Annotated in this window: 41 protein-coding genes and 2 tRNA genes; 25 read left to right on the forward strand and 18 right to left on the reverse strand. The window is 67.7% G+C overall.

The genetic code is table 11. From position 1 onward, the window contains the following. On the reverse strand, positions 1-300 hold a 300-nt coding region (locus EJK91_RS14365), incomplete at its 3' end, for a methylphosphotriester-DNA--protein-cysteine methyltransferase family protein (RefSeq protein ID WP_164517972.1). Positions 301-395: 95 nt separating this feature from the next. Here EJK91_RS14365 and glsA point away from each other — a divergent pair. After that, entirely contained in the window at positions 396-1,670 is a 1,275-nt protein-coding gene (gene glsA / locus EJK91_RS14370; RefSeq protein ID WP_046300339.1) for a glutaminase A, read from the forward strand. 6 nt (positions 1,671-1,676) lie between these two features. Here glsA and EJK91_RS14375 read toward each other — a convergent pair whose 3' ends face one another. After that, positions 1,677-3,281, reverse strand: a complete 1,605-nt coding sequence (locus EJK91_RS14375) for an adenylate/guanylate cyclase domain-containing protein (protein ID WP_046300338.1) — start codon at positions 3,279-3,281, stop codon at positions 1,677-1,679. Positions 3,282-3,327: 46 nt separating this feature from the next. Here EJK91_RS14375 and nucS point away from each other — a divergent pair, with 46 nt between their 5' ends. From nucS to EJK91_RS14390, 3 genes are read left to right on the forward strand one after another with little or no spacing between them, the layout of a single operon-like run. Then, positions 3,328-3,999, forward strand: a complete 672-nt coding sequence (nucS, locus tag EJK91_RS14380) for an endonuclease NucS (protein WP_024443459.1) — start codon at positions 3,328-3,330, stop codon at positions 3,997-3,999. 46 nt (positions 4,000-4,045) lie between these two features. Next, positions 4,046-5,152 (forward strand): NADH:flavin oxidoreductase, encoded by a 1,107-nt coding sequence (locus EJK91_RS14385; protein WP_125079264.1) that lies wholly within the window; start codon positions 4,046-4,048, stop codon positions 5,150-5,152. A 24-nt stretch (positions 5,153-5,176) separates the two neighbouring features. Next, the gene (locus tag EJK91_RS14390; protein WP_046300337.1) at positions 5,177-5,473 is read left to right on the forward strand and encodes a hypothetical protein; all 297 of its coding nucleotides are present in this window, start codon (positions 5,177-5,179) and stop codon (positions 5,471-5,473) included. 4 nt (positions 5,474-5,477) lie between these two features. Here EJK91_RS14390 and mce read toward each other — a convergent pair whose 3' ends face one another. Next, complete coding sequence (gene mce / locus EJK91_RS14395; protein WP_024443462.1) at positions 5,478-5,969, reverse strand: methylmalonyl-CoA epimerase; 492 nt, start codon at positions 5,967-5,969, stop codon at positions 5,478-5,480. An 81-nt stretch (positions 5,970-6,050) separates the two neighbouring features. Between mce and EJK91_RS14400 the strand changes: the two genes are divergently transcribed. Together EJK91_RS14400 and EJK91_RS14405 are read left to right on the forward strand one after the other, a co-directional pair. Next, positions 6,051-7,232: an acetyl-CoA C-acetyltransferase gene (locus EJK91_RS14400; RefSeq protein WP_024443463.1), complete on the forward strand. Its 1,182-nt coding sequence runs from the start codon at positions 6,051-6,053 to the stop codon at positions 7,230-7,232. Between the two features lie 144 nt (positions 7,233-7,376). Beyond that, positions 7,377-8,288: a tetratricopeptide repeat protein gene (locus EJK91_RS14405; protein ID WP_125079265.1), complete on the forward strand. Its 912-nt coding sequence runs from the start codon at positions 7,377-7,379 to the stop codon at positions 8,286-8,288. A 24-nt stretch (positions 8,289-8,312) separates the two neighbouring features. On the opposite strand, the gene glgB is transcribed toward EJK91_RS14405, so the two are convergent. Together glgB and EJK91_RS14415 are read right to left on the reverse strand one after the other, a co-directional pair. Next, positions 8,313-10,529 (reverse strand): 1,4-alpha-glucan branching protein GlgB, encoded by a 2,217-nt coding sequence (gene glgB, locus EJK91_RS14410; RefSeq protein WP_024443465.1) that lies wholly within the window; start codon positions 10,527-10,529, stop codon positions 8,313-8,315. Beyond that, positions 10,529-12,562 carry a maltotransferase domain-containing protein gene (locus tag EJK91_RS14415; protein WP_125079266.1) on the reverse strand — a complete coding sequence of 678 codons (2,034 nt, stop codon included), beginning with the start codon at positions 12,560-12,562 and terminating at the stop codon, positions 10,529-10,531. The genes glgB and EJK91_RS14415 overlap by 1 nt, the downstream gene beginning before the upstream one ends. A 131-nt stretch (positions 12,563-12,693) precedes the next feature. On the opposite strand from EJK91_RS14415, the gene glgP reads away from it, so the two are divergent. Then, positions 12,694-15,276 (forward strand): alpha-glucan family phosphorylase, encoded by a 2,583-nt coding sequence (gene glgP / locus EJK91_RS14420; RefSeq protein WP_024443467.1) that lies wholly within the window; start codon positions 12,694-12,696, stop codon positions 15,274-15,276. 124 nt (positions 15,277-15,400) lie between these two features. Here the strand turns inward: glgP and EJK91_RS14425 are convergent, their stop codons facing one another. Together EJK91_RS14425 and EJK91_RS14430 are read right to left on the reverse strand one after the other, a co-directional pair. After that, on the reverse strand, positions 15,401-16,771 hold the full coding sequence (locus tag EJK91_RS14425) for a neutral zinc metallopeptidase (protein ID WP_346773468.1): 1,371 nt from the start codon (positions 16,769-16,771) through the stop codon (positions 15,401-15,403). A gap of 212 nt (positions 16,772-16,983) precedes the next feature. Continuing rightward, positions 16,984-18,963, reverse strand: a complete 1,980-nt coding sequence (locus EJK91_RS14430; RefSeq protein ID WP_125079268.1) for an ATP-dependent DNA helicase — start codon at positions 18,961-18,963, stop codon at positions 16,984-16,986. A gap of 50 nt (positions 18,964-19,013) precedes the next feature. Between EJK91_RS14430 and EJK91_RS14435 the strand changes: the two genes are divergently transcribed. Next, positions 19,014-19,280 carry a YdeI/OmpD-associated family protein gene (locus EJK91_RS14435; protein ID WP_024443470.1) on the forward strand — a complete coding sequence of 89 codons (267 nt, stop codon included), beginning with the start codon at positions 19,014-19,016 and terminating at the stop codon, positions 19,278-19,280. 8 nt (positions 19,281-19,288) lie between these two features. Here the strand turns inward: EJK91_RS14435 and EJK91_RS14440 are convergent, their stop codons facing one another. Beyond that, the gene (locus EJK91_RS14440) at positions 19,289-20,599 is read right to left on the reverse strand and encodes a nicotinate phosphoribosyltransferase (RefSeq protein WP_277424729.1); all 1,311 of its coding nucleotides are present in this window, start codon (positions 20,597-20,599) and stop codon (positions 19,289-19,291) included. Positions 20,600-20,654: 55 nt separating this feature from the next. Here EJK91_RS14440 and clpS point away from each other — a divergent pair, with 55 nt between their 5' ends. The 8 genes from clpS to EJK91_RS14480 all read left to right on the forward strand — a co-directional run bounded on the left by clpS (position 20,655) and on the right by EJK91_RS14480 (position 26,415). Continuing rightward, positions 20,655-20,969: an ATP-dependent Clp protease adapter ClpS gene (clpS, locus tag EJK91_RS14445; protein ID WP_024443472.1), complete on the forward strand. Its 315-nt coding sequence runs from the start codon at positions 20,655-20,657 to the stop codon at positions 20,967-20,969. A 29-nt stretch (positions 20,970-20,998) separates the two neighbouring features. After that, positions 20,999-21,586, forward strand: coding sequence for an oxidative stress transcriptional regulator AosR (aosR, locus tag EJK91_RS14450; RefSeq protein ID WP_024443473.1), 588 nt, complete (start codon positions 20,999-21,001; stop codon positions 21,584-21,586). Between the two features lie 5 nt (positions 21,587-21,591). Further along, the gene (locus tag EJK91_RS14455; protein ID WP_046300335.1) at positions 21,592-22,662 is read left to right on the forward strand and encodes a P1 family peptidase; all 1,071 of its coding nucleotides are present in this window, start codon (positions 21,592-21,594) and stop codon (positions 22,660-22,662) included. Position 22,663: 1 nt separating this feature from the next. After that, positions 22,664-23,323, forward strand: coding sequence for a rhomboid family intramembrane serine protease (locus EJK91_RS14460; protein WP_036458466.1), 660 nt, complete (start codon positions 22,664-22,666; stop codon positions 23,321-23,323). Then, entirely contained in the window at positions 23,320-24,126 is an 807-nt protein-coding gene (gene murI / locus EJK91_RS14465; RefSeq protein ID WP_046300334.1) for a glutamate racemase, read from the forward strand. Before EJK91_RS14460 ends, murI begins: the two co-directional genes overlap by 4 nt. Before the next feature lie 80 nt (positions 24,127-24,206). Then, the gene (locus EJK91_RS14470; RefSeq protein ID WP_024443477.1) at positions 24,207-24,983 is read left to right on the forward strand and encodes a cyclic nucleotide-degrading phosphodiesterase; all 777 of its coding nucleotides are present in this window, start codon (positions 24,207-24,209) and stop codon (positions 24,981-24,983) included. Between the two features lie 35 nt (positions 24,984-25,018). After that, positions 25,019-25,798 (forward strand): ribonuclease PH, encoded by a 780-nt coding sequence (gene rph, locus EJK91_RS14475; protein ID WP_024443478.1) that lies wholly within the window; start codon positions 25,019-25,021, stop codon positions 25,796-25,798. Continuing rightward, positions 25,795-26,415, forward strand: a complete 621-nt coding sequence (locus EJK91_RS14480) for a non-canonical purine NTP pyrophosphatase (RefSeq protein ID WP_206430425.1) — start codon at positions 25,795-25,797, stop codon at positions 26,413-26,415. Before rph ends, EJK91_RS14480 begins: the two co-directional genes overlap by 4 nt. 14 nt (positions 26,416-26,429) lie before the next feature. Here the strand turns inward: EJK91_RS14480 and EJK91_RS14485 are convergent, their stop codons facing one another. Genes EJK91_RS14485 through EJK91_RS22455 form a run of 3 tightly spaced genes read right to left on the reverse strand, consistent with a single transcriptional unit; the run spans position 26,430 to position 27,578 of the window. After that, positions 26,430-26,771 (reverse strand): DUF3817 domain-containing protein, encoded by a 342-nt coding sequence (locus tag EJK91_RS14485; RefSeq protein WP_046300333.1) that lies wholly within the window; start codon positions 26,769-26,771, stop codon positions 26,430-26,432. Then, the gene (locus tag EJK91_RS14490; RefSeq protein WP_206430422.1) at positions 26,768-27,139 is read right to left on the reverse strand and encodes a hypothetical protein; all 372 of its coding nucleotides are present in this window, start codon (positions 27,137-27,139) and stop codon (positions 26,768-26,770) included. The genes EJK91_RS14485 and EJK91_RS14490 overlap by 4 nt, the downstream gene beginning before the upstream one ends. 34 nt (positions 27,140-27,173) lie before the next feature. After that, positions 27,174-27,578 (reverse strand): LAGLIDADG family homing endonuclease, encoded by a 405-nt coding sequence (locus EJK91_RS22455; RefSeq protein ID WP_241178705.1) that lies wholly within the window; start codon positions 27,576-27,578, stop codon positions 27,174-27,176. A 408-nt stretch (positions 27,579-27,986) separates the two neighbouring features. Between EJK91_RS22455 and EJK91_RS14500 the strand changes: the two genes are divergently transcribed. Next, positions 27,987-28,073, forward strand: a tRNA-Leu gene (locus tag EJK91_RS14500). Between the two features lie 36 nt (positions 28,074-28,109). Here the strand turns inward: EJK91_RS14500 and EJK91_RS14505 are convergent. Then, on the reverse strand, positions 28,110-29,642 hold the full coding sequence (locus tag EJK91_RS14505) for a hypothetical protein (RefSeq protein WP_125079271.1): 1,533 nt from the start codon (positions 29,640-29,642) through the stop codon (positions 28,110-28,112). A 403-nt stretch (positions 29,643-30,045) separates the two neighbouring features. Between EJK91_RS14505 and EJK91_RS14510 the strand changes: the two genes are divergently transcribed. Then, on the forward strand, positions 30,046-30,417 hold the full coding sequence (locus EJK91_RS14510) for a DUF732 domain-containing protein (protein WP_125079272.1): 372 nt from the start codon (positions 30,046-30,048) through the stop codon (positions 30,415-30,417). A gap of 5 nt (positions 30,418-30,422) precedes the next feature. Here the strand turns inward: EJK91_RS14510 and EJK91_RS14515 are convergent, their stop codons facing one another. Further along, positions 30,423-31,679, reverse strand: coding sequence for an MFS transporter (locus EJK91_RS14515; protein WP_164517973.1), 1,257 nt, complete (start codon positions 31,677-31,679; stop codon positions 30,423-30,425). A gap of 121 nt (positions 31,680-31,800) precedes the next feature. Between EJK91_RS14515 and EJK91_RS14520 the strand changes: the two genes are divergently transcribed. From EJK91_RS14520 to EJK91_RS14540, 5 genes are all read left to right on the forward strand, one after another. Next, positions 31,801-32,508 (forward strand): DUF1906 domain-containing protein, encoded by a 708-nt coding sequence (locus tag EJK91_RS14520; protein WP_444850822.1) that lies wholly within the window; start codon positions 31,801-31,803, stop codon positions 32,506-32,508. Between the two features lie 435 nt (positions 32,509-32,943). Beyond that, complete coding sequence (locus tag EJK91_RS14525) at positions 32,944-42,189, forward strand: type I polyketide synthase (RefSeq protein WP_125079274.1); 9,246 nt, start codon at positions 32,944-32,946, stop codon at positions 42,187-42,189. A 27-nt stretch (positions 42,190-42,216) separates the two neighbouring features. After that, a complete protein-coding gene (gene acpS / locus EJK91_RS14530) occupies positions 42,217-42,606 on the forward strand; it encodes a holo-ACP synthase AcpS (RefSeq protein WP_024443488.1) in 390 nt (129 codons plus the stop codon). Positions 42,607-42,657: 51 nt separating this feature from the next. After that, positions 42,658-44,007, forward strand: a complete 1,350-nt coding sequence (locus EJK91_RS14535; protein ID WP_125079275.1) for a dipeptidase — start codon at positions 42,658-42,660, stop codon at positions 44,005-44,007. Between the two features lie 54 nt (positions 44,008-44,061). After that, positions 44,062-45,006, forward strand: coding sequence for a LysR family transcriptional regulator (locus tag EJK91_RS14540; protein WP_024443490.1), 945 nt, complete (start codon positions 44,062-44,064; stop codon positions 45,004-45,006). 12 nt (positions 45,007-45,018) lie between these two features. Here the strand turns inward: EJK91_RS14540 and EJK91_RS14545 are convergent, their stop codons facing one another. Both EJK91_RS14545 and bcp read right to left on the reverse strand, forming a co-directional pair. Further along, positions 45,019-46,056, reverse strand: a complete 1,038-nt coding sequence (locus EJK91_RS14545; protein ID WP_125079276.1) for an FAD/NAD(P)-binding protein — start codon at positions 46,054-46,056, stop codon at positions 45,019-45,021. Between the two features lie 209 nt (positions 46,057-46,265). Then, on the reverse strand, positions 46,266-46,739 hold the full coding sequence (gene bcp, locus EJK91_RS14550; RefSeq protein WP_046300342.1) for a thioredoxin-dependent thiol peroxidase: 474 nt from the start codon (positions 46,737-46,739) through the stop codon (positions 46,266-46,268). Between the two features lie 92 nt (positions 46,740-46,831). Here bcp and EJK91_RS14555 point away from each other — a divergent pair, with 92 nt between their 5' ends. Further along, positions 46,832-47,059: a DUF3618 domain-containing protein gene (locus tag EJK91_RS14555; protein ID WP_024443493.1), complete on the forward strand. Its 228-nt coding sequence runs from the start codon at positions 46,832-46,834 to the stop codon at positions 47,057-47,059. Positions 47,060-47,176: 117 nt separating this feature from the next. Here the strand turns inward: EJK91_RS14555 and EJK91_RS14560 are convergent, their stop codons facing one another. Together EJK91_RS14560 and EJK91_RS14565 are read right to left on the reverse strand one after the other, a co-directional pair. Next, entirely contained in the window at positions 47,177-48,148 is a 972-nt protein-coding gene (locus EJK91_RS14560; RefSeq protein ID WP_024443494.1) for a hypothetical protein, read from the reverse strand. Between the two features lie 249 nt (positions 48,149-48,397). Further along, a tRNA-Lys gene (locus tag EJK91_RS14565) sits at positions 48,398-48,470 on the reverse strand. A 235-nt stretch (positions 48,471-48,705) separates the two neighbouring features. Here EJK91_RS14565 and EJK91_RS14570 point away from each other — a divergent pair. Continuing rightward, positions 48,706-49,854, forward strand: coding sequence for a L,D-transpeptidase (locus tag EJK91_RS14570; RefSeq protein ID WP_369797615.1), 1,149 nt, complete (start codon positions 48,706-48,708; stop codon positions 49,852-49,854). 15 nt (positions 49,855-49,869) lie between these two features. On the opposite strand, the gene EJK91_RS14575 is transcribed toward EJK91_RS14570, so the two are convergent. Further along, the coding region (locus EJK91_RS14575) for a hypothetical protein (RefSeq protein ID WP_206430423.1) at positions 49,870-50,382 on the reverse strand (513 nt) is incomplete at its 5' end.

The following is a 50,382-nucleotide window of genomic DNA, read 5'->3' on the forward strand; positions in this document are numbered from 1 at the left end:
CCTATCGACCGTGCCGTCGGCGATCATGCGCATAGCCCGGCCCACGATGTCGCCCCGGATGTTCCATTCCGGAGAACCCGGCGCGGCGTCTGGGCGGCAACGCTTGCAGGCGCGGAAGCCGGCTCGCTGCGCTGCGGCGGCGGTGGGGTAGAACTCCACGTTCGGTGGCAGCGGCGTACGCGCCGGGCAACTGGGCCGGCAATAGATGCCTGTCGTGCGCACCGCGGTGATGAACCAGCCGTCGAAGCGGGCGTCCTTGGACTGCACGGCGCGATAGCAGCGGTCGAAGTCGTCGTGCACGCCTTCAACGATGGCACGATGCGGCCGGCGACACTAGCGGAAAAACGACAGCGCAGTGCCGGGCCGTGCGCCGTGGCGGGGGCTAGCATCGGTTCGTGGCGGCGCTGGTGCAGCAGTACTTGGACGGGATCCTCGCCGAGCATGCCGGCGCCAACCATGGTGCCCTGGCCAGCTATATCCCCGAGCTCGCCCAGGTCGACCCGACGAAGTACGGCCTGGCGCTGTCGTCGTCGGACGGCTACGTCTATGAATGCGGCGATGCCGAGGTGCCGTTCACGATGCAGTCGATATCCAAGCCGTTCACCTACGCGCTTGCACTCGATCAGCTGGGGCAGACGGAGGTCGACGCGCGGATCGGCGTGGAGCCCTCCGGTGAGGGCTTCAACAAGATCAGCGTGGACCAGGTCACCAATGTGCCGAAGAACCCGATGATCAATGCTGGGGCGATCGTGGCCTGCTCCCTGATACCCGGGAAGACCATTGAAGACCGGTTCGATCTCGTCCGGGATTTCTTCAGCGCCTGCGCCGGACGCAGCCTGGAGTTTGACGACGGCGTGTACCAGTCCGAACGAGCCAGCGGCAGTCGTAATCGTGGGATCGCGTATCTGCTGGAGAGTTTCGGCGCCCTGGGCGCCGACCCCGACGATGCCCTGGATCTCTATATCCGCCAGTGTTCGCTGAAGGTCACCAGCACCGACCTGGCTCGGATGGCCGCGACGCTGGCCCGCGGCGGCCTCAACCCCCTGACCGGGCGGCAGGTGACCGATGCCGCGGTGGTACGGCGAACCCTGTCGGTGATGGTGACCTGCGGCATGTACGACGCCGCCGGTGCGTGGGTCAGTGCGGTCGGGATGCCGGCCAAGAGCGGTGTGGCCGGCGGCATCGTGGCGGTGCTGCCCGGACAGCTCGGTATCGGCGTCTATTCCCCGCGGATCGACGTCAGGGGCAACAGCGTGCGCGGGATGCTGGTGTGCCGCAGCCTGTCCCAACAGCTCGGCCTGCACTTCCTGACGGTGAGCAGTGAAGCGCATTCGGCGATCCGTGGGGTGTACACCCCACGTCCGGGCATTCGGGTCTACGAGGTGCACGGTGATCTTCTGTTCGCCGGAGCCGAACAGGTGGCTCGCACCGCGACCCGCGAATGTGGGGAGTTCGACACCGCCATCCTCGACGTCTCGCGGCTGCACACGATCAGCGAGCCGGCGCGAGGCCTGCTTGCGGGGCTCTCCGAGGAGTTGCGGGCACTGGACAAGCAGGGTCTGCTCGTCGATCCCAACGGATCGGTGACGCCCGATCCGGCGGGCCATGCCGGGCTGGTGTTCGCCACGGTCGAGGATGCGCTGGCGGCAACCGAGACGTGGGCGGAGTAGCCGGAGCTATAGCGGGCTGGCGAGCACGGTGGGCTGCTCGTAGCCGCGCAACACGATCGACTCACCCACGACCCAGTGGGCCTGCTCGCTGACGCTGGCCGCGTACATGGTTCTCGCGGTGGTCAATAGCTGCACGCGTTGGGTTTTGGCCAATTCACACAACCGGGCGGCCTCGTTGACCGGCTCGCCGATCACGGTGTACTCGAACCGCTCCTTGGCGCCGACGTTTCCAGCAACCACCTGTCCCGCGGCCACGCCGATACCGGCGCGGATCTCGGGCACTTCCTCGGCCAGGCGGTACAGGATGCCCCGGGCCGCGGCCAGGGCCTCATCCTCGGGCTGGTCGAGGTGGTTGGGGGCGCCGAAGATCGCCAGCGTGGCGTCGCCCTCGAACTTGTTGATCAGGCCCTGGTGGCGGTCGACCTCATCGACGACAACGGCAAAGAATCGGTTCAACAGACTGACGACTTCGGTCGCGGGCTTGGCTGTCACGATCTGTGTCGAGCCGACGATGTCGACGAAAATCACTGCGACGTGGCGCTCTTCGCCGCCAAGCTGGATTTGATCGCGTTCCGCGGCGGCCGCCACCTCGCGCCCGACGTGGCGGCCGAACAGATCGCGCACCCGCTCGCGCTCGCGCAGGCCGTGCACCATCGCGTTGAAACCGCTCTGGAGCTCGCCGAGTTCGGTTCCGTCGAACACCACGAGGTCACCTTGCAGATTGCCCTGCTCGACGCGCTTCAGAGCGGCGCGCACCACCCGGACCGGGGTCGCGGTGAGCCAGGACAGAATCAACATCAGCAGGAAGCCGAAGATCAGCGTCGTCACCGAGGCGGTCAGAACGGCGACCCCGAACTGGGTCAACGTCAGATTCTTGAGCACCACAGCGAAAAAGGCCGCTAGCGCGATACCCATGATCGGCACACCTGAGGTGAGAAACCAGACCAGCATCGTCCGGCCCATGATCCCGGACAGGATCCGCCGCGGAGGTGGGCCGGCGGCGAGCGCCTGGGCGGCCACCGGCCGCAAGGCGAACTCGGTGAACAGGTAGCAGGCGGTGGCCACCAGGATGCCGCAGACGCTCATGGTGAACCCGATGATCGGGATGAAGATCCTGTCGGCCAATCCGTAGAGCACGGTGAACATCACCGTCGCGACGCCCCATAGCGCCAGCACGACCTGCGCCACCCGCCAAGGGGTCAGGAAGGCGTTGCGTTCGTCCTCGGGCGTCGGCCGCTGTTCCTTGATGGCCCAACGCAATTTCTTGATGGTGTGCCGGGTGATCACGTAGGTCCCGCCGATCAGCGCGGCCACCACGTAGGCCGGCACCAGCCCGAATGTGAGCCACGCCGGGGCGTCGTGGAACACGCTGGGAACCGGGAACGCCACCGTCACCAGCAGCACGTCCACGGCGACGCCCAGCAGATTCGTGCCCACCATGACGACGGTCAGGATGAACTGGATGCGAATCCGCCTTAGGTACTGGCTTTCGGACACCTGGCCCAGCAGCCAGGAGCCGTATTCCGGTGTCTCGGGCAGGCGACCGCTCTGACGGGTGAGCATCTCCAGCGCTCGGCCCAGGCGTTGTGCGGTTGTCTTCGGCGGCTTCATCGTGGCGTAAGAATAATTGCTCAGCGCTGCCCTTAAGGTGGATCGGATGCGACTAGTGATCGCCCAGTGCACCGTCGACTACGTCGGCAGGCTCACCGCGCACCTGCCCTCTGCCCGGCGACTGCTGCTGTTGAAGGCCGACGGCTCGGTCAGCGTGCATGCCGACGACCGTGCCTACAAACCACTGAACTGGATGAGTCCACCGTGTCGGCTCACTGAGGAGGTCGGTGGTGAGCTGCCGGTGTGGGTGGTGGCGAACAAGAGCGGCGATCAGCTCCGTATCACCATCGAGGACATCGAGCACGACTCCAGCCACGAGCTCGGTGTTGACCCCGGTCTGGTGAAAGACGGCGTCGAGGCGCAACTGCAGGCGCTGCTCGCCGAGCACGTCGAGCTGCTCGGCGAGGGCTACTCACTGGTGCGGCGGGAGTACATGACCGCCATCGGCCCGGTGGACCTCTTGTGCCGCGACGAACACGGCCGAGCGGTCGCCGTGGAGATCAAACGGCGCGGGGAGATCGACGGTGTGGAACAGCTCACGCGTTATCTGGAACTGCTCAACCGCGACAGCCTGCTGGCGCCGGTCAGCGGAGTATTCGCCGCCCAGCAGATCAAGCCCCAGGCCCGCACCCTGGCCACCGACCGCGGCATTCGTTGCCTGACACTGGATTATGACGCGATGCGCGGTATGACCAGCGACGAATACCGGCTGTTCTGATCTGCCCGCCGGAATACAAGCAGACGGCGTGGCGTTGCAGCCCGTCATGGCAGTCACCCCCCGATTCCAGGGCCTTTTCCAGCCCCTGACACTGCGCTCGCTGACCGTGCCCAATCGGTTCGCCATGGCGCCGATGACTCGTCAGGCCTCGCCGAACGGTATTCCTGGCGAAGACGTGGCGCAGTATTACCGGCGTCGGGCGGCGGGCGGCGTCGGACTGATCATCACCGAGGGCATCCGGCTGCCCGACCCGGCCGCGGGATTCCCGGCCAGCGTGCCGACGATCGCCGGCGATGAGGTGCTCGCCGGGTGGACTCGCGTGGTCGACAGCGTCCATGCCGAGGGGTCCACGATCGCCGCCCAGCTATGGCATCAGGGGGTTGAGCGCCGCGACGACGACGGGGTCCAGCCCGTCGGCCCGTCGGGCGTCGACGGCCACGGTGAGCCGCGTGGCCGCGCGTTGCACTCCGACGAGCTCGCAGAGATCGCCCAGCAGTACGCCGACAGTGCCGCCACCGCCCGCGACATCGGCTTCGATGCGGTCGAGATCCACGGCGCCCACGGCTACCTGTTGGACGAATTCTTCTGGGAGCGCACCAACTTGCGCACCGACGGCTACGGCGGATCACTGGCAGCGCGCACCCGGTTCCCAGCTGAAGTGGTCGCGGCCGTCCGTGCGGCGGTCGGCCCGGACTATCCGATCCTCTTCCGTTTCTCGCAATGGAAGGGCGTGGACTACGCGGCGACCATCGCCGATGATCCGTCGCAGCTTCAGGAACTGCTGGCGCCGCTGGTCGAGGCGGGCGTGGACGCACTGCATCCGTCGACGCGCAGGTACTACGGGCCCGGATTCCCGGAACATGACAGTGATTTGAGCCTAGCCGGGTGGACCAAAAAGGTCACCGGAATGCCGGTCATCGCGGTGGGATCGGTCGGATTGGAAACGCAGTTCCGCAGCGAGAAGCGGGGGCAGGTGATTGCGCCGGCTCCCATCGACCGGGTGGTGGAGCAGTTCGAGGCCGGCGAATTCGACATTGTCGCGATCGGGCGCGCGCTGCTGGCCGACCCGAACTGGGTGAATCGCCTCCGCGACGGCGAGCTGGACGGCTTCACCGGCTACGACGCGGCGGCCGCACTGTCCAAACTGGCCTGATGCTGGGTCATTAGGCTGGTCGGTATGGCTCGTCGTCGCAGTTCCTCGCGTCGGCAAGGGCCGTTAGGGCCGTTGCCGCTGCACCAACGCGTGGAGACCGGCCCCGACGGCTACGACTACATCGTCGTGCCGATTGCGGGCTCGCGCGCCCTCAAGGTCTACCGTTGCCCGGGTTGCGACCACGAAATCCGTTGCGGAATCGCCCATGTGGTGGTGTGGCCGGCCGGGCACGGCGGTTCGGCGGACGAGGATCGGCGGCACTGGCACACGCCGTGTTGGGCGAACCGCAGCAACCGGAGTCCGACCCGGAAGTGGTCCTAGTCGCTCAGTGCGCTTCGGCGTTCGCGGCCGGCTCGACCAGCTCGACCAGCACGCCGCCGGCGTCCTTGGGGTGGATGAAATTGATCCGCGAGTTCGACGTGCCACGCCGCGGTGCCTCATAGAGAAGCCGGACACCCTGCTCACGCAGCCGCTCGGAGAGCGCGTCGATATCACTGGTCCGGTAGGCCAGCTGCTGCAGACCGGGGCCGCGCTTGTCCAGGAACTTCGCGATCGTCGAGGACTCGTCGATCGGGGCCATCAGCTGAATCTGTGCGCTGCCGACGGGGGCGCCGCGCACCGCAAGCATCGCCTCGACGATGCCCTGCTCCTCGTTGGTCTCCTCGTGCAGCACGATCATCCCGAGCTTGTCGTGGTACCACTTCTTGGCCACTTCCAGGTCCGGGACCGCGATACCGACGTGGTCGACCGCCGTCACCAAGGCCGAGGCCAGGGCGGGGCGTACCTCACAAGGTTCAGCGACGGATTCGGTGGTCATAACGTAACGGTAACCTGGGCGGAAACATCGTGCTGCGCCGACCGGAAAGATCGGCCTTTCAGACCCGCCCGGGAGGTAGTCATGACGACATCGGTGATCGTTGCTGGGGCTCGGACCCCGATCGGCCGGTTGATGGGTTCGCTGAAGGATTTCTCCGGCAGCGACCTGGGTGCTGTGGCCATTGCGGGGGCGCTGGAGAAGGCGCAGGTACCGGCATCGCTGGTGCAGTACGTGATCATGGGCCAGGTGCTGACCGCGGGGGCCGGCCAGATGCCGGCTCGGCAGGCGGCGGTGGGCGCGGGCATCGGCTGGGATGTGCCGACACTGACCATCAACAAGATGTGTCTGTCGGGAATCAACGCCATCGCCATGGCTGACCAGCTCATTCGCGCCGGCGAGTTCGATGTGGTGGTGGCCGGCGGCCAGGAGTCCATGAGCAAGGCACCGCACCTGCTGCTGGACAGCCGGTCGGGCTACAAGTACGGCGATGTGACGGTGCGCGACCACCTCGCCTACGACGGCCTGCACGACGTTTTCACCGACCAGCCGATGGGTGCGCTCACCGAGCAGCGCAACGACGAGGACAAGTTCACGCGCGCTGAGCAGGACGAGTTTGCGGCCGAGTCGCACCGCAGGGCCGCGGCTGCCTGGAAGGACGGCGTTTTCGCCGACGAGGTGGTGCCGGTGAAGATCCCGCAGCGTAAAGGGGATCCGCTGGAGTTCACCGAGGACGAGGGCATCCGGGCCAACACCACCGCCGAGTCGCTGTCCGGGCTCAAGCCGGCGTTCCGCAAGGACGGCACCATCACCGCGGGCTCGTCGTCGCAGATCTCCGACGGCGCCGCCGCGGTGGTCGTGATGAGCAAGGCGAAGGCGCAAGAGTTGGGTCTGGACTGGCTGTGTGAGATCGGCGCCCACGGCGTGGTGGCCGGGCCGGATTCGACCCTGCAGTCCCAGCCGGCCAACGCCATCAAGAAGGCGGTCGAGCGCGAGGGGATCTCGGTCGACCAACTCGACGTGGTGGAGATCAACGAGGCCTTTGCCGCGGTGTCGCTGGCTTCGACCCGGGAGCTGGGGCTGAACGGCGACGTCGTCAATGTGCACGGCGGCGCGATCGCGGTGGGGCACCCGATCGGGATGTCCGGGGCGCGGATCACCTTGCACGCCGCCCTGGAGCTCAAGCGGCGCGGTTCGGGCTATGCGGTGGCCGCGCTGTGCGGTGCCGGCGGCCAGGGCGACGCGCTGATCCTGCGCGCGGGGTAACGGCTTCCCTACGGTTGCGTAGGTTGCTGGCGCGGGCTGTTTCGGCGCCGCGACACCCGGGTGTGATCTTGGTCATAGCGCGGTGGTTGTGGGCGAAAGCGGCCGTCGGCGGCGCAGCGGGGACGACGTGACAGACTTGACGGCGTGACTCGTCCTCGACCCCCGATCGGCCCGGCGTTGGCCGGAGCAGTGGATTTGTCCGGCCTGAAGAAGCCGGCTCAATCCGGCGCCACCGCCGCGAAGGCCCCGGCTCCCCCTGGTGCCACCGAGATCACCGAGGCCAACTTCGAAGACGAGGTGCTGGTCCGGTCCAATCAAGTGCCGGTGGTGGTGCTGCTGTGGTCACCGCGCAGCGAAGCCTGCATTCAGCTGGCCGACACCCTGGCGGCGCTGGCCCAAGATGACAACGCCGACGGCGCACCCAAGTGGGCGCTGGCAACCGTCAATGTCGACGTGGCCCCGCGGGTGGCGCAGGTGTTCGGGGTGGACGCGGTGCCGACCGTGGTGGCGCTGGCCGCCGGACAACCGATCACCAGTTTTCAGGGGTCCCAGCCGCCGGACCAGTTGCGCCGCTGGGTGGACTCGCTGGTGTCGGCCACCGCGGGCAAGCTCGCCGGCGGCGGCGACGCTGAGCAGCCCGAGCAGGTGGACCCGGTGCTGGCGCAGGCCCGCGACCACCTCGATGCCGGTGACTTCCAAGCGGCGCGAGCCTCTTACCAGGCGTTGCTGGACACCGACCCCAACCACGTCGAGGCCAAGGGGGCGCTGCGCCAGCTCACCTTCCTGGAGCGCGCGACCGGGCGGCAACCCGATGCGCCGGCGCAGGCCGACGCCGACCCGGGCAACATCGAGGCCGCCTTCGCAGCCGCGGACGTGCAGATCCTCAACCAGGACGTCACCGCGGCGTTCGACCGGCTGATCGCGCTGGTGCGACGGACCGCCGGTGACGAGCGGGCCGCGGTGCGGACCCGGCTGGTGGAACTGTTCGAGCTGTTCGACCCCGCCGATCGGGAGGTCGTCGCCGGACGGCGCAATCTGGCCAACGCGCTCTACTGAGCCCGCGTTATGGCCCGCTCGGCGCTACTCGGGTGCCAGCCACACCGCCGACAAGGCGGGTAACACCAGCACCGCCGAGGCCGGCCGGCCGTGCCACGGTTCATCGGTGGCCTCGACGCCGCCTAAGTTGCCCTCGCCCCAGCCGCGGTAGCCGACCGCATCGGTGTTGAGCACCTCACGCCAGCGGCCCGCCCGGGGCAACCCCAGGTGGTAATCGGCGTGGGTGACCCCGGCGAAGTTGAATACGCAGGCCAGCACCGAACCGTCGGTGCCGTAGCGCAGGAAGCTCAGCACGTTGTTGGCCGAGTCGTTGGCGTCGATCCAGGAGTAGCCCCGCGGGTCGGCATCCTGGGTCCACAGGGCGGGCAGGGCGCGGTAATGGGCGTTGAGGTCACTGACCAGCCGCAGAATGCCGGGGGAGTAGCCGTCGGGCTCGATCCGGGGGTCGAGCTGAAACCAGTCGACGCCGCGCTCGTTGCACCACTCGGCGCGCTGGCCGAACTCCTGGCCCATGAACAGCAATTGCTTGCCGGGATGCGCCCACTGGTAGGCCAGCAGGGCGCGCAGACCGGCGGCCCTGTGGTGGTCGTCGCCGGGCATCCTGGACCACAGCGTGCCCTTGCCGTGCACCACCTCGTCATGGCTGACCGGCAGCACGTAGTTCTCGCTGAATGCGTAGAGCATCGAGAACGTCATGTTGTGGTGGTGGTAGCTGCGGTGCACCGGATCGTGGCCGAGGTAGGCCAGGGTGTCGTGCATCCAGCCCATGTTCCACTTCATTGAAAAACCCAGTCCGCCAAGGCTGGTGTCGCGGGTGACTCCCGGCCAGGAGGTGGACTCCTCGGCGATGGTCACGATGCCCGGCGCGACCCGGTGGGTGGTCGCGTTCAGCTCCTGCAGGAACTGCACCGCCTCCAGGTTCTCTCGGCCGCCGTGGATGTTGGGGGTCCATCCGCCGTGCGGACGCGAATAGTCCAGGTAGAGCATCGATGCGACGGCATCCACCCGCAGCCCGTCCACGTGGAACTCGGTCAGCCAGTACAGCGCGTTGGCGACCAGGAAGTTGCGTACCTCCGGGCGGCCGAAGTCGAACACGTAGGTGCCCCAGTCGAGTTGCTCCCCGCGATGCGGATCGGAGTGCTCGTAGAGCGGGGTCCCATCGAATCGGCCCAGCGCCCAGTCGTCCTTGGGGAAATGCGCCGGCACCCAGTCCACGATGACGCCGATGCCGGCCCCGTGCAGCGCGTCGACCAGTGCCCGAAAGTCGTCGGGGGTGCCGAAGCGCGCGGTCGGGGCGTAATACGACGTCACCTGGTATCCCCAAGACCCACCGAACGGGTGCTCTGCCACCGGCAGCAGTTCGACGTGGGTGAAGCCCTGCTGGACAACGTATTCGGTCAGTTCGACGGCCAACTGGCGGTAGCTGAGCCCGGGTCGCCAAGAGCCCAGATGGACCTCGTAGGTGCTCATCGGCTCGCTCACCGGGTCGCGCTTGCAGCGCTGGGCCATCCAGTCCGCGTCGTTCCAGGTGTAGTCGCTGAACGTCACCATCGATGCGGTGCGCGGTGGCACCTCGGTGGCGTAGGCGAACGGATCGGCGCGCTCGGTGACGGCGCCGTCGGCCCCGTGGATACGGAATTTGTAGAGGCCGGCGGTGGGGAAGTCCGGCCAGAACAGTTCCCAGATCCCCGAAGAGCCCAGTGACCGCAGCGGGGCGTCGTCGCCGGTCCAGCCGTTGAAGTCGCCGATCAGGCTCACCCCGGTGGCGTTGGGTGCCCACACCGCGAAGGACACGCCGGACACCTCGCCGTCGGGAGTGGTGAAGCTGCGGTGCTGAGCCCCCATCACTTGCCAGAGACGTTCGTGGCGTCCTTCGGCGAACAGGTACAGGTCGAAATCGCCCAGGGTCGGGGCGAATCGATACCCGTCGGCGACCGTGTGCACCCCGGTGGGTTCGGCGAACTCGGCCGTCTCCGGATAGTGCACCTCCAGGCGGTAGTCGATGAGGTCGGTGAACGGCAGGGCAGCGGCGAACAACCCGGAGCCCAGGTCGCGCATGGTGAAGCGCTCGGTACCGACGAGCACCACCACGCGCCGAGCGCGTGGGCGCAACGCCCGGATGACGGTGGTTTTGCCGTACTCGTGAGCGCCCAGGACGGAGTGCGGATCGTGGTGTTCACCGGCACGTAGCCGAGCCAGGTCGGCAGGGTGGGGTGCCAGGTGTGGGGTCACGGTGCTCATCAGCGGCGCAGCATCTCGGTTCGGGCACCGGCGTTGATCGGCGGCATGGTGACGATGTGGGCGACCGCGTGTGCCGGGTCCAAGCGCACATAGTTGTCCTGGCCCCAGTTGTAGTCCTCGCCGCTGATCTGATCACGTACCCAGAAGCGTTGGTAGTCAGGCATTCCCAGCGCCCACATGTCCAGGTGTATTGTCGCCTGCTCGGCGCCGAACGGGTTCAGCGTGACCACCACCAGCACGGTGTCGCCGGTGGCCGGGTCGAACTTGCTGTAGGCCAGCAGCGCGTCGTTGTCGACATGGTGGAAGTGCACGGTGCGCAGCTGGTTGAACGCCGGGTGCAGCCGGCGAATCTCGTTGAGCCGCGCGATGAACGGTTCTAGGGAGCGGCCTTCGGCGATGGCGCCGGCGAAGTCGCGGGGCCGAAGTTCGTATTTCTCCGAATCGAGGTACTCCTCGCTGCCTTCATGGACCGCACGGTCCTCGAACAACTCGAATCCGGAGTAGACGCCCCACGCCGGACCCAGTGTCGCCGCCAGAACTGCGCGGATGGCGAACATCCCGGGGCCGCCGTGTTGCAGGCTGGCGTGCAGGATGTCGGGGGTGTTGACGAACAGGTTCGGCCGGCGGAAGTCGGCGAGTTCGGCGATCTGCCGTCCGAACTCGGTGAGCTCGGATTTCGTTGTCCGCCAGGTGAAGTAGGAGTAGGACTGGGTGAATCCCAGCTTGGCCAGGCCGTACTGGCGCGCCGGCGGGGTGAACGCCTCGGACAGGAACAGCACATCCGGGTCGATATTCTTGACGGCGGCGATCAACCACAGCCAGAAGTCCGGGGGCTTGGTGTGCGGGTTGTCCACCCGAAAGATCTTCACCCCGTGGTCCATCCAGAATCGGACCACCCGCAGCACCTCCGCGTACAGGCCGGCCGGATCGTTGTCGAAATTCAGCGGGTAGATGTCCTGGTACTTCTTCGGCGGGTTCTCCGCGTAGGCGATGGTGCCATCGGGCAGTTCGGTGAACCATTCCCGGTGCTGGGTGGCCCACGGATGATCGGGTGCGCACTGCAGCGCCAGGTCCAGGGCAACCTCCAGGTCGAGCCGGTGGGCCGCGGCGACGAAGTCGTCGAAGTCACCGATGTCGCCCAGTGCCGGATGTACCGCGTCGTGGCCGCCCTCGGCGCTGCCGATGGCCCACGGCGAACCCACGTCGCCGGGTTGGGCGGTCGCGGAGTTGTTGCGGCCCTTGCGGTGTACTCGCCCGATGGGGTGAACTGGCGGCAGGTACACCACATCGAAGCCCATCGCCGCGATCCGGGGCAGTGCCGCGGCTGCCGTGGCGAACGTACCGTGCACGGGACGTCCCTCGGCGTCCCAGCCGCCGGTCGAGCGGGGGAACATCTCGTACCACGCGCCGCCTCGTGCCAGCGGCCGATCCACCCACACCTGGTGCTCGACGCCGGCGGTGACCAGCTCACGCAGCGGGTAGCGGGTCAGCAGCTCGTCGAGCTCGGAGGACAGTGCCGGCGCCGCTCGCGACACCGGATCGCCTGAAGCGCGCAACGCCGCGGCCGCCGCCAGCACCGGTTTACGTAGTGCGGTCGGTACCCCGGCCGCGGCGCGGTCGAACAACTCGGCGCCGATCACCAGGTCGTTGGACAGTTCGGCCGCGGCTTGGCCGGCGTCCAATTTGGCGGTCACCGCGTGCCGCCAGCTCTGCAACGGATCCCCCCAGCCCTCGACGCGGAACGTCCACAGGCCGACGGCGTCGGGGGTGAAGGCACCGTGGAAGACGTAGGCGTCGAACCCGGTGTGCATGGGCAGCTGCAGTGCTGAGCCCGCGGCGGCCGGTGGGGAATCACCGGGCAGCGGATAGCGGCGCCCCACGTAGCGCACCACCAACGTCGCCGCGACGGCTTCGTGGCCTTCACGCCAGACGGTGGCCTTGACCGGTACGGTCTCACCGACCACCGCCTTGGCCGGGTAACGGCCGCACGAGACGACCGGCTCGACATCGTCGACCTCGACTCGGCCAGCCACCACACTCCTTCGTCGTTGGGCTGTATGCGCCCACGGTAGCTGTCCAGTGACGTCTACCGGAATCAAGCGAGGTGTTCGCAACCGAATCGTCAGGTCTGTTCGTCAGGCCCGCTTCGGTAAGGTGGTGAGGCGTGAAGGCCCTCCGCCGGTTCACCGTTCGCGCCCACCTTCCCGAGAGGCTGCTAGCACTCGAGCAGCTGTCGATGAACCTCCGCTGGTCATGGGAGCAGCCGACTCAGGAACTCTTCGCCGCCATCGACCCCGAATTGTGGGACGGGTGCGCGCGCGACCCGGTTGCGCTGCTGGGAGCGGTCAGTCCCGCGCGGCTCGAAGAGCTGGCCGCCGACCCGGAGTTCACCGCCCGGCTCGATGCGCTGTCTGCCGATCTCACGGCATACCTGACGCTGCCGAGGTGGTACCAGCGCCAGCAGGAGGACGGGGCGGCGCTGCCGACGGCGGTCGCGTACTTCTCGATGGAATTCGGTGTCGCCGAAGCTCTGCCCAACTACTCGGGCGGTCTGGGGATCCTGGCCGGGGATCACCTCAAGTCGGCGTCGGACCTCGGCGTGCCGCTGATCGCAGTGGGCCTGTACTACCGGTCCGGATATTTCCGTCAAGCGCTGACCGCCGACGGCTGGCAGCGCGAAACCTATCCGGCACTGGACCCGCAGGGGCTGCCGCTGCGACTGCTCGTCGATACCGACAGCCGACCGGTGCTGATCGACGTGGCGCTGCCCGGCGCCGGCCGGTTGCGGGCCCGGATCTGGGTCGCGCAGGTGGGCCGTGTGCCGTTGCTGCTGCTGGATTCCGATATCGGTGAGAACCCACACCAGCTGCGCGGGATCACCGACCGGCTGTACGGCGGGGACCAGGAGCACCGGATCCGTCAGGAGATTCTGGCTGGAATCGGCGGTGTGCGGGCGATCCGCGAATTCACCCGTCTGCAGAACATGCCCGCGCCCGAGGTCTTTCACATGAACGAGGGGCACGCGGGCTTCCTCGGCATCGAACGCATCCGCGAGCTGATGGCCGAGCAGGGTCTGGATTTCGACACCGCGCTGGCGGTGGTCCGTTCGGCGACGGTGTTCACCACCCACACCCCGGTGCCGGCCGGAATCGATCGGTTTCCCGCCGACATGGTCTGCCGCTATTTCGATGACAGCGGTGATGCTCTGGTCGCCGGGGTGCCCACCGAGCGGATCATGGAACTGGGCGTGGAACCCGATCCCGGCATGTTCAACATGGCCCACATGGGGCTGCGGCTGGCGCAGCGCGCCAATGGCGTCTCTCGGTTGCACGGTCGGGTCAGCCGGGTCATGTTCAACGATCTGTGGCCCGGGTTCGACGGCGACGAGGTGCCGATCGGGTCGATCACCAACGGCGTGCACGCGCCGAGTTGGGCGGCGCCGCCGTGGCTGCAGCTCAGTCGCGACGTGGCCGCTCCCGACTCGTTCAGCGAGCCCGCCGCCTGGCAACGCCTGCAGCAGGTCGATCCCGTCACCCTGTGGTCCATCCGCTCGCAGCTGCGGGCACTGCTCGTCGACGAGGTCCGGTTGCGACTGCTGAAGTCCGGGCTGGAACGCGGTTCTTCAGAGGCCGAGTTGGGCTGGATCGCTTCGGCATTCGACCCGGACGTGCTGACCATTGGCTTCGCCCGGCGGGTGCCGACCTACAAGCGGCTGACGCTGATGCTGCGTGATCCCGACCGATTGGAGCAACTGCTGCTCGATGAGCAGCGCCCCATCCAGTTGATCGTCGCCGGCAAGTCCCATCCGGCCGACGAGGACGGAAAGGCGCTGATTCAGCAGGTGGTGCGGTTCGCCGACCGCCCTGAGGTACGGCACCGCATCGCGTTCCTGCCCGACTACGACATGTCGATGGCGCGTCGGCTCTACGCCGGATGCGATGTCTGGCTGAACAATCCGCTGCGCCCGTTGGAGGCCTGCGGTACCTCGGGGATGAAGAGCGCGCTCAACGGCGGGCTGAACCTGTCGATTCGCGACGGCTGGTGGGACGAGTGGTTCGACGGGCAGAACGGCTGGGCGATTCCCACCGCGGACGGCGTCGCCGACGAGAATCGGCGCGACGATCTGGAAGCCGCGGCGCTCTATGACCTGCTGGCGTCATCGGTGGTGCCGAAGTTCTACGAGCGCGACGAGAGCGGCGTGCCGTCGCGCTGGATGGAGATGGTGCACCACACCCTGCAGACGCTGGGACCGAAAGTGCTGGCGTCGCGGATGGTGCACGACTACGTCCAGCAGTGTTATGCGCCGGCCGCACAGTCCTTGCAGCGGACCTGCGAGCCGATCGACGGGGTGCCCTTCGGTGCGGCACGTCAGTTGGCCGGCTACCGGCGTCGAGCGGAAGCGGCCTGGCCGCACATCCAGATCACTGACGTCGACAGCACTGGGCTGCCCGACGCCCCCTGGCTGGGCTCGGAGTTGACGTTGACCGCCTCGGTACGCCTGGCTGGGTTGCGGCCCGACGAGGTGGTGGTGCAGGCGGTGCTGGGCCGGGTGGATTCCGCTGACACCCTGCTCGGTCCGGTCACCGTGGCGATGTCACACGCCCACACCGACGCTGACGGCACGGAAGTCTTCTCCACGACCAGTCGGCTACCGGTGGCCGGGGCGGTGGGCTACACCGTGCGGGTGCTGCCGTGCCATCCGTTGCTGTCCGGCGATGCCGAACTGGGACTGGTGACCTTGGCCTGAGAGTTGCGGTAAGGGGCAGCGTGAGCTTTCCCGTCGGTGAGATTGCGCTCAGGGCTGCGATTCGTCGAAATCTACGACCTTCAGTGCAATCTGAACGGCTTTCCTGCCCGCGGAGAACACAGCCTCAGGGGAAGCGGGCCAGACAGCGATCGAAATCGCCGAGCACCCCGGTGCGGTAGGCGTCGATGCGCGAGAAGCCGGCCGGGACCGACTCGCCGTTGATGTCACCGGCGGCCAGGCCGTTGGTCAGCAGCCCGGCGACCGCCTCGTCCAGATCGCCCGCGGTCAATGCGATCCGGCCGCCGTTGGAGGTGGTGACGCCCTGGGACAGCCGGGCGGTGGCCACCCCGGTCAGGCACGCGGTGCGCAGCGCGGCCGCGGCGTTGTCGAGCACCAACCCGCCGTGTTCGATCTGCACGCGCTGCAGGTACCGCGAGACCAGCGCCGAATAGGCGGTGTTGTCACCGGACAGCGTGGCCAACTTCTGGTCCTTGCCGGGTGTTCCCATGGCCTGCAGGGCCGGCAGGTCGACCGCAATGGTGTTGGAGTCCGGACAGTACGAGACCGGTGGACTGGGCCGAGCGTCCGAGCATGACGATGCGACCGCGGCATCGAAGGTGAGTGTCGGTGGCTGGTCCGGCATGAACGCGATGTTCATCGCGTCGACGACCAGCCGTACCGATTCCTCGCTGACCGGAACCTCGCCGGTCTCGTCCTGTTGCAGTTGCACGGGTAGTTCACCGCGCCGCTGCTCGATCTCATTGGCGTCGATGGCATTACACGAGTCGGCGCCGTCGGTGAACCCGAACTGGAACGCTGAGATCCGCTCGAAGGCCGAGCCGTGCTCGTTGTTGCCGATCGACTCGTCGGGGCCGAGCAACGGGTCACGCAGCGCCAGCATTGCGGCCAACACGCCATTGAGCCCGTCGCCGGTGCTCAGCGTGAAGCGGGGCGAGTCCCCCTGAGCCACCCAGCGCAAGTAGACACCCGCCAAGCAGTCGGCCTGCTGCTCGGCCACCAGTGTCGGGGTCTGACGCCGCTTGGTGATGCCGGCGGTGCGGGCAATCGCGTGGCCGTACTCGTGCGCGAGCACCATGGTGATGGCCATGTCGCCATAGGCGCTGCGCAGTGCGGGCAGCAGCAGCCGGCGATCCCAGCCGATGGTGTTGTCCAGGTAGCAGTAGGCAGCGTTGACCAGCAGGAAAGTCCTGCTGTCACAGAATTTTCCGCGTAGCTGCGCCGGATCCCAAGACAGCAGTGACTTCGCCGGCCTGAACTCGCCGTCGAAGGTGTTGGGATAGGTCGTGGTCCAAAACGCCTCGAGGTCGCTGACCGATTGTGCGGCGAGCTGATCGATCCGTCCGCCGTCGGTGCCGTCGACTTCCCGGGTCGGCGGCGGGGCGTCAGGGCGCAGCCCGGTGGGGCCGTCGACGGCCTGCAGGCCGCCCACCCGGAAAGGGTCGGCGAAGGCCGACACGGGTTTCCCGTCGAGCATGCGGGCACATCCGCTCAGCAATAACACCAACGTGCAGGCGGTGACGAGGACCCGGCGGGTCAGCGAGCCTCGACGAAGGAGAGGCGAAGCTGGGGCCGCCGCATGAACCCGGTGGTTCAGCGAGCCTCGACGAAGGAGAGGCGAAGCTGGGGCCGCCGCTTTAAAACGGTGCCGTCGGCGGGCAGGGCGCATGAGGTACCACGATAGTGGGCTTAGCCCCCGCGCAGTCGCTGCAGCGCCAGTTGCACTTTGGCGGCGTCAGTGGTGCCCCAGAACGGCGGCAGCGAGGCCCGCAGATATCCGGCGTAACGGGCGGTGGCCATCCGGGAGTCGAGTACCGCCACCACGCCCCGGTCGTCGGTCCCGCGCAGCAGCCGGCCGGCGCCCTGGGCCAGCAGCAGAGCCGCGTGGTTGGCGGCCACCGCCATGAAGCCGTTGCCGCCGCGCGCGGTGATGGCGCGCTGCCGGGCGGTCAACAGCGGATCGTCGGGCCGCGGGAACGGGATGCGGTCGATGAGCACCAGCGACAGCGACGGTCCCGGTACGTCGACGCCCTGCCACAGCGACAGCGTGCCGAACAGCGAGGTCTCGGCGTCATCGGCGAACTGCTCGACCAGCGCGCCCGTGGTGTCGTCGCCCTGACACAGCACCGGGGTGTCGAGGCGCTCGCGCATCGCTTCGGCCGCGGCTCGTGCCGCCCGCATCGACGAAAACAAGCCCAGGGTGCGGCCGCCGGCCGCGGTGATCAGCGCGGTGATCTCGTCGAGCTGTTCGGCCGTGCCGGTGCCGTCACGACCGGGTGGCGGCAGATGTGCCGCGATGTAGAGGATGCCCGACTTGGCGTGCGCGAACGGCGAGCCGACATCAAGCCCCCGCCAGCGCGCGGCCTGGGGATCGTCGCCGCGCCGCAGACCCCAGTCGCCGGCCATGGCGTCGAAGGATCCGCCGACCGTCAGCGTCGCCGAGGTCAGCACCGTCGTTGCGCGGGCGAACAACCGCTCGCGCAGCAGGCCGGCCACCGACAGCGGCGCCACCCGCAGCACGGCCCGCACCGAGCCCCGGTTGTCCTCGTGGCTGAGCCAGACCACGTCGTAGCGGTCGGGGATAGCCGGTTCGAACGAGGTCAGGATCCGGGAAGCGGTGTCGGCGATCTCGGTCAGCGCGGCGACCGACTCCTTGCGTGCCGCGGCGGCCTTGGGATCGGCGGGGGCGGTATCAATCGCGGCGCGGGCCGCACCGGCGGCATCACGAAGGGCCGCCAGGTAGGTGGCCAGCTCGTCGTCGAGGTGATCCATCCGGCCGGGCGTGCCGTCGTGGATCGCCGAGCCGAACGTGAGCGATGCGGCATCGAGGCGCTGAACCAACTCGGGGGAGACCAACCGCGCGACGCGGCGCACCGCGACGCTGAGCATGGTCGCGCTGAGCTCGGCGGTAGCCACCGAGGTCACCCGGTCGGCGAGTTCGTGCGCTTCGTCGATCACCAGCAGACGATGCTCGGGCAGCACGGTGGTGTCGGAGATGGCGTCGATGGCCAACAGGGCGTGGTTGGTGACGACGACATCGGCCTCGGCAGCGACCGTGCGGGCCCGCTCGGCAAAGCAGTCCGTGCCGTATTGGCAGCGCACGGCACCCACGCATTCCCGCGCCGAGACGCTGACCTGAGACCAGGACCGTTCCGGTACACCGGGTTTGAGGTCATCGCGGTCACCGGTGTCGGTGTCTTCTGCCCACGCGGTCAGCCGCTGCACGTCGCGGCCCAGTGCGCTTGCCGCGAACGGATCGAACAGCTCCTGCGGCTCATTGTCGGACTCTTCGGCGATGCCGGTATGGATCTTGTTCAAGCACAGGTAATTCCGTCGCCCCTTGAGCAGGGCGAAGGTGGGGCGCCGGGGCAGCACTTTCTCCAGGGCGGCGGCCAGCCGCGGCAGGTCACGGTCGACGAGCTGGCGTTGCAATGCGATGGTCGCGGTCGACACCACGACGGGGTTTTCGTCGGTCAACGCCCGCGCGATCGCCGGCACCAGGTAGGCCAGCGACTTGCCGGTACCGGTGCCGGCCTGCACCGCCAGATGCTCGCCGGTATCGAAGCAGCGTGCCACCGCCTCGGCCATACGGACCTGGCCCTCGCGTTCGCTGCCACCCAGTGCGGCTACGGCGGCGGCGAGCAGCTCGGATACGGACGGGTCAGCCATGGTGTGCACACGGTAGCCAATTTTCTAGCCGACGGCCGTACCCTGAGGCGATGAGCAGCCAGCGATTGCCAGGCGGCGCAGTGCACGAACTACCGGAAGATCTGCGCGACGGACTGTTGGTCAGCCCCACCGCACTTGAGGCGTGGCTGAGCATTACGACTTTGGCCCGCAACGAGTTCATCTGCTGGGTTGAGGACGCCAAGCAGCAGGTCACCCGCGAGCGCCGGATTCGGCGAACTCGTGAGGAACTCGAAGAAGGCAAGCGGCGCCCCTGCTGCTGGCCGGGGTGCAAGCACCGGGAACGCAACGGCAAGTAGGACCGCGCTCAGGCGCGGCCGGGCACCAGCCGGGTCGGGATCGCCGGCTCGCCGTGCGCGAGTTTGAGCGCCTCCCAGGGCAGGCTGTGCAGGCCGGCCACCACGCGCTCGCGCGCCGCGGCCAGCGCCGTCGCCCCGGTGTCGGTCACCACCTCACCGCCGCGTACCAGTGGCACGGTCAAGGGCCGGGCCCGCGCGTCCGTCGTCGGCGGGTGCCCGGCCGGGTAGACGACCTCGTCGGTGACGATGCCGCTTTCGCGGGCGACCCGTAGCGCCTGTTTGAGTCCGCCCTGCGACTCTTTGCCCGTGCTGCGCTTGGACACCGGCTTGCCGTCCACTTCGACCAGTTTGTAGACGAACCCGGCCGCGGGCACGCCTGAGCCGGTCACCAACGCGGTGCCGACGCCGTAGCTGTCCACCGGCGCCGCCCGCAGCGCGGCGATGCCGTACTCGTCGAGGTCACCGGAGACCACAATCTTGGTGTTGGTGGCCCCCAACCGGTCCAGCTGGTCACGGACCTGATGGGCCAACACCCCCAACTCACCGGAGTCGATGCGCACCGCGCCGAGCCCCGGGCCGGCCGCTGCGACGGCGTTGGCCACCCCGGTGGTGACGTCGTAGGTGTCCACCAGCAGCGTGGTGTCGACACCCTGCGCAGCGACCTGGGCGCGAAACGCCGCCACCTCGCCGTCGGGCCCGGTATGCAACAGCGTGAAGGCGTGCGCGCTGGTGCCCAGCACCGGCACGCCGAAGCGCTGGTGTGCCGCCAGATTGGAGGTGCCGGCAAAGCCCGCCAGGTAGGCGGCCCGGGCCGCAGCCACGGCGGCCTGCTCGTGCGTGCGACGTGAGCCCATCTCGATCAGGGGCCGTCCGCCGGCGGCGTTGACCATGCGAGCGGCCGCCGAGGCGATCGCGCTGTCGTGATTGAAGATCGACAGCAGCAGCGTTTCCAGCACGACACACTCGGCGAAACTGCCCTGTACGTTGAGCACTGGCGACGCGGCGAAATACAGCTCCCCTTCGGGGTAGCCGTCGATGTCGCCGCGGAAGCGGAAATCCGCCAGGAAATTGACGGTCTGGCGATCAAGGAACCCCGAGAGCAGGCTCAGCGCGGCGTCGTCGAAGGTGAACCCGGCCAGGGCCTGAAGGAACCGTCCGGTGCCGGCCACCACCCCGTAGCGGCGTGCCTCGGGGAGGCGGCGCGTGAACACTTCAAAGCCGGCCGGTCGAGCCGCCGTGCCGTCACGCAGCGCCGCGGCGAGCATGGTCAGCTCGTACTTGTCGGTGAGCAGTCCGCCGCCCTGGGCCGAGTGGTTCACCCGCCAACCGTATCGACTGGACTGCACCCCACCTCGGCTCGGTATCCTGACCGGTATGGCCACGTCAGTACCGACGTCCGCCCCGGTGAAACCGCAGGGCACCGGACAGCGGCACGCCGACCCGGTCGAGGAGACGGCTTCGCCCTGGGTGACCATCGTCTGGGACGACCCGGTCAACCTGATGACCTATGTCACCTACATCTTTCAGAAGCTGTTCGGCTACAGCGAGCAGCACGCGACCAAGCTGATGCTGCAGGTGCACCACGAGGGCAAGGCCGTGGTGTCGGCGGGAAGCCGTGAGTCGATGGAAGTCGACGTGTCCAAGCTGCATGCCGCCGGTTTGTGGGCGACCATGCAGCAGGACCGCTGAGACCCAACCGAAGGGAACCGGACTTCACCGTGCAGAAATGGAAGCGGGTCGAGACCGACGACGGACCCCGCTTCCGGTCTGCGCTGGCCCTTCACGAGGCCGCGCTGCTCCGGAATCTGGTCGGCTCGATCGTCGAGATGCTCGACGCGCGCGAGGCTGCTTCTCCGCCAGACGAACTTGAACGGATCACCGGGATACGAACCGGCAACACTCGAACACCCGAAGACGCCACGACACGCCGGCTGCTGCCGGATTTCTATCGCCCGGAGGGTGATGCGGACGTTTCCGCGATCGACGCAGATGGCCTGAACGCGGCGCTGCGCAGTCTGCATGAACCAGGCATCATTGACGCGAAACGTGTTGCGGCACAACAGGTCCTGGCCACTGTTCCGGAACAGGGCGGTCGATTCGAGCTGACCGAGGAGCAGGCCAACGCCTGGATTGCCGCGGTCAACGACATCCGCCTCGCGCTGGGAGCCGTGCTCAAGATAGGTCCCGACGGCCCGGATCAGTTGTCCGCGGGTGATCCAATGGCTGGACAGCTCAACGTGTATCAGTGGCTCACCGTGCTGCAGGAATTCCTGGTGGTCGCGCTGATGGGAAGGCCCAGACGATGACAGGCATGGGTTCGATCACCGATGTCGCCGGCATCCGGGTGGGCCACCACCAGCGGATCGATCCGGAGGCGACACTTGGCTCCGGCTGGGCCACCGGCGTCACCGTCGTGCTGGCGCCACCCGGGACGGTCGGCGCCGTCGACGGTCGCGGTGGAGCACCGGGCACTCGCGAAACCGACCTGCTGGACCCGGCCAACAGCGTGCGCTGGGTGGACGCCGTGGTGCTCTCTGGCGGCAGCGCCTACGGACTGGCGACCGCCGACGGTGTGATGACCTGGTTGGAGGAGCAGGGCCGGGGTGTGGCGCTGGAGGGCGGCGTGGTGCCGATCGTGCCGGCCGCGGTCATCTTCGACCTGCCCGTCGGCGGCTGGGACTGCCGGCCCACCGCAGAATTCGGCTACGCCGCCGTGGCCGCGGCCGCCGGCCCCGACGGTCAGCAACCGTTGTCGGGCAGCGTCGGTGCCGGCGCCGGGGCCCGGGCCGGGGTCTTCAAGGGTGGCGTGGGCACCGCATCGATGACACTGGAGCTCGGGGACGACGTGGTCACCGTGGGCGCCATGGTCGTGGTGAATCCGACCGGTGAACTCATCGATCCCACCACCGGGTTGCCCTGGTCGACGCTGCTCATCGAAGAATTCGGTCTGACGGCACCGCCGTCCGAACAGCTGGCGATCCTGGCCGGCCTGGAGCCCAAATCAATGTCCCTCAACACCACCATCGCCGTGGTGGCCACCGACGCCGCGCTGAGCCCGGCCGGCTGCCGCCGGGTGGCGATCGCCGGGCAGGACGGGCTGGCCCGCACCATCCGGCCCTCGCACACTCCGGTCGACGGCGACGTGGTGTTCGCCTTGTCGACCGGGACCGTCGAGGTTCCGCCGCTGCCGGGAACACCGGCCGCGATGTCCCCGGAGACGGGCCTGATTGCCGAGGTCGGTGCCGCCGCGGCGGACTGTCTGGCCCGAGCGGTGCTGTCGGGCTTGTTGTGTGCTGATCCGGTGGCCGGAATCCCGACCTACCGCGGCACCGTGCCGGGCGCATTCGCCGAGCGGCTCGGTGACCGATCGGGAAGGGCGTGAGGTGGGCGTGACTTCCCGCGGGGGAACCGCACCCGCACCGCAGCCCGAAGAGAAGTCCGTCTGGCGCACCGGCGGGGCCACCATCATCGCTTTCGTCGGGCTGCTCTACCTGATCGAAGCCGTCGATCAGGTCGGCGGTCACCAGCTGGACCGCAACGGCATCCGGCCGCTGGAGACCGACGGCTTGTGGGGGGTGCTGTTTGCGCCGCTGCTGCACGCGAACTGGGCGCACCTGCTGGCCAATACCGGCCCCGCGCTGGTGCTGGGCTTCTTGTTGACTTTGACTGGGCTGTCTCGGTTTGTGCTGGCCACCGCCATCGTGTGGATTGTCGGGGGCCTGGGGACATGGTTGATCGGCAACGTCGGGTCGTCGTGCGGGCCGACGGACCACATCGGTGCCTCTGGCCTGATCTTCGGCTGGCTGGCCTTTTTGGTGGTGTTCGGATGGTTCACTCGCCATCTCTGGCAGATCCTGGTCGGCGTCGTAGTGCTATTCCTCTACGGCGGAATCCTGTGGGGAGCGGTGCCGGTGCTGAACGTATGCGGTGGGGTGTCCTGGCAGGGCCACCTGTGCGGGGCGCTCGCCGGCGTGCTGGCCGCCTACTGGCTGGCGGCTCCCGAGCGTAAGGCCCGGACACTGCGTCGGGGGGCGGGTGCGTGAGCCCGATCGGAATCTTCGACTCCGGCGTCGGCGGGCTGACTGTGGCCCGATCGATCATCGACCAGCTGCCCGACGAGGACATCATCTACGTCGGCGACACCGGCAACGGTCCTTACGGCCCGCTGACCATCCCCGAGGTCCGTGCGCACGCCCTGGCCATCGGGGACGACCTGGTCTCGCGGGGCATCAAGGCGTTGGTGATCGCCTGCAACACCGCCTCGGCGGCGTGCCTGCGCGACGCGCGGGAACGCTATGACGTGCCGGTCGTCGAGGTGATCCTGCCGGCGGTGCGCCGGGCGGTAGCAACCACCCGCAACGGCCGCATCGGGGTGATCGGGACGCAGGCAACCATCGCCAGTCACGCCTACCAGGATGCGTTCGCGGCGGCTCGTGACACCGATATCACCGCGGTGGCCTGCCCGCGCTTTGTCGACTTCGTCGAGCGCGGTATCACCAGCGGCCGTCAGGTGCTGGGGCTGGCCGAGGGCTATCTGGAGCCGCTGCAACGCGCGGGAGTCGACACCCTGGTGTTGGGCTGCACGCACTACCCGCTGTTGTCGGGATTGATCCAGCTCGCGATGGGTGATCAGGTGACGCTGGTGTCCAGCGCCGAAGAGACCGCCAAGGAACTGTTACGGGTGCTCACCGAGCGCGACTTGCTGCGCCCGCATGAGGCCGCTCCGGCGACGCGGGTCTTCGAAGCCACCGGTGATCCGGAGGCATTCGCTGAATTGGCGACCCGCTTTCTGGGCCCGGCGATCACCGGCGTCGGAGCCGTCCACCGCCACGCCCCGTTGCGCTAGCCCGTGATTTCGATGACGAATAGTGAGCAAAGCGCCGGTGTCTTCGTCATGGTCGCGGCGAACATGGCACAGTAGGGAACGTGCGACTGACCGTGCTGGGCTGCTCCGGCAGTGTGGTGGGTCCGGATTCGCCGGCATCGGGATACCTGTTGCAGGCGCCGGACTCGCCGCCGCTGGTAATCGACTTCGGAGGTGGGGTTCTCGGCGCCCTGCAACGCCATGTCGATCCGGGGTCGGTGCATGTGCTGTTGTCGCACTTGCACGCCGACCACTGCCTGGATCTGCCCGGGTTGTTCGTCTGGCGCCGTTACCACCCATCGGTGGCGAGCAAGCCGTTCGACAAGGGGCTGCTCTACGGGCCCAGCGACACCTGGTCGCGGATGGGTGCGGCGTCCTCGCCCTACGGCGGCGAGATCGATGACATCACCGACATCTTCGATGTCCGCGCCTGGGTGGACGGTGAGCCCGTCACGTTCGGGGCGTTGCGCGTGCAGCCCGGACTGGTGGCGCATCCAACCGAGTCGTACGGCATGCGGATCATCGATCCGTCCGGCGCGACGCTGGTCTACAGCGCCGACACCGGCTTCTGCGATGCGGTGATCGAGCTGGCGCGCGGCGCCGATGTGTTCTTGTGCGAGGCGTCGTGGACCCATGACGCAACCCGGCCGCCTAACCTGCACCTGTCGGGAACCGAGGCCGGGCGCATCGCCGCGGCCGCGGGTGTCGGACAACTGCTGCTGACCCACATCCCGCCCTGGACTTCGCGCGAGGACGTGATCGGGGAGGCCAAGGCGGAGTTCGACGGTCCGGTGCACGCCGTGGTATGCGACGAGTCGTTCGACATCAAGCGGTCCTGACACAGCATTTCGCACCCCCCGATAGGGTTATCCGCGTGTCCAAACGAGAAGACGGTCGCCTCGACGACGAGCTGCGCCCGGTTGTCATCACCCGCGGCTTCACCGCCAACCCGGCCGGATCGGTTCTGGTCGAGTTCGGCAACACCCGGGTCATGTGCACGGCCAGCGTCACTGAAGGCGTTCCGCGCTGGCGGAAGGGCTCCGGCCGCGGTTGGCTGACCGCCGAGTACGCCATGCTGCCGGCCGCCACCCACACCCGGTCGGATCGCGAATCGGTCAAGGGCCGAGTCGGCGGGCGAACTCAGGAGATCAGTCGGCTGGTGGGTCGCTCGCTGCGTGCCTGCATCGACCTGGCCGCGCTGGGGGAGAACACCATCGCGATCGACTGCGACGTCCTGCAGGCTGACGGCGGTACCCGTACCGCGGCGATCACCGGTGCCTATGTGGCGCTCGCCGATGCGGTCACCTACCTGTCTGCCGCAGGCAAGTTGTCGGACCCGCGCCCGTTGTCGTGCGCGATCTCAGCGGTCAGCGTCGGCGTGGTCGACGGCCGGGTCCGCGTCGACCTCCCCTATGAGGAGGACTCGCGCGCCGAGGTCGACATGAACGTGGTCGCCACCGACACCGGAACCCTGGTGGAGATCCAGGGCACTGGCGAGGGGGCGACGTTCCCGCGCTCGACCCTGGATAAGATGCTCGACGCGGCGCTGGCCGCCTGCGAGAAGCTGTTCGTGGTGCAGCGCGAAGCGCTGGCGTTGCCGTATCCGGGGGTGCTGCCGGAGGGGCCGGCGCCGAAGAAGGCGTTCGGCAGCTGACCGCGCCGGTGACGCAACTGCTGGTCGCCAGCCGCAACCGCAAGAAGCTGGCCGAACTGAGCCGGGTGCTGGAGCACGCCGGAGTCTCGGGCGTACAACTGGTTTCGCTGGATGAGGTGCCGCCGTATCCCGAAGCGCCGGAAACCGCGGCGACGTTCGAAGAGAACGCCCTGGCCAAAGCCCGTGACGGTTACGCTGCCACCGGATTGCCTTGTGTCGCAGATGATTCGGGCTTGACCGTCGTTGCGCTCAACGGTATGCCGGGGGTGCTGTCGGCGCGCTGGTCGGGCAGCCACGGCGATGACGCGGCCAACACCGCGCTGTTGCTGGCGCAGCTGCGCGACGTGCCCGACGAGCGGCGCGGCGCGGCGTTCGTCTCCGCGTGCGCGCTGGTCTGGGGCACCGGCCCCGAACACGAGGTGGTGGTGCGCGGCGAATGGGTCGGCAACATCGCCCGGGAACCGCACGGCGACGGCGGATTCGGCTACGACCCGGTGTTTGTCCCGGCGGGCACCGACCGCACCGCCGCGCAGTTGAGCCCGGCCGAAAAGGACGCCGCGYCGCRCCGCGGCCGGGCGCTGGAGTTGCTGCTGCCGGCGCTGCGCTCGCTGGCCTAACGACGCCGCGGGGCTCAGAGGTTGAACTGGGCCTTGATGTTTCGGGACTGGAAGTGCTCGACGATGATGCCGAGCAGCGGAATGGTGCCCGACAGCAGCACCCCGACGGTCTTGCCGAGGGGCCAGCGGACCTTGACCGCCAGGTTGAACGCGGCCAGCAGGTAGGCGAAGTACACCCAGCCGTGCACCACGGCGATCCAGGTCGGCGGGTTGTCCACCTTGACCACGTAGCGCATCACGATCTCGTAGCACAGGGCGATCAGCCAGACACCCGTTGCCCACGCCATCACCCGGTAGGGCAGCAGCGCGCTGCGGATCTTCCCGGCGGGGGCGGCCTGGGCGGGGGAGGAGGTCATGCGGTGTTCCTGTTCTGTCGGGCGGTCTCGGAGAGCTCGGCCAAATAGGCGTTGTACTCGCGCATCGCGGGGTCATCGGTGGGGGCGGCGGGCGCGGGCCGTTCCGGCAGCAGCCCCGCGGGTATCTCGGTCAGCGTGTCTTCGGGGTGCAGTTCGGGCGGCTCTTCTTCGTAGCGGACGAACTTGCGATAGGCGTACACGCAGAACCAGGCGAACAACGGCCACTGCAGCGCGTAGCCGAGATTCTGGAAGGTGCCGTTGACCTCTTGGAACCGGCTCCACTGCCACCAGCCCAGGCCCAGGCACGAGCTGGCGGCGACGATCACCAGCACGACCAGTGCAGGTCTCCGACGCCGTGTAGTGGACACCCCTTGACGGTACCGCGCTTGGTGCGGAATGCCGTCAGGCCTTCGGGCCGACGAACTCGTCGAGTCGCGCCGTGGCGGCTTTGCGATACACGGCGATCTGGTACGTGCTGTTCTGCGTCCACGGAATCCCGAGACGATCTAGCGCCGCACAGAACAGGCCGCGGATATCGTCGGAGCGGTTGGAGAAGTGGTAACGGACGCTTCGCACACCGCGGTCATTGGCCACCGTCCGGCAGCCGTCGCTGTCGATGAGGCCGCGAATGAACTCCTCGGTCGCCTGCTCGACGAGCGCTTGCTGCCACGCTTCCAGCCGGATCGGCCGATGATGCTTCTTGCCGGGGCCGTGCTGGGGGAAAAGGCAGGGCCAGTGTTTCGAGTACAGGTAAACCTCGATGCAATGATCGGAACGATGAAATGCCGCGGCGCGTTGACCAGGCATCAGTACGTCGATCGCGCTGCGGCAACGCTCAACGATTCGCGGGTACTTGGCATCGAGGGTGATCCTGAGACGGCATGCTCGGGCGTATTGGGAGATACAGCCATCGCCCAGGTACAGGCCGAGCAGGTAGCAGTATTCAGCTGCTGGTAGGCGAGAGAAATCATGGCTGCGGCCAGCAGATGCGTGCCGAACCTTGGGGCCATGCCGCCATTGACACACAGTGCGCCGAGGAACAGCGGTCTGGCGAGCGATAGCGCAGTCGCTGAGCCCCGAGGCGATGAGTCGCTGTACAGCGTCGAATTCCTCGGTGGATCGGATGTTCCGGCCTTTCCGCGCGTTGTGCCCAAACGTTAGTTCGGAACACCGACAGATATTTCGATCGGCTGGCCCAGTAGAATTCGTGCGTCCGCGGGCGTGATGGAATTGGCAGACATGATGGCTTTAGGTGCCATTGCTCGAAAGAGCGTGAGGGTTCGAGTCCCTCCGCCCGCACCATTGGGAACTGGGTTGGCAGGGGGATGCCCCGAGCCCCTACAGCCCGAAGCTGTCCCAGATGCTCGACAGCGAACTCCAGAAGTCGGTGAGGTCACCCGACAGATTCCCGGTTGGGTCGGCGACGCCGAGCAGGTCCGGCCAGACCTGCAGCGGGTTCCACCCACCCAACTCCGTTGGTACCGAGGGAACGTCGACGCCGCTGTCCGGGCCTCCGGTTCCGGTCCAGGGACCCAGGTACCCCGGGTCGGTCATCAGCCCCGAATTGACGAGAAGCTCGGCCAGGTTGGGGTTGATGCTGTTGAGGTAGTCAACGATCTGCGCCTCGGTGCCCGGGTTCAGCGTGAGCACCCCGGTTTGCAGGCCGGCCACGGTGGCGTCGATCTGGTCTTGGGTCGGCGCGTTCGCCAGACCTGAACTGTTTAGGCTGAGCCATTCGCTGATCAGCGGGCTGGGCGGCCCGACGTTTTGGATGGACTGCACCAGGTCCGCCGTGGTGAGACCGAAGGGCGGCGCGAACGGAGGCTGGTCGCACAACGCCGGGCACAGCGGGCTGCCGGGGGAGAACGGGTCGAAGTCCACCACCGCCCCTGCGGCCAAAGCCTTCAGGGCCTCGGATACGTCGTCCGGGCCGACCAGCTGGAAGCCGTTCGGATTGACCGGCGCCTCCAGGCTCTGAAACCACTGTTCGAACGGCCCGAGCGGGTTGAGCTGAACGTTGACCCCTGACCACGGCATCAAGTTCTGCCCGTCGGGTCCGGAGGCGGTGCCCGGGAAGCCGAAGCCCGGTTGAGCCTGACTGCCCGGTACCGCGTCGAGCGGGGCGCCGGGCACCGAACCGCCCGGGCCGATACCCGCTGAAGGGTCCGCGATTCCGGCGGCCGTCGGGTTGGCGGTGTCAGCTGCTGTGCTGGGGAACTGATATCCGTTGAGCAGCCGCTGCAACGGCACCTGCAACCAGTGGCTGAATAGCGGCAACTGGTTGTCGGCATTGGGAAAGTTTGTGAACACCTTCTCGAAGTCGATCAACTTGTCGATCCCGGTGACACCGGTGATCGGGTCCGTCGGCACCATCGGGGCGCATTGGACGGCGTCGCACGAGGCGCTGACCGGGAGCTCGGCTGCGGCCAGCATGGCGAACTGCTGCCCCAGGCCCGCGGTCCCGTTTGCCAGCAGGGTCGGATCGATCTCTGGCTGGTCGAGGCCTGAGACCTGCGGAGCGAACGGAAACAGGTAGTCGAAGATGGCCATGAAGTGCCCCGGGTCGCCGGGGTCCTCGCCCCACAGGTTCGTCGCGCTCGGCGTCCACCAGGTGCCGGTCCAGAAAAAGGAGTCAGCGAGTACATCGGTGGCGGCGACTTCGTTGGCCGGAACATTGAAGAAGTCTTGGGCCAGGTTGAAGGGGACGTTGAGCAGGGAGTCGCCGGCCACCAGGCGCACCGCCCGCTCGACAGCCGACCTCCCCGCCGGCCACGGCGTGACCGGCGCGACGGTGGCCGCGACCACGACGCTCGCCGCGGCCAGCAACCAGCCCGTCCGCGCATGCCGATGACAGTGTCGTGCGTTGATCATGTCTTCCCCCGATAGTCAGACCACCCAGGTGGTTCGACCGTCCCCCTTGACGGCGCATCAGCCGGGCGGTGCTGCGAAGACGAGCGCGACCTGCTGAAAGCGTGAGACGAACGATAGACCGGGTTTCTGATAGGTCCATCCCATCCAGCTAATAAATTCGACGCCGCGCGTCGCGACGCCGTCTTGGGGGATAGAAGGCCTATTGAACAGCTATTCTGTTCCGCGACAGTAGGAAAATGGTGCGCTCGACAGCCGACTGTCAGCACCCCTACAGCTAATACGGGGGTGAAGCGGCTGTAGTGAAGGACGAAGGTCGGTTCGCCGGCCGCTCAAGTTCGCCCGTCCGGTGCTCCCGCCGGTGTCAGAATGAACGATGCAGTCGTCCGAGGATTGGTGCAACACGATGAAAACGTGGGTGGCCAGCGCTTTCAGCGTCGCGATGGTCGGTGCCGGAGTTCTTGCGCCACTACCGGTTGCCGCAGCGCAACCTGACGACGACCAGGTGTTCTTCGACGAACTGCAGCAACAGGGGTTGCATCTCGACTACGACAAACAGATCTGCGGCAGCATCAAGTGCGAGTCGCTGCGCAATCTGATGGTGCAGGAGGGCCACGCCGTCTGCGTGGCGCTGAGCGATTCGCCCCGGCTGGTGCCGGTTTCGGTCATCGCGAATCTGGAAGTGACACCCGACGAGGCGCACGCCATCATCAACGCGGCTCGGCACGCCTACTGCCCGCAGCTGCCGGATCCGTATCTACATGTACCGGGGCGCTGATTGGTTCAATGCTCGGAGACGGTCACCGGTATGGGAGTTTCCCCGAACGTCTCGGAGTCTCGTGCCCTGCGGGCGTAGATCACCACGCCGACCGCGGCCACCGCCCAGACGACGTACTGCATGGTCCAGGCCAGCCGGAACGCGGCGAATGAGTAGCCGCCGGTCATTGCGATGACCACCCCCATCGCCTGCATGATGAGCAGGGTGGCGATGAAGCCGCCGGTATTGACCATGCCTTGCGCGGTGCCCAACGAGGCCGGCGGGTTGTAGGTGCGGGCAAAGTCGAAGGCCAGCATCGACACTGGCTGACCCGCCGAGATCACCAGGATCAGCACCACCAACAGCCAGTGCGGCGCGGGCTGCGGCAGCGCCAGCAGCACCGTCCAGGTCAGCGCGATCAGCGCCATCATGGTCAGCGCCACCCGCGAACGGTGCCCCGGCCAACGTCCCGAAATCGTTCCGGCCAGCAGTCCCACCACGATGAAGGGCAGTACCGACAGCGTCAGCGCCGCGCCCGCCATGCCGCGCGAAAGGCCTTGCGCGGTTGTCAGGTATGGCACCCCCCACATCAGCGCGAACACGCCGGGGGAGAACGCGTTGCCCATGTGGGTGTAAAAGCCCGCCTTAGTCCCCGGCCGCGACCACACGGTCTTGATCTCACCGAACGCGTCGGCAAAGCTTCGTGCGTGCACGGCGGCCGGCGTTCCCGGCGGGGCGTCGCGGGTGACGGCCAGTGTCAGCATGCCGGCGAACAGGCCCAGCCCTGCGGCCGACAGGTAGGCGGCCGTCCAGCCGCCGTGCAGCAGGATCGCCAGGAACGGCACCGCCGAGAGGAACTGGCCGAACTGGCCGCAGATGCCGGTCAGCTGGGTGAGCAGCGGAACACGCTTGGGGGCAAACCAATTGGGCAGCAGCCGGATGACCGAGATGAAGATGAACGAGTCGCCCAGGCCGATGACGCCGTACGCGCCGACCGCGGTGGGAAGCGAATGGGTCAGTGACAGCGTCAGTTGGGCGGCGGAGAGCACCAGGACGCCGGTGGCGATCATCGCCCGGGGGCCGAAGCGGTCCAACAGCACTCCGGCCGGAATCTGCATGCCCGCGTAGATGACCAATTGCACGATCACGAACGACGACAGCGTGCTCGGGCCGGCGTGGAAGCGATCGGCGGCGTCGAGGCCCGAGACTCCGAAAGTGGTTCGGTCCAGCACGGCCACCAAATAGGACAGCAGGCCGGTGCCCCACACGATCCAGGGACGCAATTCGGGCCTACCTTGTCTGTCTTTTGCCGGACACCGGCTATGGTCGCACACGATTTCGGCGCGGTTTGCGCCGGTGACCGGCCAAAACTGCGCCAAAGTCTGTCCTAGTCTGTGTCGCGTGATGTTTTCACGGCGCGACATGTTCAAACTCACCGCGGCGGCAGGACTCGGCGCCGGGGTTTCGGCGCTGCTCGCCGCGGTCGCCGAGGCGGCGCCGCTGGGCATTCTGCTGGACTACTCGGCCGGGGTTTTGCCGGCCGACGCCATCAAGGCGTCCGGCGCGGCGGGTGCGATCCGCTATGTGTCGGACCGTCGGCCGGGCGCCGACTGGATGCTCGGCAAGCCGATGCAGCTGGCCGAGGCGCGCGACCTGCAGGAGAACGGACTCACGGTGGTCTCCTGCTACCAGTTCGGAAAGCAGGCGACGGCGGATTGGCTGGGCGGCCACGACGCGGGTGTAGACCACGCCAAGCGTGGCGCACAGCTGCACACGGTGGCCGGTGGACCGGACAGTGCGCCGATCTACGCCTCCATCGACGACAATCCGTCCTTCGAGCAGTACAAAGAGCAGGTTGCTCCCTACCTGCGGGGCTGGCAGTCGGTGATCGGGCCGGAGCGCACCGGTGTCTACGCCAACTCCAAAACCATTGAGTGGGCGCTGCAGGACGGTCTGGGCTCGTGCTTCTGGCAACACAACTTCGGCTCACCCGGCGGTGTCGCCCATCCGGCGGCCAACTTGCATCAAGTCGAGATCGACAGGCGCACGGTCGGCGGCATTGGTGTGGACATTAACGAGATCCTGGCGCCCCAGTTCGGTCAGTGGGCCTGACCAAGCTCCGGCCCGCCGTCCGCCCAGCAAACCAGCTCCGAAACGGGCTGCGAAGGCCTGGGATCACCGGGCCCGTTCAGGCTCGGAGCCCCGGGCACCGCCAAACCCAGTTGGCCTGGCTGATTCAAACATAACGATTAGATAACAATGGAGCCTTGATCAGCGTCGTTATGGCTACTCGACCGTAACCCCACGCATGCAGGACGTTTGTCCCGGATCGTTCCGGCCGTGGTCAAGGCCCGTGATATCCGAGGCTGGGTTACCCGAGCGTAGAACTCACCAGTAACCAATTTGCTGCCGAAACGGCACAGGTTCTTATGACACTCTTACGGCTGTAGCGCGGCCGCGAACACGCGAGAACCCGCTGTTAGGCCGGTCATTCCGGCCGGCGTCGACGACGACGCGACGTTAACCAGGGCAGGGGAGATACATACCGTGACGATCCACGAACACGACCGGGTTTCCGCTGAGGGCGCAGGCTCGGGGCGGTTCCCCAGTGCCTCGTCCGCTCTGGTGGATCGGTTGACGGGCGGCGAGCCGTACGCGGTCGCCTTCGGTGGACAGGGCAGTGCCTGGCTGGAGTCGCTCGAGGAGCTGGTGTCGTCGGCCGGCATCGAGACGGAGCTGGCCACGCTGGCCGGTGAAGCGGACCTGCTGCTCGAGCCGATCGCCAAGGAACTTGTGGTGGTCCGGCCCATCGGCTTCGAGCCGCTGCAATGGGTGCGGGCGCTGGCCGCCGAGGACCCGATCCCGTCGGCCAAGCAGCTGACTTCGGCGGCCGTGTCGGTGCCGGGAGTGCTGCTGACCCAGATCGCCGCTATGCGGGCGCTGGAGCGCCAAGGGCTGGACCTGGCGGCCACCCCGCCGGTCGCTGCGGCCGGGCACTCGCAGGGCATCCTGGCCGTCGAGTCGCTGAAGGCCGGTGGCGCCACCGACGTGCAACTGCTCGCGATCGCCCAGCTGCTGGGGGCCGCCGGAACGCTGGTCGCCCGGCGCCGCGGCATTTCGATCCTGGGCGACCGCCCGCCGATGGTCTCGGTCACCAATGTTGACCCCGAGCGCATCCGGCAGCTGCTGGACGAGTTCTCCCAGGACGTGCGCACGGTGCTGCCGCCGGTGCTGTCCATCCGCAACGGTCGCCGTGCCGTGGTGATCACCGGGACGCCCGAGCAGCTGTCGCGCTTCGAGTTGTACTGCGAGCAGATCGCCGAGAAGGAGGCCGCCGAGCGCAAAAACAAGCTGCGTGGTGGAGCGGTCTTCGCCCCGGTCTTCGAGCCGGTTCAGGTCGAGGTCGGCTTCCACTCGCCTCGCCTGTCCGACGGCATCGAGATCGTGGCGCAGTGGGCCGCCCAGATAGGTTTCGACGCCGAAGGTGTCGCGTTGACCCGCAAGCTGGCCGACTCGATCCTGGTCGGCGAGGTCGACTGGGTCGACGAGGTCACCACGCTGCACGATGCGGGCGCCCGCTGGATTCTGGATCTGGGACCCGGCGACATCCTGACCCGGCTGACCGCGCCGGTGATCCGCGGCCTGGGCATCGGCATCGTGCCGGTGGCCACCCGCGGTGGGCAGCGCAACCTGTTCACCATCGGTGCCGTCCCGGAGGTCGCCCGGCCGTGGACGAGCTACGCCCCCTCGGTGGTGCGGTTTCCCGACGGTCGGGTCAAGCTCGACACCAAGTTCACCCGGCTGACCGGCCGTTCGCCGATCCTGCTGGCCGGTATGACCCCGACGACCGTCGACGCCAAGATCGTCGCCGCGGCCGCCAACGCCGGGCACTGGTCTGAGCTGGCCGGCGGCGGGCAGGTCACCGAGGAGATCTTCAACGACCGGGTCGCCGAGCTCACGACGCTGCTCGAGCCGGGCCGCACCGTCCAGTTCAACTCGCTGTTCCTGGACCCCTACCTGTGGAAGTTGCAGGTCGGCGGTAAGCGGTTGGTGCAGAAGGCGCGTCAGTCCGGCGCGCCGTTCGACGGGCTGGTGATCAGTGCCGGCATCCCCGAGCTGGAAGAGGCTGTCGAGCTGATCGCCGAGCTCAACGAATCCGGCATCAGCCACGTGGTGTTCAAGCCCGGCACCGTTGAGCAGATCCGGTCGGTGATCCGCATCGCCGCCGAGGTCCCCACCACGCCGGTGATCGCCCACGTCGAGGGTGGCCGCGCCGGTGGGCACCACTCCTGGGAAGACCTCGACGACCTGCTGTTGGCGACCTACTCCGAGCTGCGCTCGCAGCCCAACATCACGCTGTGCGTCGGCGGCGGAATCGGCACCCCCGAGCAGGCCGCCGAATATCTGTCCGGCCGTTGGTCGCAGCAGCACGGCTTCCCGTTGATGCCCGTCGACGGCATTCTGGTCGGGACCGCGGCAATGGCCACCTTGGAGGCCACCACGTCGCCGGCAGTCAAGCAGATGCTGGTGGACACCAAGGGCACCGACCATTGGATCGGCGCCGGTAAAGCGCAGGGCGGCATGGCTTCTTCGCGCAGCCAGCTCGGTGCCGACATCCACGAGATCGACAACGTCGCCTCGCGGTGCGGCCGGCTGCTCGACGAGGTCGCCGGTGACGGCGAGGCTGTCGCGGCGCGTCGCGACGAGATCATCGCGGCGCTGGCCGACACCGCCAAGCCCTACTTCGGCGATGTCACCGAGATGACGTACGCGCAGTGGCTGCGCCGCTACGTGGAATTGGCCATCGGTGCGGGCGACTCGACCGCCGACACCGCGTCACCGGACAGCCCGTGGCTGGCCGACACCTGGCGGGAGCGGTTCGGTTCGATGCTGCAGCGCGCCGAAGCGCGGCTCAACGAACTCGAGTCGGGTCCGATCGAGACCCTTTTCGCCGATTCCCAAGGCACACAGTCGATCCTGGAGCGTCCCGAAGAGGCCATCGCGGCGCTGCTGGCTCGCTACCCCGAGGCCGAGACCGTCCGGCTGCACCCGGCCGACGCGCCGTTCTTCACCCAGCTCTGCAAGACGCCGGGCAAGCCGGTCAACTTCGTGCCGGTGATCGACAAGGACGTGCGCCGTTGGTGGCGCAGCGACTCACTGTGGCAGGCGCATGACGCCCGCTACACCGCCGAGCAGGTCTGCATCATTCCGGGCATCACCGCGGTCGCCGGGATCACCCGGGTCGACGAGCCGGTCGGAGAGCTGCTGGACCGCTTCGAGCAGGCGGCAGTGGACCAGGTGCTCGCCACGGGCGTGGAGCCCACCCCGGTGACGGCGCGCCGTCAGGGCCGCACCGATGTGACCGGCCCGCTGGCCGTGCTGCTCGACGCCCCCGACGTGCTGTGGGCGGGTCGCACCGCGACCAACCCGGTGCACCGGATTGCCGACCCCGATGAGTGGCAGGTGCACGAGAATCGCACCGCCACCCACCCGTCGACCGCGGCACGTCTGGAGGTCGCCTCGGACTCGAGCGTCGTACTGAGCGTGCCGTTGTCCGGTGTCTGGATCAACATTCGCTTCACCGTGCCGGCAGCCGTCGTCGACGGCGCCACCCCGCTGGTCTCCACCGAGGACGCCGCCGCCGCCATGCGCGCGGTGCTGGCCATCGCCGCCGGTGTCGACGGCCCGGAGGCCCTGCCGCCGGTGACCGATGGCTCGGCCACCGTCACCGTGGAGTGGAACCCCGAGCAGGTCGCTGACCACACCGGGGTGACCGCAACGTTCGGCGCGCCGCTGGCGCCGGGTCTGTCCACCGTGCCCGACGCACTGGTCGGCCGGTGCTGGCCGGCGGTGTTCGCCGCCATCGGCTCGGCCAGCACCGACACCGGGTTCCCGGTTGTCGAGGGTCTGTTGTCCCTGGTGCATCTGGACCACGCGGCGCAGCTGCTCGCCCCGTTGCCGGCTGAACCGGCCGAATTGCGCGTCACCGCAACGGTGTCGGCGGCCACCGACACCGAGGTCGGCCGCGTCGTTCCGGTCTCGGTCACCGTGGCGGCAGCCGATGGCGCCGTGCTGGCCACGCTGGAGGAGCGCTTCGCGATCCGCGGACGCACCGGTGCCGCGGAACTGACCGACCCGGTCCGGGCCGGTGGTGCGGTCTCCGACAACGCCACCGACACCCCGCGCCGCCGTCGGCGCGACGTCACCGTGACCGCACCGGTGGACATGCGCCCGTTCGCGGCGGTCTCCGGCGACTACAACCCGATCCACACCGACCGGGCCGCAGCCCTGTTGGCCGGCCTGGAATCACCCATCGTGCACGGCATGTGGCTCTCGGCCGCGGCCCAGCACGTGGTGACCGCCACCGACGGCCAGGCTCGTCCACCGGCGCGACTGGTCGGCTGGACCGCGCGCTTCCTAGGCATGGTCAAGCCCGGCGATGACGTCGACTTCCGGGTGGACCGGGTCGGAATCGACCTGGGCGCAGAGGTTCTGGAGATCAGCGCACGGATCGGTTCGGACCTGGTGATGTCGGCTACCGCCCGGCTTACCGCCCCCAAGACTGTCTATGCGTTCCCGGGACAGGGCATCCAGCACAAGGGCATGGGCATGGAGGTCCGTGCCCGGTCCAAGGCCGCGCGCAAGGTCTGGGACTCCGCGGACAAGTTCACCCGTGAAACCTTGGGCTTCTCGGTGCTGCACGTGGTGCGCGACAACCCGACTTCCCTGATCGCCTCCGGTGTGCACTACCAGCATCCCGAGGGCGTGCTGTACCTGACCCAGTTCACCCAGGTGGCCATGGCCACAGTGGCCGCCGCGCAGGTCGCCGAGATGCGCGAGCAGGGGGCGTTCGTCGAAGGTGCGATCGCCTGCGGTCACTCCGTCGGTGAATACACCGCGCTGGCGTGTGTCAGCGGTGTCTACGAGCTCGAGGCGCTGCTGGAGGTGGTGTTCCATCGCGGCTCGAAGATGCACGACATCGTCCCGCGTGACGCCATGGGACGCTCCAACTATCGGCTGGCGGCCATCCGGCCGTCGCAGATCGATCTCGATGACGCCGACGTCACCGCGTTTGTCGCCGAAATCTCCGAGCGCACCGGCGAATTCCTGCAGATCGTCAACTTCAACCTGCGCGGCTCGCAGTATGCGATCGCCGGCACGGTAGCCGGCCTGGAGGCGCTGGAGGCCGAGGTCGAGCGGCGCCGTGAGATCAGCGGCGGCAAGCGGTCTTTCATCCTGGTGCCCGGCATCGACGTGCCGTTCCACTCCGAGGTGCTGCGTATCGGCGTGGACGACTTCCGGCGTTCGCTGGAGCGGGTCATGCCGCGCGATCAGGACCCGGCGCTGATCGTCGGCCGTTACATCCCCAACCTGGTTCCCAAGCCGTTCACCCTGGACCGGGAGTTCATCCAGGAGATCCGCGACCTGGTGCCGGCCGAGCCGCTCGACGAGGTGCTGGCCGACTACGACACCTGGCGCAACGAGAAGCCGGCCGAGCTGTGCCGCAAGGTCGTCATCGAGTTGCTGGCCTGGCAGTTCGCCAGCCCGGTGCGCTGGATCGAGACCCAGGACCTGCTGTTCATCGAGCAGGCCGCCGGCGGGTTGGGCGTGGAACGGTTTGTCGAGATCGGGGTTAAGACCGCTCCGACGGTCGCCGGACTGGCCACCAACACGCTCAAGTTGCCCGAGTACGCCCACAGCACCGTGGAAGTGCTCAACGCTGAGCGCGACGCCGCTGTGCTGTTCGCCACCGACACCGACCCGGAGCCGGAGGAGGTGGTTGAGGAGGATTCCGGCGCCGGCGCGCCGGAGGGTGCGCTCAACCCCGATGTCGCCCCGGCCGTCGCCGCGGCTCCGCCTGCGGCTCCGTCCGGTGCTCCCCGCCCCGACGACATCGCGTTCGACGCCGCCGACGCCACCTGCGCACTGATCGCGTTGAGCGCCAAGATGCGCATCGACCAGATCGAGGCGCTGGACTCCATCGAGTCCATCACCGACGGCGCGTCTTCGCGGCGCAACCAGCTGCTGGTGGACCTGGGTTCGGAGTTGAACCTGGGCGCCATCGACGGCGCCGCCGAAGCCGACCTGTCCGGGCTCAAGTCGCAGGTGACCAAGCTGGCCCGCACCTACAAGCCCTACGGCCCGGTGCTGACCGACGCGATCAACGACCAGCTGCGCACCATTCTCGGACCGTCGGGCAAGCGGCCCGGTGCCATCGCCGAACGGGTCAAGAAGACCTGGGAGCTCGGTGATGGCTGGGCCAAGCACGTCACCGTCGAGGTGGCGTTGGGGACCCGCGAGGGCACCAGTGTCCGGGGCGGCGCCTTGGGCGGTTTGCACGAGGGCGCGCTGGCCGACGCCGCGGCCGTCGACAAGGCCATCGATGCGGCCGTGCAGGCCGTCGCCGCACGCCGTGGTGTTGCGGTCAGCCTGCCGTCGGCAGGCGGTGGCGGCGGCGCGACCGTGGACGCCGCCGCGCTGGGCGAGTTCACCGCCCAGATCACCGGCCGCGACGGTGTGCTCGCCTCAGCGGCCCGGCTGGTGTTGGGCCAGCTCGGGTTCGATGATGCAATGAGCGCCCCGGCAGGTGCCACCGACAGCGAGCTGATCGACTTGGTGACCGCCGAATTGGGCTCGGACTGGCCGCGGCTGGTGGCGCCGGCCTTCGACGGCCGCAAGGCGGTGCTGTTCGACGACCGCTGGGCCAGTGCCCGCGAGGACCTGGTCAAGCTGTGGCTGGCCGACGAAGGCGACATCGACGCCGACTGGCCCCGCCTCGCCGAGCGTTTCGAAGGCGCCGGCCACGTGGTCGCCACCCAGGCGTCCTGGTGGCAGGCCCGGGCACTGGCCTCCGGCCGGCAGATCCACGGCTCCTTGTACGCGCGGATCGCCGCCGGCGCGGAGAACCCGGGCCGGGGCCGCTACAGCGACGAGGTGGCGGTGGTGACCGGCGCCTCCAAGGGCTCGATCGCGGCATCGGTGGTCGGGCAGCTGCTCGACGGCGGTGCGACCGTCGTCGCCACCACGTCTCGACTCGACGACGAGCGGCTGAGCTTCTACCGCGACCTTTACCGTGACCACGCCCGGTTCGGTGCCGCGTTGTGGGTGGTGCCGGCCAACATGGCTTCCTACTCCGACATCGACGCACTGGTCGAATGGGTCGGAACGGAGCAGACCGAAAGCCTTGGACCGCAGTCGATCCACCTCAAGGACGCGCAGACCCCGACGCTGCTGTTCCCGTTCGCGGCGCCGCGGGTCACCGGCGATCTGTCGGAGGCCGGTGCACGTGCCGAGATGGAGATGAAGGTTCTGCTGTGGGCGGTGCAGCGCCTCATCGGCGGCCTGTCGAAGATCGGCGCCGAGCGTGACATCGCCTCCCGGTTGCACGTGGTGCTGCCCGGCTCGCCCAACCGTGGCATGTTCGGCGGTGACGGCGCCTACGGCGAGGCCAAGGCGTCACTGGACGCGCTGGTGTCGCGCTGGAAGGCGGAGTCCTCGTGGGCTTCCCGGGTCAGCCTGGCCCACGCGCTGATCGGCTGGACTCGCGGCACCGGGCTGATGGGCCACAACGACGTCATCGTCGATGCGGTCGAGGAAGCCGGCGTCACCACCTACTCGACCGAGCAGATGGCGGCCATGCTGCTGGACCTGTGCAACGTCGAGTCCAAGGTGGCCGCGGCCAACGCCCCGATCGAGGCCGACCTGACCGGTGGGCTGGCCGAGGCGAACCTGGACATGGCCGAGCTGGCTGCCCGGGCTCGTGAGGAGATGACGAGCGAAGCCGCAGCCGACGACGAGGCTGATGCCGGCAACACCATTGCGGCACTGCCGAGCCCGCCACGGGGCCACACTCCGGCACCCCCGCCGGCCTGGGCCGACCTCGACGTCGACCTCGCCGACCTGGTGGTCATCGTCGGTGGCGCCGAATTGGGCCCGCTGGGCTCGTCACGGACCCGCTTCGAGATGGAGGTCTCCGGCGAGCTGTCGGCCGCTGGGGTGCTCGAGCTGGCCTGGACCACCGGCCTGGTCAAGTGGGAGGACGACCCGACCCCGGGTTGGTATGACACCGCGACCGGCGAACTGGTCGACGAGGCCGAGTTGGTGGAGCGCTACCACGACGCCGTGGTGGAACGCGTCGGTGTTCGCGAGTTCGTCGATGACGGCGCGATCGACCCCGACCACGCCTCACCGCTGCTGGTCAGTGTGTTCCTGGACAAGGACTTCTCGTTCGTGGTCTCCAGCGAGGCCGACGCCCGGGCGTTCGTCGAGTTCGACCCCGAGCACACCGTGGTGCGCCCGGTGCCGGACTCCTCGGACTGGCAGGTGATCCGCAAGGCCGGCACCGAGATTCGGGTGCCGCGCAAGAGCAAGCTGTCGCGCACCGTGGGTGCTCAGATCCCCACCGGATTCGACCCGACGGTCTGGGGGATCAGCCAGGACATGGCCACCTCCATCGACCGGGTGGCGCTATGGAACATCGTCGCGACCGTTGACGCGTTCCTGTCGGCGGGCTTCACCCCGACCGAGTTGATGCGCTGGGTGCACCCGTCGTTGGTGGCCAGCACTCAGGGCACCGGCATGGGCGGCATGACCTCGATGCAGACCATGTACCACGGCAACCTGCTCGGGCGTGCCAAGCCGAACGACATCCTGCAGGAAGTTCTGCCCAACGTCGTTGCCGCACACGTGGTTCAGAGCTACGTCGGGTCCTACGGCGCGATGATCCACCCGGTGGCCGCCTGTGCCACCGCGGCGGTCTCGGTCGAAGAGGGCGTCGACAAGATCCGGCTGGGCAAGGCCGAGCTGGTGGTCACCGGCGGCTACGACGACCTGACCCTGGAGGCCATCATCGGCTTCGGTGACATGGCGGCCACCGCCGACACCGAGATGATGCGGGCCAAGGGAATCAGCGACTCGAAGTTCTCCCGCGCCAACGACCGGCGCCGGTTGGGCTTCGTCGAGGCGCAGGGCGGTGGCACCATTCTGCTGGCCCGCGGCGACCTGGCCGCCAAGATGGGCCTGCCGGTCCTGGCGGTGGTGGCCTACGCGCAGAGCTTCGCCGACGGTGTGCACACCTCGATCCCCGCTCCGGGGCTGGGCGCGCTGGGCGCGGGCCGGGGCGGCAGGGACTCGGTGCTGGCCCGTTCGCTGGCCAAGCTGGGTGTGGGCGCCGATGACATCGCGGTGGTCTCCAAGCACGACACCTCGACGTTGGCCAACGACCCCAACGAGACCGAGTTGCACGAGCGGCTGGCCGATTCACTGGGCCGCTCTGACGGTGCGCCGCTGTTCGTGATCAGCCAGAAGAGCCTCACCGGGCACGCCAAGGGCGGCGCGGCGGTCTTCCAGATGATGGGCCTGTGCCAGGTGCTGCGCGACGGGGTGATCCCGCCGAACCGCAGCCTGGACTGTGTCGACGACGAGCTGGCCACTGCCGGGCACCTGGTGTGGGTGCGCGAGACGCTGGAGCTGGGGGAGAAATTCCCGCTCAAGGCAGGTTTGGTCACCAGCCTGGGCTTCGGTCACGTGTCTGGTCTGGTCGCCCTGGTGCACCCGGCGGCGTTCCTGGCGGCGCTGGACCCGAGTCAGCGCGCGGCGTACGAGGAGCAGGCCAACGCCCGGGTTCTGGCCGGTCAGCGGCGACTCGCCTCAGCGATCGCCGGCGGCAAGCCAATGTATGAGCGGCCCGCCGACCGGCGGTTCGACCACGACTCGTCGGAGAAGCGCCAGGAGTCGGCCATGTTGCTCAATCCGGCGGCACGGCTCGGCGACGGCGACGTCTACATCGGCTGAGCACATGCGGTCTGTAGGTTTGGGCGCGTGAGCATCGTTGGTGTCGGGATCGACCTGGTGTCGATCCCCGACTTCGCCGAGCAGGTCGACCAACCCGGGACGGTGTTCGCCGAGACGTTCACCCCCGGGGAGCGGCGCGACGCCTCCGACAAAAGTTCGTCGGCGGCGCGGCACCTGGCGGCCCGCTGGGCGGCCAAGGAGGCGGTGATCAAGGCGTGGTCCGGTTCGCGGTTTGCGCAGAAACCGGTGTTGCCGGAGGCGATTCACCGGGACATCGAGGTGGTCACCGACATGTGGGGACGCCCGAAGGTGCGACTCTCCGGTGAGATCGCGCAGCATCTGGCCGAGGTCACGATCCACGTGTCGCTGACCCACGAGGCCGATACCGCCGCCGCCGTCGCGATCTTGGAGATCTGACGGCCGAGCAGTCGGGAAAGCGCCCCAAATAGCGCGTCGTAGGGTGCTTTTATGTCTGCTCGTTCTAGTGAACTGATCCAGCGAGTCCGCGACATCCTGCCGTCGGTGCGGGCTGACCTGGAGGGTCTGGTGCGCATCGAGTCGGTGTGGGCCGACCCCGCGCGACGACCCGAGGTGCACCGCAGCGCCCAGCGCGTCGCAGACCTGCTGAGCCAGGCCGGTTTCCCGCAGGTGCAGATCGTCGCCGAAGGCGGTGCGCCGGCCGTCATCGCGCACTATCCGCCGCCTCCGGGTGCCCCGACTGTGCTGCTCTACGCGCACCATGACGTGCAGCCCGAAGGCGACGTGGCGCAGTGGGATTCACCGCCGTTCGAACCCACCGAACGCGACGGGCGCCTCTACGGCCGCGGCACCGCCGACGACAAGGCCGGTATCGCAACGCATCTGGCGGCATTCCGGGCACACGGCGGCCAGCCGCCGGTCGGTGTGACGGTCTTCGTCGAAGGCGAGGAGGAATCCGGGTCGCCGTCGCTGGGGGCACTGCTCGCCGCGCACCGCGACGCGCTGAGCGCCGACGTGATCGTGATTGCCGGCTCCGACAACTGGAGCACCGATATCCCCTCGCTGACGGTGTCGCTGCGGGGACTGGCCGACTGCGTAGTAGAAGTCGCGACGCTGGACCACGGGCTGCACTCCGGGCTGTGGGGTGGGGTGGTGCCCGACGCGCTGACCGTCCTGGTGCGGCTGCTGGCCAGCCTGCACGACGACGACGGGAATGTCGCGGTCGCCGGGCTTCACCAGAGCACCGCGGCACCAGTCGACTACCCACCCGAGCGCGTGCGGGTCGACACCGGACTGCTGGACGGGGTGGCCGAGATCGGCTCCGGTTCGGTGCCGCAGCGGATGTGGGCCAAGCCGGCGATCACCGTCATCGGTATCGACACCACGAGCATCGCGGCATCGTCGAACAGGCTGATCCCGCGGGCCCGCGCCAAGATCAGCATGCGGGTGGCTCCCGGCGGGGACGCCGCCGCTCACCTGGAGGCGCTCACCGCTCATTTGCAGCAACACGTCCCGTGGGGAGCACAACTAACCGTCATCCCGGGCGACGTTGGGCAGCCCTACGCGATCGACGCCACGGGCCCGGTGTACGACGCGGCCCGGGCCGCGTTCGCCCAGGCGTGGGGCGTCGAACCCATCGACATGGGCATGGGCGGTTCCATCCCGTTCATCGCCGAGTTCGCCGCCGCCTACCCGCAGGCGACCATCCTGGTCACCGGGGTGGAAGATCCCGGCACCCAGGCACACAGCATCAATGAGAGCCTGCATCTGGGAGTGTTGGAACGCGCCGCCACCGCCGAAGCGCTGCTGCTGGCGAAGCTGGGGGATCAGCCCGCCTGATGACCGGTCCCTGATCGACGGGCCCACAAGGGCCATTTGTGATTGCATGGGGAGATGGCGCTGAGCCCCCGCATGCCCGATTTGCCGGCGTTCGAGATGTTGGTGGCTATCGCCAGAACCGGCAGCCTCGGCGCTGCCGGCCGGGAATTGGGGCTGACGCAGCAGGCGGTTTCGGCACGCCTGTCAGCGATGGAGGCCCAGACCGGTGTGCGACTTGTGAGCCGTAGTGCGCGTGGTTCGCAGTTAACCTCGGCCGGGGCGGTCGTGACGGAGTGGGCAGACCAGCTACTGGATATTGCCAGTCACGTCGACGCCGGGATGGCTTCGTTGCGGTCCGCCAGCCGTAAGAAGATGAAGGTGGCTGCGAGTCTCACGGTTGCCGAACAGTTGATGCCGCGCTGGATCGTGACACTGCAGGCTTCCGCCACGCGAACCGGTCGCCAGGCACCGGAGGTCATTCTGACCGCCACCAACAGCGAGCAGGTCATCGCGAGCGTGCGAGGCGGAGCGGCGGACCTGGGCTTCATCGAGAGCCCGGGAGCGCTGACCGGTATTCGAAGCCGTGTTGTTGCGCGCGACGAACTCGTGGTGATCGTGCCGCCGGACCACAAATGGGCGCGTCGCATCAACGGCGTGACCGCCGCAGAACTCAGCCAGACCCCGCTGGTCGTGCGTGAACAGGGTTCGGGAACGCGTGACTCGCTGACGTCGGCGCTGCGTGCGGTCTTGGGCCACGAGGTGGCACAGCCACGTCCGGCATTGGAACTGTCTTCGTCGGTCGCCGTTCGTGGGGCCGTACTGGCCGGAGCCGGGCCGGCGGTGATGAGCAGGTTGGCGGTCGCCGATGACCTTGCGGTCGGCCGGCTCCGCAGCGTCGAAGTACCGGAACTGGACCTGCATCGTGATCTCAGGGCGATCTGGGCGGGCGGGCGCACACCGCCGGCCGGTGCCGTCCGGGACCTGTTGAGCCACATCGGCGGCGCCAACCCACCGCGCTGAAGCACGTCTCGGCTATGTCCCGTACTGCAACCACAGGGGCAGAGCGCTGTTGAGCCGCTGCATGAACTTGATCAGTCCGATCCGATACTGCCCAGATCCGAACGAGTCGATTCCGTACTCGGGGAAGGCAATCCCGACCCCGAACAGTCCCGGGGCAATGATCCCGGTCACCGGATCGTATTCCAGCTCCCCCCACTGCGGGGTCGCGGGGAGCTGCCGCCGGGTGAACCCGACGGTGTAGACAACGTGGCTACAGGCCTGCAGCTGCTCGGCGAACTCCTTGTCGTCGACCCGATACCGCTCCAGGCGCTCCGGGAAGGTTCCGTCGATGTTCTCGCGGGCCCACGTTGCGGCATTTCCCTTCAGGCCAGTGTCGTCGAACAGAATCTGATCACCTAGGTAGACAGCGTATTTCGTCGGGCTTCGATAGAAGTTGACGATCTTGCGGACCCGGGTGTCCAACAGGTTGGGCAGGGCCACCATAGATGAGTGTGACGAGCCGAAGACGGCCACCGTGGCATCGTCCAACGCCAGCTGTCCGAGCTTGTCGGGGTTCAGCGCCACGTCGATCGGAATCTCTTGCAGGTGGGGGTGATAGAGAGTCTTGGGAACCGAGCCGACGGCCAGAATCACGTTCTTCGCTTCGATCTCGGTGTCCGGGGTGCTCACCAACCAGTGGCGGTTGCGCAGGGTGAGCTCGGTTGCCACCGTGCGAAGGGCGGTGACCCGCTCGTTTAGGTGTTGGGAGATCCACACCAGCGGATCGGCGATCAGGCCGAGTGGGCAGGTCTGCCCGGGATCGATGTCAGTCAGCTCAAAGTGCGGCGCTTCGGCGAAGCGGAACGACGGGGAGCCGTTCAAGTAGTCGAGGAAGAGCGACACATGGGTGTTGCCCGGGACGGCGCGCCATTTGGTGCCGACGTCCCCGGCGGCAAAGTCGGGATCGATCCAGACGATCTCGTTCCCGGGGATGCCATGGTCGAGCAGTCGGCCCACCGCGGCGATGCCTGCGGGTCCCGCTCCGATCACTGCCCAGCTATGCCCAGTCATCTTCCTGCCTTCCAACGGGGTAGGAGTAGCGCGCCGTGTTGGTCGCTCGATCCGGCGGCTACCCAAGCCCGACCGTTGGAAACAATGCTCCGCCCGCCGCCAGCCCGTGACTAGTGGGGTTGTTCTTGTCGGCCCACAATTAGTAGTTGTGAGCTGCGGTCAACGCCCCCCGGCTGCCGCCGAGCGCTCGCCTTTATCGAGGGCGGGGGTCAGACCGACAGATCGCGCCGCAGTTTCGCGACGTGCCCCGTTGCCCGCACGTTGTACTGGGCCTCGGCGATCTTGCCCTGCTCGTCGACGACGAACGTCGAGCGGATGACGCCTTGCACGGTCTTGCCGTACATCTTCTTCTCGCCGTAGGCGCCCCAGGCCGTCAACACCGATCGGTCCGGGTCGGACAGCAGCGGGAAGGTCAACCCCTCGGCGTCGCGGAATTTGGCCAGTTTGGCGGGCTTGTCGGGGGAGATCCCGACCACGTCGAGGCCGGCGTCGTTGAAGTCGCGCAGGTTGTCGCGGAAGTCGCAGGCCTGCTTGGTGCAGCCGGGGGTCGAGGCCGCCGGGTAGAAGTAGACGACGACCCGCCGTCCCCGGTAGTCGGCCAGTGACACGGTGTTGCCGTCGGCGTCGGGAAGGCTGAACGCGGGCGCTTCATCGCCGGGCGCCAGGCGTGCGGTGTCGGTCAACAACTGCCCCTTTCTGCTCGCCGGGGCCTGAGACGAACCCCGGCTGCTCTAGGGTAGTTCGACAGGGTCAGCATCGGACAGGGAGGACGACAGTGGCGGAACGCGATCCCGACACGATCAAAAAGGACATCGATCAGGCCCGCGAGCAGCTGGCGTCGACGGTCGATATTCTCGCGGACCGGGCCAACCCCCGTCGGCTGGCCGACCGCGCCAAGGCCCGGGCGGTCGAGATCGTCACCCAGCCGGTGGTAATGGCGTCGCTGGCCGGTGTCGGCGGAGTGATCCTCATCCTGACCATTCGCCGAATCCGCAACCGCTGAGATCTGCGCGCGCGACCGCGAAACGGGGTCTGGTGGCGCACTGAAGCCAAACGGCCGGGAGGGGACTCAGTGTCCCTTCCCGGCCGTCGGTGCGTTCTACCGCTGCAACCCTGGGGCTTACAACAGGTCGCCGTCGATCTCGGGGACGGGCAGGATTTCCACGGCATTGACCGGCAGATCCGCGGTGCCCACCGTGAGTGCCTCGGCGGCGCGCGCCGGCCAGTCCACCAGCAGCAGGTCGAAGATGCTGTCGTTGTTGATCAGGCCCACGAAGACAGCTTCCGTCTCGGGGACGACATAGCCGTTGACCAACGTGTTCACCAGGTCCGCGGGGGCACTCAGGAGCGCTTCGAAGTCACCGCCGAGGACGTTGGTCAGGGTTTCGGTCAGCTGGTAGAAGACGCCGATCATCGGCGCCATCATGGTCTGGCTGACCGCCTTGATGAAGGCCCACGCGTCCAGGGGGCCGATGAACTCGTTGAGCAGACTCGACATGTTCTCCGCCTCGCGGGCGGGGATGGACAGCACCGGGCCCATCGCCTTGCCGATGTCCTCAATGCCGTACAGCGTCCAGATGTTGAGTTCGTTGAACGCCTCGAACGGGTTTCCGTTGGCGAGAGCCTCGCCCATGCGCTCCAGGAGCACTTCAAGGCCCGGGTATTTCACATCCTGGCCTTCGACGCCGAAGATCATCTTCTCGAACGCCTCACCGATACCGGCAAAGCCCGAAGTGACGAACCGCGGCTCCATGCCCGGGCGGGCGTCCAGCGGGACGTCCTCCATGCCGATGATCAGCTGACCGTAGTCGACCCAGTTGCTGCCCAGCTGGCCGATCACATCGAAGACGTTGGCATCGTTGAACAAGGTGCTGAGGTTCTCCGCGGTGCGCTCGAACACCGAAGACCAGCCGAAGAAGCCCTCGATTCCGGCGGTCAGCTGTACCGCCTGGTGCCGGACTTCTTGCACGGCCGGCGCGACCGGATGAACAGCCACCAGGCCGGCTCCCGCAACAGCAATCCCGGCAGCCGCCAATCGGGTCGTCAGACCGGTCTTGGTCCTGGTCGCATTGGGTTGGACGGCGAAATCCACGGTAGCTCCTTAGTTGTTGTCTGAGCTGCACCCTAGAGTTAGAGAGCAGAAGTCTGCGAGGTCGCTGATAGACATTACCATAGGCAAGGCTAACCTAGCCGGGTAAAAGTGTGATGGCGGTGACGCCGGTCCCCGGGGCGGCGATGCGGTAGCTGGAGACCTGAGCGCGGCCCGTTGGAGGGAATGGACTTCGAAACGGTCAGCTACCCCCGAGGGTGTAGCGGAGTATCTAACATCGTCCGAACTAAGTGCGCCGTCAGGGTTTCGAACCCCGGACCCGCTGATTAAGAGTCAGCTGCTCTACCAACTGAGCTAACGGCGCCGTGCGGTGAAGAACCGCGAAAGAGACAATAACAGGCGCCGCGCCGGGGGACGAAATCGCGACGTCAGAGCGCTCCTGCGGACGGCACAGCGGCAGTTTCGATAACCCACTAGACTGCCTGCGAGCAGCATCAGCACGGTCAGGTGGGAAAAGCATGGGGCAGGTTGGTTTGGCGGAACGCTGCCGGGGGTTCGGGTCCCGGGCAGCTGCATTGCTGATGGTTCCGGCCACGGTAATGAGCTTGAGTGCGTGTGGTAGCAGCGCCGACGCCGAAGCGGCGAAGATCATCACCGACAAGGGCACCCCTTTCGCTGACCTGCTTATTCCCAAGGTCACTGCGTCGGTCACCGACAAGGCTGTCGGGGTCGCGGTGGACGCGCCGGTGACCGTGACCGCCGAGGACGGCGTGCTCGATTCGGTCACCATGGTCAACGAGTACGGCGCAATCGTCGACGGCAAGCTCAGTGCCGACGGGTTGACGTGGGCGACATCCGAGCAGCTCGGCTACAACAAGCGCTACACGGTCAACGCGAAGGCGTTAGGCCTCGGTGGCGTGACCAGCCGGCAGATGACGTTTCAGACGCACTCGCCGCAGAACCTGACCATGCCCTACGTCATGCCGCGAGACGGCGAGGTCGTCGGCGTCGGTCAGCCGGTGGCGATCCGGTTCGACGAGAACATCGTTGACCGCGAGGCAGCCGAGAAAGCGATCACCATCACCACCGATCCTCCGGTGGTGGGCGCGTTCTACTGGCTGAACAATCGTGAGGTCCGCTGGCGGCCGCAGGCCTTCTGGAAGCCCGGAACCAACGTCGACGTACAGGTCAACACCTACGGGGTGGATCTGGGCAACGGGGTGTACGGGCAGGACGACGCGGCCAGCCACTTCGTCATCGGCGACGAGGTGATCGCCACCGTCGACGACGACACCAAGTCGATGGTGGTGCGGATCAACGGTGAAGTGGCCAAGACCATGCCGGTCTCGATGGGCAAGGAAAGCACCCCGACCAACAACGGCACCTACATCGTCGGCGAGCGCTTCGCGCACATCGTCATGGACTCGTCGACCTACGGGGTACCGGTCAATTCGCCCAACGGGTATCGCACCGACGTGGACTGGGCCACCCAGATCTCCTACAGCGGTATCTTCGTGCACTCGGCGCCGTGGTCGGTGGGAGCCCAGGGCTACGCCAACACCAGCCACGGCTGCATCAACGTAAGCCCCAGCAACGCGCTGTGGTTCTATGACCACGTCAAACGCGGTGACGTGGTGCAGATCAACAACACCATCGGCTCGCTGTTGCCCGGCAACGAGGGCCTCGGCGACTGGAACGTGCCGTGGTCGCAGTGGCAGGCCGGCAACGCCAAAGACTCAGTGCGCTAGACACATTAGGCGCCGTCAGGCCGGGGGCGGTCCGGCTTCCTCGCGCAGGTACTCCTCGCTGCCATTGGGGTAGCCCCCGCCGAACGTGGTGATATGCACGTGGTCGTAGTGGCCGTTACCGCCACCGCTGGGTCCGGCCGGTGTGTAATAGGTACCGCGCCAGATCGCGTCCTGCATGGCGAATCGACCGGCGTTCTCCCGGACGTAAGCGACGATCTGGTCTCCCAACGCGATGCCCTCCGGGCTGCCGGCGTTGGGGATCATCACGTCGATGGCCAGTCCGGACGGATGCCAGCGCTGACCATCGGGACGCACCCCGATCATGTCGTGAATCTGCGGGAACGCTTCGCTGATGCTGCGCGCGACGAGGATCGTCTTGACCTGCATGCCGCGCTCGTTGACGATCCCCGGCGGCAGCGCGTGCGGCGCCGGCATGGACCAGTTGGTCACCAGATCGGGTGCGGGCGGTCCCCAGTCCTGCGGAGGAGGCGGAAGGTCTTCCGGTGGCGGGGGCGGCCCGTCTTCGGG

Origin of the sequence: Mycobacterium sp. P7213 (assembly GCF_900604305.1) — a bacterium.
In the GTDB taxonomy this organism is placed as follows: Bacteria; Actinomycetota; Actinomycetes; order Mycobacteriales; family Mycobacteriaceae; genus Mycobacterium.

Coding starts and splice junctions, on each gene's coding strand:
- EJK91_RS14435 (WP_024443470.1), top strand. CDS start 19,014: ATGAGCAGCCAGCGATTGCCAGGCGGCGCAGTGCACGAACTACCGGAA.
- EJK91_RS14485 (WP_046300333.1), bottom strand. CDS start 26,771: ATGACCTCCTCCCCCGCCCAGGCCGCCCCCGCCGGGAAGATCCGCAGC.
- clpS (WP_024443472.1), top strand. CDS start 20,655: ATGGCCACGTCAGTACCGACGTCCGCCCCGGTGAAACCGCAGGGCACC.
- EJK91_RS14455 (WP_046300335.1), top strand. CDS start 21,592: ATGGGTTCGATCACCGATGTCGCCGGCATCCGGGTGGGCCACCACCAG.
- EJK91_RS14425 (WP_346773468.1), bottom strand. CDS start 16,771: ATGCTCGACGGGAAACCCGTGTCGGCCTTCGCCGACCCTTTCCGGGTG.
- EJK91_RS14570 (WP_369797615.1), top strand. CDS start 48,706: ATGAGCTTGAGTGCGTGTGGTAGCAGCGCCGACGCCGAAGCGGCGAAG.
- EJK91_RS14385 (WP_125079264.1), top strand. CDS start 4,046: ATGGCAGTCACCCCCCGATTCCAGGGCCTTTTCCAGCCCCTGACACTG.
- EJK91_RS14375 (WP_046300338.1), bottom strand. CDS start 3,281: ATGAAGCCGCCGAAGACAACCGCACAACGCCTGGGCCGAGCGCTGGAG.
- EJK91_RS14510 (WP_125079272.1), top strand. CDS start 30,046: ATGAAAACGTGGGTGGCCAGCGCTTTCAGCGTCGCGATGGTCGGTGCC.
- glgB (WP_024443465.1), bottom strand. CDS start 10,529: ATGAGCACCGTGACCCCACACCTGGCACCCCACCCTGCCGACCTGGCT.
- EJK91_RS14390 (WP_046300337.1), top strand. CDS start 5,177: ATGGCTCGTCGTCGCAGTTCCTCGCGTCGGCAAGGGCCGTTAGGGCCG.
- EJK91_RS14430 (WP_125079268.1), bottom strand. CDS start 18,963: ATGGCTGACCCGTCCGTATCCGAGCTGCTCGCCGCCGCCGTAGCCGCA.
- mce (WP_024443462.1), bottom strand. CDS start 5,969: ATGACCACCGAATCCGTCGCTGAACCTTGTGAGGTACGCCCCGCCCTG.
- EJK91_RS14400 (WP_024443463.1), top strand. CDS start 6,051: ATGACGACATCGGTGATCGTTGCTGGGGCTCGGACCCCGATCGGCCGG.
- EJK91_RS14545 (WP_125079276.1), bottom strand. CDS start 46,056: ATGACTGGGCATAGCTGGGCAGTGATCGGAGCGGGACCCGCAGGCATC.
- nucS (WP_024443459.1), top strand. CDS start 3,328: ATGCGACTAGTGATCGCCCAGTGCACCGTCGACTACGTCGGCAGGCTC.
- EJK91_RS14520 (WP_444850822.1), top strand. CDS start 31,801: ATGTTTTCACGGCGCGACATGTTCAAACTCACCGCGGCGGCAGGACTC.
- EJK91_RS14505 (WP_125079271.1), bottom strand. CDS start 29,642: ATGATCAACGCACGACACTGTCATCGGCATGCGCGGACGGGCTGGTTG.
- EJK91_RS14540 (WP_024443490.1), top strand. CDS start 44,062: ATGGCGCTGAGCCCCCGCATGCCCGATTTGCCGGCGTTCGAGATGTTG.
- EJK91_RS22455 (WP_241178705.1), bottom strand. CDS start 27,578: ATGCCTGGTCAACGCGCCGCGGCATTTCATCGTTCCGATCATTGCATC.
- EJK91_RS14535 (WP_125079275.1), top strand. CDS start 42,658: ATGTCTGCTCGTTCTAGTGAACTGATCCAGCGAGTCCGCGACATCCTG.